General features: G+C 68.4%; 52 protein-coding genes and 2 pseudogenes (1 of these 54 only partly in view). 27 read left to right on the top strand and 27 right to left on the bottom strand.

Annotated elements, in window-relative coordinates:
• The 4 genes from ABIE65_RS18865 to ABIE65_RS18850 all read right to left on the bottom strand — a co-directional run.
• Positions 1–196, bottom strand: the start of a protein-coding gene (locus ABIE65_RS18865; RefSeq protein ID WP_354079875.1) for a lysophospholipid acyltransferase family protein. 527 nt of this gene lie to the left of the window's left edge; only the first 196 of its 723 coding nucleotides appear in the window; it begins with the start codon at positions 194–196; its stop codon lies off the left edge, out of view.
• Between the two features lie 3 nt (positions 197–199).
• Positions 200–805 carry a YdcF family protein gene (locus tag ABIE65_RS18860; RefSeq protein ID WP_354079873.1) on the bottom strand — a complete coding sequence of 202 codons (606 nt, stop codon included), beginning with the start codon at positions 803–805 and terminating at the stop codon, positions 200–202.
• A complete protein-coding gene (locus ABIE65_RS18855; protein ID WP_354079872.1) occupies positions 802–1,608 on the bottom strand; it encodes a cell division protein FtsX in 807 nt (268 codons plus the stop codon). Before ABIE65_RS18855 ends, ABIE65_RS18860 begins: the two co-directional genes overlap by 4 nt.
• 77 nt (positions 1,609–1,685) lie before the next feature.
• Entirely contained in the window at positions 1,686–2,366 is a 681-nt protein-coding gene (locus tag ABIE65_RS18850) for a cell division ATP-binding protein FtsE (RefSeq protein ID WP_354079870.1), read from the bottom strand.
• Between the two features lie 148 nt (positions 2,367–2,514).
• On the opposite strand from ABIE65_RS18850, the pseudogene ABIE65_RS18845 reads away from it, so the two are divergent.
• From ABIE65_RS18845 to ABIE65_RS18835, 3 genes and pseudogenes are all read left to right on the top strand, one after another.
• A pseudogene (locus ABIE65_RS18845) lies at positions 2,515–2,607 on the top strand (MJ0042-type zinc finger domain-containing protein); the annotation flags it as partial.
• 54 nt (positions 2,608–2,661) lie between these two features.
• Positions 2,662–3,246, top strand: coding sequence for a hypothetical protein (locus ABIE65_RS18840; RefSeq protein ID WP_354080083.1), 585 nt, complete (start codon positions 2,662–2,664; stop codon positions 3,244–3,246).
• A gap of 105 nt (positions 3,247–3,351) precedes the next feature.
• Positions 3,352–3,759, top strand: a complete 408-nt coding sequence (locus ABIE65_RS18835; RefSeq protein ID WP_354079868.1) for a response regulator — start codon at positions 3,352–3,354, stop codon at positions 3,757–3,759.
• Between the two features lie 5 nt (positions 3,760–3,764).
• Here the strand turns inward: ABIE65_RS18835 and ABIE65_RS18830 are convergent, their stop codons facing one another.
• From ABIE65_RS18830 to ABIE65_RS18820, 3 genes are all read right to left on the bottom strand, one after another.
• Positions 3,765–5,807: an aminopeptidase P family protein gene (locus ABIE65_RS18830; protein WP_354079867.1), complete on the bottom strand. Its 2,043-nt coding sequence runs from the start codon at positions 5,805–5,807 to the stop codon at positions 3,765–3,767.
• Positions 5,808–6,066: 259 nt separating this feature from the next.
• Positions 6,067–6,915: a VOC family protein gene (locus tag ABIE65_RS18825; RefSeq protein ID WP_354079865.1), complete on the bottom strand. Its 849-nt coding sequence runs from the start codon at positions 6,913–6,915 to the stop codon at positions 6,067–6,069.
• A gap of 18 nt (positions 6,916–6,933) precedes the next feature.
• Positions 6,934–7,473, bottom strand: a complete 540-nt coding sequence (locus tag ABIE65_RS18820) for a TlpA family protein disulfide reductase (protein WP_354079864.1) — start codon at positions 7,471–7,473, stop codon at positions 6,934–6,936.
• 53 nt (positions 7,474–7,526) lie between these two features.
• On the opposite strand from ABIE65_RS18820, the gene argH reads away from it, so the two are divergent.
• The 3 genes from argH to ABIE65_RS18805 all read left to right on the top strand — a co-directional run bounded on the left by argH (position 7,527) and on the right by ABIE65_RS18805 (position 12,825).
• Positions 7,527–8,924 carry an argininosuccinate lyase gene (gene argH, locus ABIE65_RS18815; RefSeq protein ID WP_354079863.1) on the top strand — a complete coding sequence of 466 codons (1,398 nt, stop codon included), beginning with the start codon at positions 7,527–7,529 and terminating at the stop codon, positions 8,922–8,924.
• A 136-nt stretch (positions 8,925–9,060) separates the two neighbouring features.
• Entirely contained in the window at positions 9,061–10,347 is a 1,287-nt protein-coding gene (gene lysA, locus ABIE65_RS18810) for a diaminopimelate decarboxylase (protein ID WP_354079862.1), read from the top strand.
• 24 nt (positions 10,348–10,371) lie between these two features.
• Positions 10,372–12,825 carry a TIGR02302 family protein gene (locus ABIE65_RS18805; protein ID WP_354079860.1) on the top strand — a complete coding sequence of 818 codons (2,454 nt, stop codon included), beginning with the start codon at positions 10,372–10,374 and terminating at the stop codon, positions 12,823–12,825.
• Between the two features lie 24 nt (positions 12,826–12,849).
• Here ABIE65_RS18805 and ABIE65_RS18800 read toward each other — a convergent pair whose 3' ends face one another.
• Complete coding sequence (locus ABIE65_RS18800; RefSeq protein WP_354079858.1) at positions 12,850–14,709, bottom strand: HWE histidine kinase domain-containing protein; 1,860 nt, start codon at positions 14,707–14,709, stop codon at positions 12,850–12,852.
• Entirely contained in the window at positions 14,706–15,197 is a 492-nt protein-coding gene (locus tag ABIE65_RS18795; protein WP_354079857.1) for a hypothetical protein, read from the bottom strand. Before ABIE65_RS18795 ends, ABIE65_RS18800 begins: the two co-directional genes overlap by 4 nt.
• Before the next feature lie 684 nt (positions 15,198–15,881).
• Between ABIE65_RS18795 and ABIE65_RS18790 the strand changes: the two genes are divergently transcribed.
• The 4 genes from ABIE65_RS18790 (at position 15,882) to ABIE65_RS18775 (ending at position 17,648) form a co-directional block, all read left to right on the top strand.
• Positions 15,882–16,211, top strand: coding sequence for a PqqD family peptide modification chaperone (locus ABIE65_RS18790; RefSeq protein WP_354079855.1), 330 nt, complete (start codon positions 15,882–15,884; stop codon positions 16,209–16,211).
• 39 nt (positions 16,212–16,250) lie between these two features.
• Positions 16,251–16,994, top strand: a complete 744-nt coding sequence (locus ABIE65_RS18785) for a GNAT family protein (protein WP_354079853.1) — start codon at positions 16,251–16,253, stop codon at positions 16,992–16,994.
• Between the two features lie 98 nt (positions 16,995–17,092).
• The gene (locus ABIE65_RS18780) at positions 17,093–17,242 is read left to right on the top strand and encodes a hypothetical protein (protein ID WP_354079851.1); all 150 of its coding nucleotides are present in this window, start codon (positions 17,093–17,095) and stop codon (positions 17,240–17,242) included.
• Between the two features lie 115 nt (positions 17,243–17,357).
• A complete protein-coding gene (locus ABIE65_RS18775; protein WP_354079849.1) occupies positions 17,358–17,648 on the top strand; it encodes a hypothetical protein in 291 nt (96 codons plus the stop codon).
• Here the strand turns inward: ABIE65_RS18775 and ABIE65_RS18770 are convergent.
• The gene (locus ABIE65_RS18770) at positions 17,645–18,985 is read right to left on the bottom strand and encodes an MFS transporter (protein WP_354079847.1); all 1,341 of its coding nucleotides are present in this window, start codon (positions 18,983–18,985) and stop codon (positions 17,645–17,647) included. The two genes, ABIE65_RS18775 and ABIE65_RS18770, sit on opposite strands and share 4 nt — an antisense overlap.
• A gap of 105 nt (positions 18,986–19,090) precedes the next feature.
• Between ABIE65_RS18770 and ABIE65_RS18765 the strand changes: the two genes are divergently transcribed.
• Both ABIE65_RS18765 and ABIE65_RS18760 read left to right on the top strand, forming a co-directional pair.
• Positions 19,091–19,321, top strand: a complete 231-nt coding sequence (locus tag ABIE65_RS18765) for a hypothetical protein (protein WP_354079845.1) — start codon at positions 19,091–19,093, stop codon at positions 19,319–19,321.
• Positions 19,321–21,852 carry a tetratricopeptide repeat protein gene (locus ABIE65_RS18760; protein WP_354079843.1) on the top strand — a complete coding sequence of 844 codons (2,532 nt, stop codon included), beginning with the start codon at positions 19,321–19,323 and terminating at the stop codon, positions 21,850–21,852. The genes ABIE65_RS18765 and ABIE65_RS18760 overlap by 1 nt, the downstream gene beginning before the upstream one ends.
• A 672-nt stretch (positions 21,853–22,524) precedes the next feature.
• On the opposite strand, the gene ilvD is transcribed toward ABIE65_RS18760, so the two are convergent.
• From ilvD to ABIE65_RS18710, 10 genes are all read right to left on the bottom strand, one after another.
• On the bottom strand, positions 22,525–24,420 hold the full coding sequence (gene ilvD / locus ABIE65_RS18755) for a dihydroxy-acid dehydratase (protein ID WP_354079841.1): 1,896 nt from the start codon (positions 24,418–24,420) through the stop codon (positions 22,525–22,527).
• Positions 24,421–24,493: 73 nt separating this feature from the next.
• Positions 24,494–26,767, bottom strand: a complete 2,274-nt coding sequence (locus tag ABIE65_RS18750) for an NADP-dependent malic enzyme (RefSeq protein ID WP_354079839.1) — start codon at positions 26,765–26,767, stop codon at positions 24,494–24,496.
• Between the two features lie 75 nt (positions 26,768–26,842).
• Complete coding sequence (locus ABIE65_RS18745) at positions 26,843–27,454, bottom strand: D-glycero-alpha-D-manno-heptose-1,7-bisphosphate 7-phosphatase (protein WP_354079837.1); 612 nt, start codon at positions 27,452–27,454, stop codon at positions 26,843–26,845.
• A gap of 4 nt (positions 27,455–27,458) precedes the next feature.
• Positions 27,459–29,276 (bottom strand): adenylate/guanylate cyclase domain-containing protein, encoded by a 1,818-nt coding sequence (locus ABIE65_RS18740; RefSeq protein ID WP_354079835.1) that lies wholly within the window; start codon positions 29,274–29,276, stop codon positions 27,459–27,461.
• A gap of 22 nt (positions 29,277–29,298) precedes the next feature.
• On the bottom strand, positions 29,299–29,850 hold the full coding sequence (locus ABIE65_RS18735; protein ID WP_354079834.1) for a GNAT family N-acetyltransferase: 552 nt from the start codon (positions 29,848–29,850) through the stop codon (positions 29,299–29,301).
• Positions 29,847–30,137 carry a type II toxin-antitoxin system TacA family antitoxin gene (locus tag ABIE65_RS18730; protein WP_354079833.1) on the bottom strand — a complete coding sequence of 97 codons (291 nt, stop codon included), beginning with the start codon at positions 30,135–30,137 and terminating at the stop codon, positions 29,847–29,849. Before ABIE65_RS18730 ends, ABIE65_RS18735 begins: the two co-directional genes overlap by 4 nt.
• Before the next feature lie 68 nt (positions 30,138–30,205).
• Complete coding sequence (locus ABIE65_RS18725) at positions 30,206–31,501, bottom strand: spore maturation protein (protein ID WP_354079831.1); 1,296 nt, start codon at positions 31,499–31,501, stop codon at positions 30,206–30,208.
• A gap of 61 nt (positions 31,502–31,562) precedes the next feature.
• Complete coding sequence (locus ABIE65_RS18720) at positions 31,563–32,327, bottom strand: VOC family protein (protein ID WP_354079829.1); 765 nt, start codon at positions 32,325–32,327, stop codon at positions 31,563–31,565.
• 130 nt (positions 32,328–32,457) lie between these two features.
• Entirely contained in the window at positions 32,458–33,639 is a 1,182-nt protein-coding gene (locus ABIE65_RS18715) for an HlyD family secretion protein (RefSeq protein WP_354079827.1), read from the bottom strand.
• Positions 33,640–33,656: 17 nt separating this feature from the next.
• The gene (locus ABIE65_RS18710; protein WP_354079825.1) at positions 33,657–34,121 is read right to left on the bottom strand and encodes a MarR family transcriptional regulator; all 465 of its coding nucleotides are present in this window, start codon (positions 34,119–34,121) and stop codon (positions 33,657–33,659) included.
• Between the two features lie 209 nt (positions 34,122–34,330).
• Between ABIE65_RS18710 and ABIE65_RS18705 the strand changes: the two genes are divergently transcribed.
• Both ABIE65_RS18705 and argF read left to right on the top strand, forming a co-directional pair.
• On the top strand, positions 34,331–35,506 hold the full coding sequence (locus tag ABIE65_RS18705) for an aspartate aminotransferase family protein (protein ID WP_354079823.1): 1,176 nt from the start codon (positions 34,331–34,333) through the stop codon (positions 35,504–35,506).
• Positions 35,503–36,408: an ornithine carbamoyltransferase gene (gene argF, locus ABIE65_RS18700; RefSeq protein WP_354079821.1), complete on the top strand. Its 906-nt coding sequence runs from the start codon at positions 35,503–35,505 to the stop codon at positions 36,406–36,408. Before ABIE65_RS18705 ends, argF begins: the two co-directional genes overlap by 4 nt.
• A 54-nt stretch (positions 36,409–36,462) precedes the next feature.
• Here the strand turns inward: argF and ABIE65_RS18695 are convergent, their stop codons facing one another.
• Entirely contained in the window at positions 36,463–37,170 is a 708-nt protein-coding gene (locus tag ABIE65_RS18695) for a GGDEF domain-containing protein (protein WP_354079819.1), read from the bottom strand.
• Between the two features lie 208 nt (positions 37,171–37,378).
• Here ABIE65_RS18695 and purE point away from each other — a divergent pair, with 208 nt between their 5' ends.
• From purE to ABIE65_RS18670, 5 genes are all read left to right on the top strand, one after another.
• Positions 37,379–37,843: a 5-(carboxyamino)imidazole ribonucleotide mutase gene (gene purE / locus ABIE65_RS18690; RefSeq protein WP_354080073.1), complete on the top strand. Its 465-nt coding sequence runs from the start codon at positions 37,379–37,381 to the stop codon at positions 37,841–37,843.
• Positions 37,840–38,934, top strand: a complete 1,095-nt coding sequence (locus ABIE65_RS18685; RefSeq protein ID WP_354079817.1) for a 5-(carboxyamino)imidazole ribonucleotide synthase — start codon at positions 37,840–37,842, stop codon at positions 38,932–38,934. The genes purE and ABIE65_RS18685 overlap by 4 nt, the downstream gene beginning before the upstream one ends.
• Before the next feature lie 117 nt (positions 38,935–39,051).
• On the top strand, positions 39,052–39,918 hold the full coding sequence (gene motA, locus ABIE65_RS18680) for a flagellar motor stator protein MotA (protein WP_354079816.1): 867 nt from the start codon (positions 39,052–39,054) through the stop codon (positions 39,916–39,918).
• A gap of 142 nt (positions 39,919–40,060) precedes the next feature.
• The gene (locus ABIE65_RS18675) at positions 40,061–41,548 is read left to right on the top strand and encodes an ATPase domain-containing protein (protein WP_354079815.1); all 1,488 of its coding nucleotides are present in this window, start codon (positions 40,061–40,063) and stop codon (positions 41,546–41,548) included.
• Complete coding sequence (locus ABIE65_RS18670; protein WP_354079814.1) at positions 41,545–42,969, top strand: sensor histidine kinase; 1,425 nt, start codon at positions 41,545–41,547, stop codon at positions 42,967–42,969. Before ABIE65_RS18675 ends, ABIE65_RS18670 begins: the two co-directional genes overlap by 4 nt.
• A gap of 83 nt (positions 42,970–43,052) precedes the next feature.
• On the opposite strand, the gene ABIE65_RS18665 is transcribed toward ABIE65_RS18670, so the two are convergent.
• From ABIE65_RS18665 to ABIE65_RS18645, 5 genes are all read right to left on the bottom strand, one after another.
• Positions 43,053–44,432 carry an MmgE/PrpD family protein gene (locus ABIE65_RS18665; protein ID WP_354079813.1) on the bottom strand — a complete coding sequence of 460 codons (1,380 nt, stop codon included), beginning with the start codon at positions 44,430–44,432 and terminating at the stop codon, positions 43,053–43,055.
• 98 nt (positions 44,433–44,530) lie between these two features.
• Positions 44,531–45,130: a demethoxyubiquinone hydroxylase family protein gene (locus ABIE65_RS18660; protein WP_354079812.1), complete on the bottom strand. Its 600-nt coding sequence runs from the start codon at positions 45,128–45,130 to the stop codon at positions 44,531–44,533.
• A gap of 8 nt (positions 45,131–45,138) precedes the next feature.
• Positions 45,139–45,624 (bottom strand): disulfide bond formation protein B, encoded by a 486-nt coding sequence (locus ABIE65_RS18655; RefSeq protein ID WP_354079810.1) that lies wholly within the window; start codon positions 45,622–45,624, stop codon positions 45,139–45,141.
• Positions 45,625–45,637: 13 nt separating this feature from the next.
• The gene (locus tag ABIE65_RS18650; RefSeq protein WP_354079809.1) at positions 45,638–46,219 is read right to left on the bottom strand and encodes a YqaA family protein; all 582 of its coding nucleotides are present in this window, start codon (positions 46,217–46,219) and stop codon (positions 45,638–45,640) included.
• Between the two features lie 85 nt (positions 46,220–46,304).
• Positions 46,305–47,321 (bottom strand): lipid A deacylase LpxR family protein, encoded by a 1,017-nt coding sequence (locus ABIE65_RS18645; RefSeq protein ID WP_354079808.1) that lies wholly within the window; start codon positions 47,319–47,321, stop codon positions 46,305–46,307.
• Positions 47,322–47,479: 158 nt separating this feature from the next.
• Between ABIE65_RS18645 and ABIE65_RS18640 the strand changes: the two genes are divergently transcribed.
• The 4 genes from ABIE65_RS18640 to ABIE65_RS18625 are packed head-to-tail and all read left to right on the top strand — an operon-like array spanning position 47,480 to position 51,598.
• On the top strand, positions 47,480–48,526 hold the full coding sequence (locus tag ABIE65_RS18640) for a zinc-dependent alcohol dehydrogenase family protein (RefSeq protein ID WP_354079807.1): 1,047 nt from the start codon (positions 47,480–47,482) through the stop codon (positions 48,524–48,526).
• A gap of 8 nt (positions 48,527–48,534) precedes the next feature.
• Complete coding sequence (locus tag ABIE65_RS18635; protein ID WP_354079805.1) at positions 48,535–49,740, top strand: YbfB/YjiJ family MFS transporter; 1,206 nt, start codon at positions 48,535–48,537, stop codon at positions 49,738–49,740.
• Positions 49,741–49,783: 43 nt separating this feature from the next.
• The gene (locus ABIE65_RS18630) at positions 49,784–50,959 is read left to right on the top strand and encodes an MFS transporter (protein WP_354079803.1); all 1,176 of its coding nucleotides are present in this window, start codon (positions 49,784–49,786) and stop codon (positions 50,957–50,959) included.
• A 9-nt stretch (positions 50,960–50,968) separates the two neighbouring features.
• A complete protein-coding gene (locus tag ABIE65_RS18625; RefSeq protein WP_354079802.1) occupies positions 50,969–51,598 on the top strand; it encodes an NUDIX hydrolase in 630 nt (209 codons plus the stop codon).
• Positions 51,599–51,631: 33 nt separating this feature from the next.
• Here the strand turns inward: ABIE65_RS18625 and mce are convergent, their stop codons facing one another.
• Positions 51,632–52,039, bottom strand: coding sequence for a methylmalonyl-CoA epimerase (mce, locus tag ABIE65_RS18620; protein WP_354079801.1), 408 nt, complete (start codon positions 52,037–52,039; stop codon positions 51,632–51,634).
• A gap of 433 nt (positions 52,040–52,472) precedes the next feature.
• On the opposite strand from mce, the gene ABIE65_RS18615 reads away from it, so the two are divergent.
• The 4 genes and pseudogenes from ABIE65_RS18615 to ABIE65_RS18600 form a co-directional block, all read left to right on the top strand.
• Positions 52,473–54,476: a phage tail sheath C-terminal domain-containing protein gene (locus tag ABIE65_RS18615; RefSeq protein WP_354079800.1), complete on the top strand. Its 2,004-nt coding sequence runs from the start codon at positions 52,473–52,475 to the stop codon at positions 54,474–54,476.
• 13 nt (positions 54,477–54,489) lie between these two features.
• Positions 54,490–55,014 carry a phage tail protein gene (locus ABIE65_RS18610; RefSeq protein WP_354079798.1) on the top strand — a complete coding sequence of 175 codons (525 nt, stop codon included), beginning with the start codon at positions 54,490–54,492 and terminating at the stop codon, positions 55,012–55,014.
• A gap of 7 nt (positions 55,015–55,021) precedes the next feature.
• Positions 55,022–55,927 (top strand): T4 family baseplate hub assembly chaperone, encoded by a 906-nt coding sequence (locus ABIE65_RS18605; RefSeq protein WP_354079797.1) that lies wholly within the window; start codon positions 55,022–55,024, stop codon positions 55,925–55,927.
• A pseudogene (locus ABIE65_RS18600) lies at positions 55,924–56,355 on the top strand (hypothetical protein); the annotation flags it as partial. The gene ABIE65_RS18605 and the pseudogene ABIE65_RS18600, both read left to right, overlap by 4 nt.

The following is a 56,355-nucleotide window of genomic DNA, read 5'->3' as shown; positions in this document are numbered from 1 at the left end:
TGGGAGTAGATCCGCGCACCTCGTAGCGGATCCCTACTATCCGTCGGAGCAGGGAGAGTACGCCGCGGCACCAAAGCCTGCCGAGGGCGAGAGTGTATTGGCGAGGAAAACCCAGGAGGAGAACGCCCGCAACTGCAACTGCGGTTGTCCAGGAAATAAACCAGAAATAAAAGATGACGGATTTGATGTAATGCATGAATCAGAATTTTCCAGTCGGCAGAATCGCGGTTATGAAAAATGCAGCTATGTACTTTATGTATTCTTGTGCCAGAAGTTTTGTTGTGCCCGGCCATCGCCACCAGTTCTCCGAGCGGACTGTCGCTGGAAAGACGGGATGGAAGACGATGCTCATCGTGGGCATGGCGTGCTTGAACAGCAATTTGCTGCGGGGCATGTGGTAATGGGCGGTGACAAGGCGCAGCGATTGGAAGCCGTGTCTGTGCATCCAGTCAGCCGCCTCGTCCGCGTTCCCCAGCGTGTCGAGAGCCACGCGGCCAAGTGTTATGCAGCAGGCGATCCATGAAGCGGCGCTCGGGACCTGCATGGTCAGATCGCGAAGAGCGACCTCGTCGGGAACGCCGGAAATCAAGAGATGCTTGCCGAGGCCGCGTTCCAGCAGCTTGATTCCCGTCGCGACTCTGTCGCTTCCACCGGTCAGAACGACGATCGCGTCCGTGTGCCGGTCCGGATTTTCCACTTCACGTGGAAGGTTCGATACAAAGATGAGGAACCCTATGACGAGGCCACTGGCGCAAACCGCCGCCGCGATCAGAGGAAAGCGCAGGAACCTGATCGATTGTCTCACGGCATGCGTTTCAGTTGCACGAGAACGGTCAGTCGAGCGGTGAGCATGGCGACCACAGCAGTTACGATCGGCAGTGCGGCGAGCGCACCCCACTGTCCCAGCGAAAGACGAGGCACCGGTAAGATTGGTGTCGCGAGGTCGGCGGCGGCTTGATCGAGCGCAAGCAGTGCAACTGCGGCCATCAGGACCCCGATGAACCCGCCGCCAAGGCCAAATATGAGAGCGTGTCTCTGGAACTGGCGCGCGATGTAGCCATCCGTGGCGCCCATGAGATGAAGGAGCGCGATCACGGTTCTATGGATGGACATGCGCGTCAGGGTGACAAACAGCACCGTCACCACCCAGACAGCAGAGACGAGTCCAAGAACGACGATGCCCGTCGTCTCGAGGGCTCTTGCGTATCGCACGAGTCGCGCCAGCCAAACTTGGTGGTCGTCGATAACGGCACCAGGCGCAATGTCGGCGATCTTGGCACCCACCGCCGAAAGGTCAACCAACGCGCCCGTTCGCAGACGGACGTCAATCAGCCTCGGCATCGGCAGTTCACCGACCTCAGCCGTCTCTCCGAGCCATGGTGCCAAAAGGGCCGCCAAACGATCTTGCGTCAGCGCCTGGGCAGCCTCCACGCCTGGCGTCAACCTTAGGAACTTGACAAGCTCTGCCACCGCAGCATCCGTATGTGCCGACTCCTTCAGAGGCGGGACCTGTACCGTCACCGTGCCGGACAAATCCGCTTGCCAGCGGTGCAGCGATGATCCCAGCAGCATGACGGCTGCGAGAGCAAGCGCGGCGAGAAACACCATTAGCGCGACGATCCATGGGAGGAACCGGCTGGCCGCATCTCGCGGCATGGGAAGTGCGCGTGTCGGGCGAAGCGGCATCACCCGTGCTCATTCATTGAAGCGAGCTTGAGGACGCCATTTTCCAGATGCAGCTCCGGGTGGCCGAACGCCTGAACAAGCGCCCGGTTATGGGTCGCGATCAGCACAGTTGTTCCCATTTTATGAAGCTCATCGAAGAGGCGCATGAGCCGATAGGCGCTCGAATCGTCCACGCTGCCAGTGGGCTCGTCGGCAATGAGTAGATCTGGTTGTGCGATCACCGCACGCGCAATCGCCAGTCGTTGTTGCTGGCCTCCGGAAAGGGTCGAAGGCAGGGCTTGTAGGTGGTCGCCGAGGCCTACCCACGCCAGCAACTCGCGGACGTTCGCGCGGACTTGGTCCTCGCGTGTGCCAACGATCCGGAGCGGTAGGGCGACGTTATCGAAGGCAGACAAATGGGCGAGCAGCCGGAAGTCCTGGAAGACGACCCCAATCCGTCGCCGGACATCGGGCAGGCGCCGCCGCGGCTCCGTTCCGATATCTACGCCGAACAGCCTTACGGCGCCCGCGGTCGGATGCATGGTCAGGTACAGCAAGCCAAGGAGCGACGATTTGCCTGCGCCACTGCTCCCAGTGAGAAAGTGGAAACTGCCGCGGGTCAGGACGAGGTCCGTGCCGCGCAGGATCTCGGGACCATTGCCGTATCGGAGCCTGACGCCGGACAGGTCGACGACCGGCACATCGGCCGTCCTCGCTTTGCTCTTGCCTGGTCCGAAGAATCCTCGCACCACTTACTCGACGCCCTCTAGCGATCCGTATAGCTTGCCGAGGCTAACCGGAGCGAAGGGTTCGTGCCGGTGAGCCGCCGCGAAACTAACCCGCATCGCCATGATAATCACCTGTCCTAGCTGCTCCACCCGATTCCAGATCGGAGACAGCGCCCTCGGCCCGGCGGGTCGGCGCGTGCGATGCGCCAAGTGCGGCGAGAACTGGTGGCAGGATCCGGTTTCCGAAGCGGCCGAAGAGCAAGCTTCGATGACGGAAACCGTCGATGTGCCGGCGATCCCGGAGCAGCCGGCCGAAGATTCGGGGCGCGAGCAACGGGTCGAATGGCCCGAGATACGGTCGGATCCACCCTTCTGGCAGATGTCGGATCGTGGGGTGTCGGCGGGATGGCTCCTCTTGGGGATGTTTATCGCGTCGATCGGCGTTGGGGGGTGGTTGGGGCATCGCCAAGTTGTCGATACGTGGCCAAAGAGCGAACGCCTGTACGCCGCCTTGGGCTTCCCGTCGTCGGCGCCACAACCGGCCTTCGATATGCGTGAAACCCGGGTCTCCTGGGAAGAGGCCGGCAAGTTGCTGCTGGTCGAAGGTCGACTAACGAACATCTCCCCCGGGAGCCTGTCCTTTCCGGAAGTCCGGTTGGTTCTAAGGGATTCGGCGGGCTCTGACCTCGCGGCGATTCCCATGCGTCCAGATGGCGGATTCCCCCGCCCGGAGAGGGTCGGATCTGGCGAAGGCGTGAAGATTAGCGGCGAACTCGTCGGCGTGCCGGCTGAGGCTGTAGAGGCTGCGATCTTTGTCGGTCCGATTGAGCCCGACCATCGGGATCCCGGTTAACGGCGCATTAACTAAGGGCCGGCAACAATGGCGACATTCTACCGGTAACGTCGCGGTACGTGTAAACGCTCCGCCGGTCGCAGCATGGCTGCGGGAGATCCTGAGATGGCGAATATCATCATCGCTGAGGACGAGGCGGGGGTGCGCGAGTTTGTGTCGCGTGCGCTCGCCATGGACGGGCATGCCGTCACCGTGGCTGAGGACGGCCTCGAAGCGCTCGATCGGCTTGGCCAGGATCGCTACGATCTGTTGCTTACCGATATCGTCATGCCCGGTCTCGACGGGATTGCGCTGGCGCTGAAGGCCGGCTCCGAATGGCCAGACATGCGCATTCTCCTGATGTCGGGCTATGCCGCCGAACGGCAGCGGGCGCATAATCTCGATGCGCTGGTGCACCGCGTCATCTCGAAGCCGTTCAGCCTCGCCGACATCCGCAAGGCTGTTCAGGAAACGTTGCGGAAGCAAGACGCCAACGGAGCAAGCAGGCGGCCGGGACTCTGCGCCTCGCACTGAGCGATCTAGGGCAACGGCGCGGTCGCGGTTGCGAGCCAAGTTTGATCGGCTTCGTCGAGAGCCCCCATTACCGACTTCTGCACCCTTGCATGGTAGGCGTCGATCCAATCCCGTTCGGCGACCGTCAGAAGGCCGGTATCGATCAATGCGCGGTCGATGGGAGCAAGCGTAAGCGTCTCGAATGAGAGCATCTGCCGCTCTGCTCCAGCGAGCGCTTCGCAGGAGGTCACGAGCAACAGGTTCTCCGTTCTGATACCCCAAGCGCCGGCTCGGTAGTAGCCCGGTTCGTTCGACACGATCATCCCGGGGTCGAGAGCCACAGTGTTCGGTGCCTTCGAAATGCGCTGTGGACCTTCATGGACCCCCAGGTAGCTGCCGATGCCGTGGCCGGTTCCGTGGTCAAAGTCCATGCCGGCCTGCCAAAGGTGCAGCCGCGCCAAGGCATCGAGCTGAGACCCAGACGTGCCCTGCGGGAAGCGCGCGGTTGCAAGGGCGATGTGGCCCTTGAGCACGCGAGTAAAGGCCTCGCGCTGCTCGGCGGAGGGAGTGCCGATTGCCACGGTCCGGGTAATATCGGTGGTACCATCCAGGAATTGTGCTCCCGAGTCGACGAGATAGAGGTCGCCGTTCTGGAGGAGGCGATTCGTCTCTGGTGTCGATCGGTAGTGGACGATCGCGCCGTTGGGTCCGGAGCCGGAGATCGTCGGAAAGCTGACATCCCGGAACAAAGGGATCTCGGCGCGGTAGGCGAGGAGCGTCTCCTCTGCCTGCATCTCGGTCACGTTGCCGGCGGCCATTCGAGCCAGCCAGGCGAGGAAGCGGCATATTGCAACCGAATCGCGCTGGTGAGCAGCGCGCGCTCCTCGAATCTCTATCGCGTTCTTGCGCGCCTTCGGGAGTGCACAGGGGTCCTGACCTCGCAGGAGTGTGGCGCCCGCACTTGTCAGCGATTCCATGATTGCCTGAGCTGTGACGGCCGGATCAACCAAAACCCTGGACGAGGCCTCACCTAGGGCGTGAAGTGCGAGGTCAAATCTATCGGGCGGGCACACCGAGACGCCATTGCTCAAATGCGACAGCGTATCGGCACAAACCTTACGCCGGTCGATAAACAATTCTACGCTGCCATCGTCGCGGATGACCGCAAACGAAAGGGCCAGCGGCGTGTGCGGAACGTCGCCGCCCCGGATGTTGAGAAGCCAGGCAATAGAGTCGGGCGCTGAGAGCACTGCAGCGTGACAGCCCTGCTCGCGCAACCTCCCGCCGATGTCGGCACGCTTCTCGGACGCGGTACGCCCAGCATATTCGAGCGCATGCGGTACGACGGGCGCCAGCGGAGGCGGTGGTCGATTCGTCCAGACGGCGTCTAACGGGTTGTCTATGCATGGCTGCAGCGTTCCGCCAGCCCTGTCACAGGCAGTTCCTAGTCGAGCTACTTCCGCTTCGGTGTGAAGCCAAGGATCGAAGCCGATGATAGCCCCCTTGAGCAACTCGGCGGCGAGCCAGTCATGGGGAGGGCTGTCGGTAATGTGGTGCGGTTCGAACAGGGCAACCGGTACTTGGCTGGAGACCTGGAGTGTGTAGCGTCCGTCGACAAATATCGCCGCCTTGTCCCGGAGCACGATGGCCACTCCGGCGGAGCCTGTGAAACCTGTCAGCCACAACAGGCGTTGGGCATTCAACGGCACGTACTCGCTCTGATGCTGATCCGCCCGAGGAACGATGAACCCATCGAGTCCGCGGCGGTCCAGTTCCGCCCGAAGCGACGACAAGCGCGCCTCTACGGCGTGTGGGTCGCGAACCGTTGGCATCGTCGCGGCCACCTCGCGCTTCAACGAGCGAAGCGCTGCCGTCACTTCCGGCGTGGGCTCCGGCGCGATGAGCGATATCCAGCAGTGGTCATCGCCGGCCGTGCCTGTCTCCGGACTTGCGGCGAGGCCCGCGATCATCTCGAGGGCGGCTGCGACGTCGTAGGCTGAACCCGCCTCCCGCAGTAGCGTCGCTAGCCTTGAATGGCGTGCCGACGCGGCTTGGGCGTGTAACGCCATCGCGACCTCCTTTTACCGATGGCCACCAAGCTAGCGGCGGCTTCTTGGTATCCGCAAGGTGGTGACAGCTCAACCCTGGATCCGCTGCGTTATATCGAGATGGCCAATTCCGACCTGACGTGCGTGTGCGGCGGGGTTCGGCCTCGCTTCCCGAAGCTGCGTCGAAAGCACTGGAGTCGTCTGGCCGGATCCCAGTCAAGGACAGAATGCTCGTGCACCCGCGGTCGTGCCTCATGGCGCAACCCCCTCGGCCACTCTCTCAAGCGCTTGTGAACTCCAGCAGTACACCGCGTGCCGAGGACGGCAGAACCCGAAGTCCCTCGTCGACCCGCTCGAATGGAACGCCGTTCCGCGCAAGAAGGTCTGCCGTAGTTTGCGTGGACGTCACCGCGAGGGTGAGCGCGTACCAGACCGGCAGCTCGATATCCATCGGGGCAGATGCACCGGGATGGGCAACTGAGAAGGCATCGAAGGTTGTCAGCCGGATCACGCCGTTGCCCGTATTGATTCGGTGGCCGTAGGCGGTCTCGCCTACGGCAGGCGCTCCGAAGATACGGCCCAACTCGGCAGCGGTGACCGCAGGGTCACGGACCAGGGCCGTTATTCCGACGAAAGCGCATGCACCATTGGGGTGCGCTACCCAGTCCGGCGTCCGCATGAGTTCTGGGGTCTTATGGCCGCATAAGAACATCCCGAGGTCCGCAGTATCCGACTTGGGCAGCATGAGGTTCCGAAAGCGGACAACACCCTTTGGCTCATCCGAGGGCCGTGAGAGGTCAAACGGGCCCTGCGGATGCAAGCCGGCAGCTTCGAGATCTGCGCGAGCCGCGTCTGCGTCCGAAGTGCCCAATGCCAGTCGCTGCAGCCCTTCGCCGCGCGTCAGTAGCGCAGCGCCTAGGCCGTTTGCATCCTCCATCTCGGGCCGCAGAATCCCGAGAAGCTCCAGATAGGTATCTGGAAACATGATGCAGTAGTTGGACGTCGCCTTGCCGACATGGTCGCCGCGCGGCGCCGTGACGAACCCAAGGCGCATCCAATCAGCCCTGGCGCCCTCCAGGTCGTGGACGCCGATGATGACATGGTCAAGGCCTCTGATGGGTCTCGTCACAATCGTATTCCCTATCCATCAGCCGCTACCGTCGATGTAGAAGCCTATCAGATCTCGCGCCTCCGGTGAGTCCCACTCTGCCGCACCCTCCAGGCGCCCGACTTCGCGCCCGGCCGCGTCGATCAGCACCGTCGTCGGCAGGCCGCGCGGCGAGAAGGCTCGGGTGGCGACGGAGTCAGGATCCAGAAATGGCCTGAGGTTGGCGATGCGAAGTTCCTTCAGAAATGGTGGAACTTTCTCGGCGCCGTTCCTGTCGGAGGAGAGGGCTACGACCTGGAAATCGCGACCGCCCAGGGACGCCTGGAGGCGGTCCAGATCAGGCAATTCCTTGACACAGGGGGCGCACCACGTGGCCCAGAGGTTCAGCAGGACGACCTTGCCCTTGAAGTCGCGGAGGCTCAACTGGGCGCCATCGGCATCGGTGAAGTTTACGTTGGGCGCCGCTGTCGCCTCTGCCGCCAGAGAGAATCCACTTACGGCGCCGTCGAGCGGCGGCGTGCCGGAAGGTCCGCTTGCGGTACGTGAAAATACCAGCACAATCGCCGCGACTGCAGCCACGCCGACCGTGCTGCAGATTCCGAGTAGCTTACGCATTGCTGAAGGGCCCGAGGATGAGTACGGAGGACGGCGCCGCCAATGTCATGTGGGGTGGGCGTTTCGCGCAAGGGCCCGCGGACATCATGGCCGCGATCAATGTGTCGATCGACGTGGACCGACGCCTCTACGAGCAGGACATCGCGGGCTCGCTCGCGCACTGCTCCATGTTGGTCGAATGCGGCGTCATTCCAGCGGAAGACGGTGCTGCGATCAGCGACGGGTTGACGCGTGTGCGCGAAGAGTTGCGGGCCGGCCAGTTCTCGTTCCGGCGGGAGCTCGAAGACATACACATGAACATCGAGGCGCGGCTTGCTGAATTGGTTGGGCCGGCGGCGGGTCGGCTGCACACGGCGCGGTCCCGCAACGATCAGGTCGCGACGGATTTCAGGCTCTGGGTGCGGGACGAAATCGACGCCATCGACAGTGCGCTACGGGCCCTGCAGGCAGCATTGCTGGACCAGGTGGAGCGTCACGCCGATACCGTCATGCCTGGCTTCACGCATTTGCAGAACGCGCAGCCGGTGACGTTTGGGCACCATCTCCTCGCCTATGTCGAGATGCTGGGTCGCGACCGCGGTCGGTTTGTCGACTGTCGGCGACGTCTCAACGAGTGTCCTCTTGGCGCGGCTGCTCTGGCTGGCACGTCGTTTCCGATCGACCGCCACATGACGGCGGCGACGCTCGGCTTCGACCGCCCGATGGCGAATTCTATCGATGCCGTATCGGCCCGGGATTTCGCCGTGGAGTTCCTCGCAGCTGGCGCCATTTGCGCGATGCACCTCTCCCGCCTGGCCGAGGAGATCGTCATCTGGTGTACCGACAGATTCGGCTTCGTCAGCCTGTCGGATGCCTTCACTACCGGCAGTTCCATCATGCCTCAGAAGCGCAATCCGGATGCCGCCGAACTCGTACGAGCCAAAAGTGGTCGTCTGCTGGGCGCAATGACGGGGCTCCTCGTGGTGATGAAAGGGCTGCCTTTGGCATATGCCAAGGATATGCAGGAAGATAAGGAGCCGACATTCATCGCGGCCGACGCGTTGATGCTCGCGATTGCAGCGACGACCGGGATGGTTGCGGACCTTCAGGCTCGGCCCGATCGTATGCGAGCCGCGGCGAACGAGGGCTTCATCACTGCGACCGATTTGGCGGATTGGCTTGTGCGCACTCTCGGTCTGCCATTTCGCCGAGCGCATCACGTGACGGGCACGATTGTGAAGATGGCCGAGGATCGCGGTTGCGCCCTGGATGCCCTCTCTCTGGAGGACATGCGCAAGGTCGAGCCTGCAATCACCTCTGCGGTCTTTGAGGTCCTGGGGATCGACCAGTCGGTCGCCTCGCGCACGAGCTTCGGCGGTACCTCACCGGAGCGGATTAGAGAAGCCCTCGTTGCTGCGCGGGAGCGCTTCCTATGAAGCGCGGCGGTCGGACGGTGCTTGCAATGGCGATCCTGATTGTGACCGCGGTCTCGGTCGGGGCTTGTGGAAAGCGCGGTGAGCTCGAACTACCGGAAGGTCGTGAGTCCGAATACCCCAGAACGTATCCGGCCCGATGAGCCACATCGATTACATAGACGGCATCCTGTCGATCGACGGCGTCCCGCTCACCAGCATCGCTGCGGCCGTCGGTACGCCGGTCTATTGCTATTCGTCGGCTACGCTCGCCGATGGCTATAGAGCTTATGCCGACGCGTTTGCTCGCAATGGGCTGCCAAACGCACTGGTCTGCTACGCCCTGAAGGCCAACGGGAACCTGGCCGTGGTGCGGAGTTTGGCCGCTCTCGGGGCCGGCGCGGACGTGGTTTCGGAAGGTGAACTCCGGCGTGCGCTGGCAGCGGGCGTGCCAGCGGACCGGATCATCTTCTCCGGCGTCGGCAAAACCCCTGCCGAAATGGCCTTCGCACTCGATCGTGGCATCATGCAGCTCAACGTCGAGTCGGTGGAGGAACTAGCGACCCTCAATGAAGTCGCGATCGGAATGGACCGGCGGGCTCCAGTGGCGCTCAGGGTCAATCCCGACGTTGCCGCCGATACACACGACAAGATCTCGACGGGGCGGAAGCACGATAAGTTCGGGATCGACTGGAACGCCGCGCCGGCGATCTATCAGCAGGCCGCTGCGATGCCGGGTATCGAGGTTGTTGGTATCGCCGTTCACATTGGTTCGCAGATCACGAGTTTATCGCCCTACCGGGCCGCCTTCGCGCGGGTCGTCGAAATGGCCCGTTCGTTGCGCGAAGATGGTGTAGCGATCCGGCGGATCGACTTTGGCGGCGGATTGGGGATCACCTACCGCGACGAGGCGCCGCCTAGGGTGGCGGATTATGTGGGTGTCATAGCCGAGGCCGTTCGCGACCTACAGTGCGAAGTGGTCGTCGAGCCGGGTCGACGAATTGCCGGACCGGCTGGTGTTCTTCTTGCGCGCGTCGTCAGAGTTAAGCGTACCGTCGACCGAACTTTCATCGTGCTGGATGCCGCCATGAACGATCTCGTTCGACCCGCGATGTATGATGCGTGGCATCCGATTGTTCCGGTGGTGGCCCCTGAACCGGATTCTCCGAGGGAGACGGTCGACGTGGTGGGACCGATATGCGAGTCGACCGACATGTTCGCCGCACAGCGAGAGCTTCCGAGATTGCGCGAGGGAGACTTGGTCGCGTTCGGGGCAGCAGGCGCCTATGGCGCGGCAATGTCGTCGGAATACAACAGCCGGCTTCTCGTTCCGGAAGTTTTGGCGTGTGAAGCGATCTGGTCCGTTGTCCGCCGCCGCCCAACTTTCGACGATATGCTCTCTCAGGATGCTATCCCGGACTGGGTGAGAGCACCTTTCAACGGGTAGGAAAGTGACGGCAGGAGGGCTCGGATGAGCGACGGCAGCCCGCCCGGCGACCGGACCGATCCGGCGAACCAGTCGCATCCCCGGCTGAGCCGTAAACTTCGGTCGGCGTGGTGGGCGCTGGTGTGCGAGAGAGCTTGGTCCGCGGTTTGGCCCCTCCCGCTCGTGGTTGGCATTTTCGCTGCTTTTGCCCTTTTCGATGTTCCGCAGTTTCTGGATGGCTGGTGGCATGCCGGCATCCTCGCGCTGTTCGGAGTTGCAGTATCGGTTTTTGCCGTCATCTCGGTCAGGCGGTTCCGCTGGCCGCAGCAGTCTGAGGCAGAGCGGCGTCTCGAGCGCGCGAGCGGCTTTCGTCACCGTCCGCTCTCGGCCCTTTCCGATCGCCCAGCTGCAACCGATGCGGAGGCGCTCGCCCTCTGGGGCGTCCACCAGCGACGTTTGGCGGCGACTATGCGCGGCCTCAGGGTGGGTTTGCCTCGTAGCGAGTGGCCGAAGTTGGACCGCTGGGCTTTGCGAGCGGCAATCCTGCTGATTGTCGTCGCGGGATTCGGGATTGCCGGGGATCGTTCCGCCGAGCGCCTCTCGCGTGCCTTTGTGCCGGTATTCCAAGTTTCGCCTGCCATCCCGACCACGGTCGACCTTTGGATCGAGCCCCCCGGTTACACGGGACAGCCCCCCCTTTTCGCCCGTTCGGACACGCCGCTGCTGAGATTTCCGACGGGCAGCAAGCTGCTCGCTCGCGTCGGGGGAGGCGATGACGTTCCGCGGCTCCTTATCGATGAGGAGCAGGAGCTTTTCGAGAGTGCGGGTGAGTTCTCGTTCGCCATTGAGCGGGAGATCGCGCGTGGCGAAAAGCTGACGGTCGTTCAGGACGGCGAACTGCTGGCTTCATGGAAGGTCGAGATCCTTCCGGATCACCCGCCTACGGCGGTGCTCGTTCGCCCTCCGGCCGTGACGCAGCGTCAGGCTCTGCGCCTCGACTATCGGGCAGAAGACGACTACGGCCTCGCGCAGCTCGTGGTGGAGTTGAGGCTGGCAGGCGATCCGGGCGAACCCCGGGACGAGTCGGTGCTGAGGCTCGCGCTTCCTGCCCCCGGGCTTCGCGCGAAGGAGGTTACCGGCAGCACCTACAACGACCTCACCGCCCACGCATGGGCGGGCCGTGACGTGAATGCCCGGGTGCTTGCGGTCGATGGTGCAGGGCAGCAGGGCCAGAGCGAGCCCGCCCTCGTGCGGCTGCCGGAACGTCTCTTCACCCACCCGGTCGCCCGCCTGATCATCGAGACCCGGAAGCGGCTCGCGGACAGCCGTGAAGCCCGGAGTGACGTGGCCAGGCGCTTGGATGCGATCGCCCGCATGGGAGAGCTGTTCGACGACGACACCGTGGTCCACTTAGGTCTCGCGTCGGCAAAGTGGCGCCTGCGTCTCGATCAAGACCCGCAAGCGATCGATTCGGTGCGCGATCTTCTGTGGGATACCGCACTCCGCCTGGAGGACGGCGACCTGACGATGGCCGAACGCGAGTTGCGCGACGCCCAGCAGGCGCTGATGGAAGCTTTGCAGCGAGACGCACCGCAGGAGGAGATCGACCGCGCGCTCCAGCGCCTCTGGGCCGCCATCCAGAAGTTCATGGACAGCATGATGGCGCAGGCCAACGACCAGCCGCCCCTGACGCCCGAGCAGATGCAGCAGCTCCAGTCGGTCGAGGCGCAGGATCTTCGGGAGATGCTTGAGAGGATGAGGGACCTTTCGCAGTCCGGTGCCAAGGATGCGGCGATGCAGATGCTGTCGCAGCTGCAGAACATGCTCGAGAACATGCGCGCGGCACGTGCCATGGGGCAGAACGGCGAAACCGCGCAGCAGATGATGCAGATGATGCGCGAGCTTCAGGAGATGGCCCGCCAGCAGCGCGGGCTGCTGGACCAGACGTTCCGCGACGCCCAGCAGGGGCAGCAGGGGCCGGGGCAGCCAATGCCGGGGCAGCAGGGCATACAGCCAGGCGACCAGGGCGGCGGTCTCCCGGGGCAGCAGGAGCAGCTGCGCCGGATGCTCGGCGACCTGATGCGCCGGCTCGGCGAGCAGTCGGGCCAGATCCCCAACGCGCTCGGCCGGGCGGAGCGCGCCATGCGCGATGCCGTCGGCGACCTGGAAAGCGGCCAGCCCGGGCAGGCGGTCGGACCGCAGTCGGAAGCGCTCGACCAGTTGCAGCAGGCCGGGCGCTCGATGATGGAGGACATGGCCCGCCAACTCGGCCTCGGCGAGCCCGGCCGCGAACAGGCGGGCGAGACGGATCCGCGCTTCGACCCGCTGGGGCGGCCGCCCGGCGGGCGCGGCCTCGATGCGCGCGACGTCGTCATCCCCGACGAGGCCGAGATGCAGCGCGCGCGCGACATCCGCGACGAGCTGTACCGCCGCTCGGGCGACCGCGCGCGGCCGCGGTACGAGCGCGACTATATCGACCGGCTGCTGGAGCGCTTCTGAAGCCGGCCAGTCCGGGTCGGGTCGCTACACCAGCGCCGTCTCGGCGGCGTTGGTCTCGACGCCGGGCCATGGCAGCAGCAGCACACAGCGGACGCCCTCCGGCCTGAAGGCGATGTGTGCCTCGCCGTCGAGCTCGTAGGGTATACCGCCCTCGATCAGCCGCGTGCCGAAGCCGCGCCGGGTGGGCACGCTCACGACCGGGCCCCCGCTCTCGGTCCAGGAGAGGCGCAGGCGCTCGCCGTCCGCCTCGCGTTCGATCGCCCACTCCACCGCCACCTTGCCCGTCGGCACCGACAGGGCGCCGTACTTGGCGGCATTGGTCGCCAGTTCGTGCAGCGCCATCGTCAGGGCCAGCGCCTGCTTGGGCTGTAGGCTGACCGTCGGGCCGTTCAGGCGCCATGGGTTGCCGGCCGAGCGGCCGAAGGGGGCGAGCGTCCGCTCGACGGCGCTGCGCAGGTCCGCCCCCTCCCAGTTGGTGCGGATGAGCAGTTCGTGCGCCTGGGCGAGGGCGGCGAGCCGGCCGGCGAAGGCCTTGCGGAACGTCGCCGGCGAGTCCTCGTCGCCGAACGTCTGGCTCGCGATCGACCGGACGGTCGCCAGCGTGTTCTTGACCCGGTGGTTGAGCTCCGCCATCAGCAGCGACTTCTGCCGCTCGGTGCGCTTGCGCTCGGTGATGTCCTCCAGGACCGCGATGTAGTGCGCCGGGCGGACGGTGCCGTTGGAGGAGGGGGCAACCGACGCCAGCGCCCAATAGGACTCGCCCGTCTTGCGGCGGCCGGCGAACTCGCCGCGCCAGGTGCGCCCCTCTATGCTGGCCCGCAGCGTCCGCATGAAGGCGGCGATGCTCGTCCCCGGGCCGCGGAGACGGCGGCAGCTGCGGCCGACGAGTTCGGCCGCCGCGTAGCCGGTCAGGGCGACGCTGGCCGGGTTCGCATATTCGATGCGCCCCTTCGCATCGAAGATCAGCACGGCGCTGGCGCTGCGCTCGACCGCGTGGGACAGCTTGCCGAGTTCGGCGACCATGTCGTCGATCGCCGTGGCGACCTCGGCCAGCTCGGGCACGCTGTTCTGGTCCGAGAAGGAGCCGGCCCGGCTGTTGCGGCGCCGGATCTCGCCGGCGACCGAGCTGAAGCGCTGCAGGTTGCGCCACACCCGCACGAACACCGTGATGACCACGGCCGCCAGGACCAGGTAGATCGCGCCGGCGATGCGCACCTCCGGCGTCTGCCAGTAGGGCCGGCCGATCGAGCTGCTGACCAGGGCGCCGCCGGTGTGCGAGACCACCACCGCCCAGCAGCCCGCCTGGGTGCGGATCGGGATGATCGCGCTGACCATCTCCGCCGTGCCGTCGTCGCCGCGGTGCCGCACGGCGGTCGGCGTGTCGAGGGCGCAGGTCCCGGCGAGGCGGCCGAGGATGCCCCGCCGTTCGAGCTCGTCGCGCTCCTGGCGCAGCACGGCCGCCGGAAGCGGCGGGTGGGCCGCGATGTAGAAGAAGCTCGAGGCCGGCGCCGCCGCCGGGCTGAGCATCACCTTGACCGAGCGGCCCTCGGCGCCGAAGGCGGCGAGCGCGTCGGCCAGGTCCGGGCTGGGCGCGTTCGGCCCGGACAAATGCGGCTGCAGGCCCAGGCTGATCAGCCGGCCCTCCTCCTGGGCGCTGCGGATCAGCAGGGCGTTCTTCGTCTGGTCGGCCTCGCGGAAGACGTCGTAGAGGATCGCCGGCACGGCCAGGAAGACGACCAGCAGTGCCACCAGCTTGGTCGCCAGCGAGAAGGTCAGGCGGCGCGGCGCCGGGCGGCGGGTGCGCACCGCGAGCGGCGGCGCCGGGGCGAAGCGCGGCGCCACCATCACGGCGGCGCTGGCGAGCGTGTCGCGCGCGCGGCTCACGAGGCGGCTCCGCTGCGCGCCGCGAGCAGGGCCGCGTCGCAGCGCGCCTCGGCCGCCGCGTCGCCCCGCGGCGCCGCCTCGACCGACAGGACGCGGAAGTCGAGCGTCTGCACCTGCGGGAAGAAGCCGAGGCGCAGGCTGCACTCGCCGGCGCGGTAGGTCCAGATGCGGGCCGGCGCCTTCTCCTCGACGGCGGCGGGCCGGCCGAGCAGCGCCTCGGCCTCGGTTTCCGACAGGCCCTTCAGGCGGACCGCGAGCGGCTGCGGCGGGGGGAGGGCCATCGCGGCGGCTGCAGCCGCGGCGGCCGCCGCGTCTCCGGCCGGCTTCGGCACCGGCGCCTTGGCGCGCGGCTTGGGCGGCTGCGGCCGGGCCGGGGCCGGGACGGGGATCGGCGGCGTCGGGGCGGCCGGGGCCGTCGCGGGCGGTTCGGGGACGGCTGGGCCTTCGGCGACGCCCTCGGTTCCGGCGCAGCCCGCACCGAGCAGCATCGCGGCTACGACGACCGCGAGACGACCCCGACGCGAACGGCACGTGAACGGCTCTGCCGACACCGACATTGCGCTCCCGAATGAGATGACGAAGGTAAAGGGAACCTATCCCGGCGTCGTTAACAAATTGACAATGGCCGTGGGGGCCTCGGCGACGCCCGGCCGGTGTCGCGGTGCCGGTGTCGAGCGTCCGGGTGTGCGGGGGTTCCCATTCCTTCCCTTTCGTTCCTTTTCGTTCCCGTGGGCCGGACTCGCGCGGATAGGGTTTCATGGGTTTTTATGGAGGTGGTGCCGGAACCGGCAGCCGGCTCGAAGGCTTCGCGCGGGAGCCGAAACGCTGGGGCCGGCGTCGGCCGGATAGGTTTTCATGGTGTTTCATGGTGTTTTATTGGGGGCGCTCGGGCGGCCCCGTGCGCGCCAGGACGATCCGCGGGCGCGGCGTCCGCGGCGGGGGCTGGTCTTCACGATTGTCCAACAGCGCCGGCCGCCGGGCGGCCGCCCGCCAGTGTAGGCATAAAAACCCTGTGCCGTCATCCGCGGCGAGCGGTCGCGGCGCGGCACGGCCGATTGACGGCCCGCGGGGAGCGTCGGACGATGCGCCGGGTGTTGCTGGCGGCGGCGCCGGCTATGGTGCCGATGCCGCACCGCGCGTGGTGGGGGCGACCGTCGGCAGGGAGCCGGGACATGGCGGGTACGGGTGAAACGGGCCAGGGCGAAACGAGCCTGAGCGAAGCGAGTGTCGTCGTGCGCAACCCGGCCTTCGTGCATGTGGAGGTGGACGGCGAGGTGGTGGCGATGCACCCGGAGACCGGGGCCTGCTTCGGGCTCGACAGGGTGGGGGTGCGGATCTGGTCGCTGATCGCGGCGCCGGTGCGGGTGGACGCCGTCTGCGACGGCCTGGTCGCGGCGTATCGGATCGACCGCGAGACCTGCACCGCGCAGGTGCTCGACCTGTTCGCGGACATGCTGGCGGAAGGACTGATCGAATGCCGCCCGCCTGCGGGCGATGCCTGACGGCCCGCGCGCGACGGCCCGCGCGTCGGCCGGCGCCCGATGATGGTGCCCGAGAGCGGCGCCGATGCCGACGCCGATGCTCTCGTGGTCGGCCGCAAGGCTTTCGCCATCCTGACGGCCCTGCTGGCGGCGCCGCCGCAGGACAATCCCGCCCTGGCGCGGCTGATGGGCGGCGGCGGGCGCAATGGGGGGCGCGATGGCGATGGCCCGGCGCCGGTGCCGCTGACCCCCGCTACGCTTCCGGTGGCGGCCGCGGCGCGGTTCGACTGCGGCGTCGACCTGCTGAACGAGGGGCTGCGGAAGGACGCCGCGGGACGGCGGCCGCCGGCACACGGGCTGCCGCGGTGCGCCTTCGTCCTGATGGCCGGGGATCGCCCGGCCGGCTATTTCAGCCTGCGCGGCCGGATGATCCGCTGCGCCGCCTCCGCGGGCGTCGGCACGGCCGGCGCCGCGACGAGAGCGGGCGACGTCCCGATCGTCGCGCTCTCCCGGCTGGCCGTCGACCGTCGCGACCAGGGCAGTGGGCTGGGCGCCGTCCTGCTGCGCGAGGCCCTGCTGTGCGCCCTCGGCCTGTCCGAAGGTGGCGGGCAGCACCATGCGCCGGGGTCCGGCTTCGCCGCCCGCGCGGTGTTCGTCCATGCGCTCGAAGCGGCGGTGCGGCCCTTCTACCTCCGGCACGGCCTGCGTCCGGCGCCCGCCATCCTGGATCCGCTCGGCGTGCTCGTGACGACGACGGAGGCGAGGACGGCGGTGGAGGTGTCGACCCGGCGCACCGGCGGTTGATCCGGATGGCGTTGGCGTGATACGGCCGGCCTCCGGCCGGTTGCGAGATATTGGGCTAGGCCGCTTGTGAGGTATTGGACCTTGTGGGGTATTGGACTATGCGACGGATAGACGGTTCCGGGGATGTCGTGACGGCGCTCGAGGAGGATGCGCGGCTGGAATGGACGCGGCCCGTCCTCCACCGCGAGGACCCCAGGGATGCGGAATCCGGGTTCGTGCCGATCACCGACGGGTTCAAGAAGTCCTAGCGGCGGCAGTTCGCCGACCGGCGGAACCTTCCGGCCGGCCCGCCTCTCGGCGGCCGGCCTTCGGCCGTGCTTCGCCGTCCCGTGCGAGGCGACCTGGGACCTGGAGCCGGCGGCCGTGGCGGCGGCGCTGACCCGCCTGACCCGCGCCTACAATCCCGAAGCGGACTATCCGCCGTTTCCCGACGACGCTTTCTACGGCCCGCGCCTGCGCCAGCTCGTGGTGCTGCGGCTGCGCATCCTGCGCGCGCAGGCGAAGTTCAAGGTCGGCCCGCCCGGCGCCGACGAAGGACCGGGCCGCCGGAACCTCGCGGCCGAACTGCACCGGCGCGCCGGCGACGGCGACGCGCGGGCGGCGGCGTGGATCGAGCATTACGATCGGCTGCGCGAGGCCGCCGCTACGACTTAGGCCAACGGCTGTGGCCAATGGCTGTGAACGTCGTCGATGACGAAGCTGTGGGCATGCCGGAAGCCGGGGCCGTGCGCGTACGGGTCGCGCAGATGCGGATGATCGGGCGGCAGGTCGTCATGCGCGTGTTCGAGGATCTCGGGATCGTCCGCAGGCCACAAGCCGGGGGCGAGCGCCAGGCCGAGGGCGGTCAGGATGCCCAGCGCCAGGAACGCCGCACCCATGCCGAACGCCGCACCCAGCCACCCGGCGAGCGGATAGGTCAGCAGCCAGCAGGCGTGCGACAGCGCGAACTGGGCGGCGAACAGGGTCGGCCGGTCCGTCTGATGCGACGACCGGCGCAACAGGCGCCCCGACGGCGTCTGCACGGCCGAATAGCCGAAACCCAGGCCGAACCAGGCGGCCAGCAGCACGCCCCACGGGACCGCGCCGTTCACCGACGCCGCACCCATGCCCAGCATCCCGGCCGCCAGCACGCCGGCGCCCGCCAGCATGACCCCGCGATCGGGCAGACGGTCCAGAACGCGCGGCAGAGCGAGGGCCGCCAGCATCGACCCGCCGCCGAAGGCCGCGAGCGCCACCGCCACGTGCGACGCGGACAGGCCGAGCGTCGCCTGGACGTAGACGACGGTATTGACGATGACCATCGCCCCGGCGGCGGCGACCGACAGGTTGAGCGCCAGCAGCCCGCGCAGGCGCGGCGTCGCCAGATAGATGCGGATGCCGCGTGTGGTGCGGTCATAGATGCCGCGCCGCTCAGCCGCCGGCGGCTGCGGGATCGCGGTCGACAGGACCAGCACGGCCGAAGCGGCGAAACCGACGGCCGTGCCGCCGAACAGCCAGTGGAAGCTGACGATGCCGAGCAGGCCCGCCGCCAGAACCGGGCTGAGCAGGCTCTCCAGGTCGTAGGCGAGGCGGGAGAGCGACAGCGCCTTGGTGTAGTCCTTCTCCTCCGGGAGCACGTCCGGAATGGTCGCCTGGAACGTCGGCGTGAAGGCGGCGGAGGCCGATTGCAGCACGAAGATCAGCACATAGACCTGCCAGACCTGATCGACGAACGGCAGCGCCAGTGCGATGCACAGCCGCACCGCGTCCATCGTCACCAGGAAGGCGCGGCGCGGCAGCCGGTCGGAGAAGGCGTTGGCGATGGGAGCCACGCCGACATAGGCGATCATCTTGATCGCCAGGGCGGTCCCCAGCACGGCACCCGCATCGGCTCCGGCCAGTTCATAGGCCAGCAGGCCGAGCGCCACGGTCGCAAGCCCGGTCCCGACGAGGGCGATCACCTGGGCGGCGAAGAGGTGGCGATAGGTCCGGTTCCGAAGCGGTGAGAGCATGCGCCATGCTATCACGGCGGTGGAGAGGATCATCGGCTGCGGGAGTGACGGCGGATTGAAACCGGAACCGGTTGCATCGGGAATCGCGGCGGACGAAGATCCGGCATGACCTCGATGCTCGAATACAACGGCTATATCGGCTCGGCGGCGTACAGCGACCCGGACGAGGTGTTTCACGGCAGGCTGGAATTCATCCGCGATCTTCGCCGACGGGACGTTAAAGAGCCGATGCAATTCCATCTAATTGCCTCGTCGCGATGCAAATCGGCCTTGCATTCGCCCGGAATTCTGGGCTCCAATCGAGGTTGTATTGCTCCGAGCCTGTGGGGCCTCTGATGCGCGCATTCCTGTCCCATTCCGCCCGCGATAAAGGGCTGGTCGAGCCTGTCGCCAAAGAACTCGGGCGCCAATATTGCCTCTATGATACGTACGCATTTCAGACCGGGGAAGATTTCAGGGCGTCGATTCGTGACGGCTTGTCGAGAAGTGATACACTGGTGTTATTTGCGAGCAAGTCCTCGCTCGACTCAATGTGGGTGAAATTTGAGCTGGACGAAGCGGAGTTGTTAAGGGTCGACGGAAAAATTAAGCGTTCGATAGTATTCATTATAGATAATGTTGTTAGATATTCGGATCTGCCTGAATGGCTGCAGCGAGGGCGGGTGAAGCAACTCAATTCGCCGAAAGCGATCGCTAATGAGATACGTTTTCATATTAACGACCAGATAAGACTGCATCAGCAGCCTATATTTGTTGGCCGATCGGCGGAGCTAAATGAAGCGCAGCGAGCCATTGTGCCTATAGACGGGAGTCTGCCTGCCCGTGCCTTCCTGCTGTACGGACTAAGCGGGATTGGTCGCAAGACGCTTGCAAGCCGGATTGCCTCCGACACTTTAAGTCTTCCGAAGATAACGCCGGTGAGACTAGAAGAGGGGGACTCCGCGGCAGAACTCGCAGTTAAGCTTGCGGAGTACATTGAGCAATATAGTAACGCCGATGAGTTGCGTCGGATGGTATCCCTGATAACAAATGAAGAAATATCTGAATTAGAAAGTCGGATTGTTAGATATTTACAGTTGATAACCCAAAATGGCGACATGACCATAATCGTAGACGACGGCGGTTTGTTGGATAACGACGGTTTTATAGAAAAGTCAATACAGTCGATAATTAATAAATTTGGTGCGGCGCCTGATGTGTATTGTTGTTTTGTCACAAACAGGCGGCCGGCCTTTGCGCCCACGGACGCTTTATCGCACTTGCCGTGCGTTCGCGTAAACCCGTTGTCATTGGATGATATAAAGCGGCTAATCACTTTGGTCGCGAGTCGCCGTAATGTTCAGCTGCGCCCGGATCAGGTGGCCGAACTAGCGACATTTATGCGCGGGTATCCGCCTGCTGTGCAGTACGCGATGGAATTAATTTACCGACGTGGCGCTGATCTTGTGTTAAACACTAAGGTTGCGCTCGTCGAATTTAGTGCATCCTATTTTTTGCGAATTCTTTCGGACGACGCAGAGCTGAGTCCCGTCAGGAGGAGCATTCTGTCGACACTGGCGAGCTATAGTCCGTTGCCTCTACGAACTCTCGGTAGCGTCTTTGATTTAGAGCCGATCGACCTAGATAATGCAATGTCTTATTTATTAGATTGTGCGTTTGTTTATCCCGATGAGGATGGGTTTTACTGCATCGCTGAGCCGCTCATAGATGCAGTCAATAGAATGACGAGCCTATTCAGTATAGATCACCTTGCTGTCGCAAATGCAATTCGAGATACGCTAGACGATCTAGAGGAGGAGGCGAAAAAACTTGCGTTGTCTCGTAGTTTGTACCGGGCGCTGTCCCTGAGCGGCAAAAATTCAGAGGGAACCGACGCTGTTCATTTAGTCAGCGATAATATTCAAGTGGCAATGGAATTTTATCACGCGAGAGATTATGATAATTCCATAAAATTTGGGTTAATGTCAGTAGAGCAGCGGCCTAATAATATAGAGGCGCGAAGTTATCTAATCCGGGCGCTGGTGCAAAATGAAGAATATGACGTAGCCGAGGCGCAGATCCAGCAGCTACGTGGTAGGGGCGATTTAAAAGAATCATATTTCTTAACTGGGTTCCTAAATAGGAAACGAGGTCGCTATCAAGAGGCGATCAAAGCCTACGGGGAAGCAGTAAAGCGCGGTCGTAAGGGGGCGGCTGTGCATCGTGAGCTTGCATTGTGCTTTCTTGAGGTTGGGGACTTGCCCAAGGCGCGTGAGCACATAGATCAAGCCCAAGAAAGAGATCGAGATAATAGATATGTGGTAGACCTGCAAGTGCAGATTGCGGTTAGGCAGAAAGATGAAGAGACTGCGCGCAGCAGGTTGGCGACCCTTGAGGCAGTGGATCGCCGGGAATTTTACCTGCACAGGCTTTCCACCGTGGAATACGCTTTCGGAAATTTCGAGGCGTCCTATGCCGCGGCTGAGGGGGCCATCGCGGCATCTAATCAGCCCACGGTTGCAATGTTGGCAAATCTGATAAAGGCACAGATAGCGACTAAGCGACTTGAAGAAGCGCTGAGAAATATTGATGTGCTCGACAATTCATTTTCAAAAACGCATCATGATATCCGAGTAGGGCTGCGGTGTAAATGGGAGACGGCCGCTGGTAATTATGGAGATGCGTTGGCGACATGGGGGAAATTGCGAGACAAGGATCAGCCTGTTCACAAGGCGCTCAGGTATAATGTATTGCTTGCCATGTTGGAACAAATGTCCCCCCTGGAGTCGCTTCGGTCAGACTTGGACGAGGAGTTTAAAATATTGTCTATCCAGTTAAAAAATTACAATATAGATGATTTCGACCTAATGATAGCTGATCCTCGCTGAGGCCTGTGGGTGATGTGTGTATTCCGCTGATATTTGAATAGACTTTACGTCTTCACTGTCTTCAATCGTGGCGGTGCGCCTGCGACCTGCTGCGCTGGCGCCGGCTGGGGAGGGCGCTGAACCAGACGTTCGGTGTCCGGGTGAGCGATACGGCGTGGTTCTGGGTCCTGGAACCGGAGCGGCGGCGATATCTGGGCGACGTCGGGCGGTTCCTGGCGGCGCGGGCGCGCGGGTGCCTATACTGGAGCCGCGCGGCGGGTTCGGCGCGCGCTGCACGGCCGCAGGGGCGTTCGACGGGATCCGCGCGGCGCTCGCCGCGGACGGATCCGACGTGGTGCGGATCCGGCCGTCGTCGGCGCTGGCGCCCTATCTCGACAGACGTGCGGGGATCTTTATCGATTCGCCGCGCGCGTGGCGCCGGGGCGCCTGCCGACCGTCCGCATGGAGGGCGGGTTCTGGCGGCCGCGGGCGCGGTTCGGGGCGCTGGAGACGTTTCGGGACTATGCGGAATGTCTGGTTTAGCGGTGGGTCGGTGCGTGGGGGTGCTTCGAGACGGGCCGCCCCGTGGGGGCGGCCCTCCTCAGCACGAGGGGTAACTCATTTACCCGCACAGGCCCTCGCCCTGAGGAGCACGCGCAGGCTGCGTCTCGAAGGGCCGCGCGCGCCACGGCGTTACTCCGCCGGTTCGGACACCGACGCCCGCCGCGCCGGCGTGCGGGTGCGCTTCAGCTGGCCGACGTCCCGCACGGCGCCGCGCGCCGCGCTGGTGGTGAGGGCGCCGTAGGCCTGGAGGGCGGGGGTGACGCGGCGGTTGCGGGGGGCGGGCTGCCAGGCGGCGTCGCCGCGGGCCTCCATTTCGTCGCGGCGGCGGTCGAGCTCGGCGTCGGAGACGGCGAGGTGGATGGTGCGCGACGGGATGTCGATCTCGATCACGTCGCCGGTCTCGACCAGGCCGACCGGGCCGCCCTCGGCCGCCTCGGGCGACAGGTGGCCGATCGACAGGCCCGAGGAGCCGCCGGAGAAGCGGCCGTCGGTGACCAGGGCGCAGACCTTGCCCAGGCCCTTCGATTTCAGATAGCTGGTCGGATAAAGCATCTCCTGCATGCCGGGGCCGCCCTTCGGGCCCTCGTAGCGCACCAGGACGACGTCGCCGGCCTTCACCTCGCCGCCCAGGATGCCGGCGACGGCGGCGTCCTGGCTCTCGTAGACGCGGGCCGGGCCGGAGAAGGTGAGGATGCTGGCGTCGACGCCGGCCGTCTTCACGATGCAGCCGTCGGCGGCGATGTTGCCGTAGAGCACGGCGAGACCGCCGTCCCTGCTGTAGGCGTGGGCGAGGTCGCGCACGACACCCGCCTCGCGGTCGAGGTCGAGGCTGACGTAGCGGCGGCTCTGGCTGAACGCGGTCTGGGTCGGCACGCCGCCGGGGGCCGCGCGGTAGAAGGTCTGCACCTCCTCGGACGGGTTGCGGGCGATGTCCCATTTGTCGAGGGCGGCGGCGATCGTCGGGCTGTGGATCGTCGGCAGGTCGGTGTGGATCAGCCCGGCGCGGTCGAGCTCGCCCAGGATCGCCATGATGCCGCCGGCGCGGTGCACGTCCTCCATGTGGACGTTCGGCACGGTGGGGGCGACCTTGCACAGGCAGGGCACGCGGCGCGACAGGCGGTCGATGTCGGCCATGGTGAAGCCCACCTGCGCCTCGTGTGCGGCGGCGAGCAGGTGCAGAACGGTGTTGGTCGACCCGCCCATGGCGATGTCGACGGTCATCGCGTTCTCGAACGCCTCGAAGCTGGCGATCGAGCGGGGCAGGACCGAGGCGTCGTCGCCCTCGTACCAGCGCTTGGCGATGTCGACGACGGTGCGGCCGGCCTCCAGGAACAGGCGCTCGCGGTCGGCGTGGGTGGCCAGCACCGAGCCGTTGCCGGGCAGCGACAGGCCGAGCGCCTCGGTCAGGCAGTTCATCGAGTTGGCGGTGAACATGCCGGAGCAGGAGCCGCAGGTCGGGCAGGCCGAACGCTCGATGGTCTTCAGGTCGGCCTCGTCGACGCTGCTGTCGGCGGCGGCGATCATCGCGTCGATCAGGTCGACCTTGCGCTCGCCGGTCTTCAGCAGGACCTTGCCGGCCTCCATCGGGCCGCCGGAGACGAACACCGTCGGGATGTTGAGGCGCAGCGCCGCCATCAGCATGCCGGGGGTGATCTTGTCGCAGTTGGAGATGCACACCAGCGCGTCGGCGCAGTGGGCGTTCACCATGTATTCGATGCAGTCGGCGATGAGCTCGCGCGACGGCAGGCTGTAGAGCATGCCGTCATGGCCCATGGCGATGCCGTCGTCGACGGCGATCGTATTGAACTCCTTCGCCACGCCGCCATGCGCCTCGATCTCGCGCGCGACCAGCTGGCCCAGATCCTTCAGGTGGACGTGGCCGGGCACGAACTGGGTGAAGGAGTTGGCGATGGCGATGATCGGCTTGCCGAAATCCTCGTCGCGCATGCCGGTGGCGCGCCAGAGGCCGCGGGCGCCGGCCATGTTGCGGCCGTGGGTCGTGGTGCGGGAGCGATAGCGGGGCATCGGACCATCCTGAGCTTTGCGTGGGGATGACATAGCAAAGTTGGGCCGGGAAATGAAAGGCGGGGCGGTGCTCCTAGTCGCCGCGGTCCTGGGTCTCGACGACGGCGACGGCGGTCATGTTGAGGATGCCGCGGGCGGTGACCGAGGGGGTGAGGATGTGTGCCGGGGCGGCGGTGCCCATCAGGATCGGGCCGACATGCAGGCCCTCGCCCAGCACCTTGACCAGGTTGAAGGCGATGTTGGCGGCGTCGAGGGTCGGCATGACCAGCAGGTTGGCCGGGCCGGTGAGGCGGGCGTTCGGGAAGATGCGGGCGCGGATGGCGGCGTCGAGCGCGGCGTCGCCGTGCATCTCGCCCTCGACCTCGATGTCGGGCGCCTCCTCGTGCAGGCGGGCGAGGGCCGCGCGCATCTTCACGGCGGAGGGCGCGTCGGTGCTGCCGAAGCTGGAGTGGGAGAGCAGCGCCACCTTGGGCTCGATGCCGAAGCGGCGCACCTCGGCGGCGGCCATCTTCGTCATCTCGACCACGTCGTCGGCGGACGGGTCGTCGTTCACGTAGGGGTCGCAGAGGAAATAGCTGCCGGACTGCAGGATCAGCAGGCTGATGGTCGACAGGCGGCGGACGCCCGGCGCCCGGCCGATGACCGCCTCGACGACGGACAGGTGCTGGCGGTAGCTGCCGGTGGCGCCGCAGATCATCGCGTCGGCGTCGCCGCGGCGCACGGCGATGGCGGCGATGGCCGTGGCGTTGGTGCGGATGATCGTGCGGGCGAGGTCGGGCGAGACGCCGCGCCGCTCGGTCAGGCGGTGATATTCCTGCCAGTAGTCGCGGTAGCGCTGGTCGCTCTCCGGGTTGATCAGCTCGAAGTCGGCATCGGGCCGGATGCGCAGGCCGAGCCGCTTCAGCCGCGTGTCGACGACGCCGGGGCGCCCGATGACGATGGGCAGGGCGACGCCCTCGTCGAGGGCGGCCTGGACGGCGCGCAGCACGCGCTCGTCCTCGCCCTCGGCATAGATGACGCGCTTCGGCTCGGCGCGGGCGCGCTCGAACACCGGCTTCATCACCAGGCCCGAGCGGAAGACGAAGGCGCCCAGCTGCTGCTCGTAGGCGCGGAAGTCGGCGATCGGACGCGTGGCGACGCCGCTGTCCATCGCCGCCTGGGCGACCGCGGGCGCGATCTTCAGGATCAGGCGCGGGTCGAAGGGGCGCGGGATGATGCGCTCCGGGCCGAAGCCCTCGTCGTCGCCGCCATAGGCCTGGGCCACCACCTCGGACGGCTCGGCCATGGCGAGGTCGGCAATGGCCTTCACGGCGGCCAGCTTCATCTCCTCGTTGATCGTCGTCGCACCGACGTCGAGGGCGCCGCGGAAGATGAAGGGAAAGCAGAGGACGTTGTTGACCTGGTTCGGATAGTCCGAGCGGCCCGTGGCGATGATCGCGTCGGGGCGGACGGCCTTGGCGTCCTCCGGCATGATCTCCGGCGTCGGGTTGGCGAGCGCCAGGACGAGCGGGCTGGGGCCCATGGCGCGCACCATCTCCGGCTTCAGCACGCCCGGCGCGGACAGGCCGAGGAAGACGTCGGCGCCCTCGATCACCTCGGCCAGGGTGCGGGCCTCGGTCGCCTGGGCGTAGGCGGACTTCCAGCGGTCCATCAGCTCGTTGCGGCCCTCGTGGACGACGCCGGCGATGTCGGTCATCCAGACGTTTTCGCGCCGCACGCCGAGGGCCACCAGCAGGTCGACGCAGGCGATGGCCGCGGCACCGGCGCCGGACGTCACCACCTTGACCGCGTCCATCTCCTTGCCCACCAGGCGCAGGCCGTTGTAGACGGCGGCCGCCACGATGATCGCCGTGCCGTGCTGGTCGTCGTGGAAGACCGGGATGTTCATGCGCTCGCGCAGGGCGGCCTCGACCTCGAAGCATTCGGGGGCCTTGATGTCCTCCAGGTTGATCGCGCCGAAGGTCGGCTCCAGCGCGGCGATGATGTCGATCAGCTTGGCCGGGTCGTTCTCGGCGATCTCGATGTCGAAGACGTCTATGCCGGCGAACTTCTTGAAGAGCACGCCCTTGCCCTCCATCACCGGCTTGGACGCCAGCGGCCCGATGGCGCCGAGGCCGAGGACGGCGGTGCCGTTGGTCACGACGGCGACGAGGTTGCCGCGCGCGGTCAGCTCGGCCGCCTGGTGCGGGTCGGCGACGATCGCCTCGCAGGCGGCGGCGACGCCGGGCGAGTAGGCCAGCGACAGGTCGCGCTGGTTGCCGAGCGGCTTGGTCGGCACGACCTCGATCTTCCCCGGCCGCGGGCTACGGTGATAGGTCAGCGCCGCATCGCGCAGATCGTTCGCCATCAACAAGGTCCTCGTCGTTCCGCCTGGGCCGAAGTCTTCATTAGGATCATGCGCGGCGCGACTGGAGCAAGCGCGCTATCCGCCGAGCAGGTGCGCGGGGGCGGCGGCGAGGGCGTCCCAGACGTGCACGCCGAAGCCGGTGGTCGCGAGGGCGCGGGCCGCGTCGGCCTCGCGACCGCCGTAGCCGGTGGCGACCAGGGCGCCGGCGGGGAGGCCGGCGGCGCGGCCCGCTTCGAGATCACCGGCCTTGTCGCCGACGATCCGGGAGCGGGCGAGGTCGATCGGCAGGGCCTCGGCGGCGGCCAGGATCATGCCGGGCGCGGGCTTGCGCCAGGGATGAGGCGCGTGGAACGGGCAGGCGGCGACGAGGTCGAGCCCGGCGCCGGCGGCGGCCAACTGCCGGAGCATCTCGTCCTGGACGGCGGCGAACGCGTCCCAGCCGAACCGCCCGCGGCCGATGCCGGACTGGTTCGTCACCATCACCACGCGCCAGCCGGCGGCGCGCATCGCCGCGAGCGTCGCGGCGGCGCCGGGGATGAGGCGCACCCGGCCGGGATCGTCGAGGAAATGGACCTGCTCGATCACCGTGCCGTCGCGGTCGACGAAGAGCGTCGGCCGGGGCGCCGGGCCGGGCAGCGGGTCGACGGGCTGGAACCAGTTGCCGTCCGGGCGTAGGTGCAGGGCCATCGTCTTAGGCCGCCTCGGTCGCAGGCGGGACGAGGCGGAAGAAGGGGACCGGCTCGGCGAAACCCTTCAGCGTCCGCCGCTCCTCGCGCAGGGAGTCGCGCGGCAGCATCGCCGACACGCCGGAGTCCCCCACGATCGCCTCGGACAGGACGATGTCGCCGCCCTCGCTGGCGTGCTGCATGCGGGCCGCCATGTTCACCGCCGAGCCGAAATAGTCGAGGCGGTCGTTCATGGTCACGGCGATGCAGGGCCCGGCGTGCAGGCCGAGCTTGATGACGACGGGGGCGCCGCCGCTGCGCGCGTTGAAGGCGGCGACGCCCGCCTGCACCGCCTGGGCGGCGCGCAGGCCGTCGGCGGGATTGGGGAAGGCGGCCATGATCGCGTCGCCGATGGTCTTCACGATGGCCCCGTCGTTGCGCCGCACGGTCGAGGCCAGGAAGGCGAAATGCTCGCGCACGAGGCGATAGGCGGCGGCGTCGCCGATGCGCTGGTAGAGGGCGGTCGAGCCGCGCAGGTCGGTGAACATCAGGGTGACGTGGGCGATGCCCACCTCGTCGCCGGGGCGCAGCACCTGGTCGGAGAAGAGGTCGCGGAAGGCCTGGAAGGTGGTGGCGCGATGCGCGGTCAGCGCCTCGCGGACCCATTCGCGGGACTCGATCGCGACGATGCGGCGGCGCCGGTCGCGGTTGACGATGCGGAGCGTGCCCGGGGGCGCCGGCGCGCCCGCGGCGACGGCGTCCGCGTCGATGCCGACCTCGGGGAAGCCGCCGTCGCTGCCGACGTCCACATCGGTCTCGCCACCCGGCTCGACGGTGCGCAGGCGGTAGGTGCCGGCGGGCAGATCCGCGTCCAGGGTGCGCGTCTCGCCGGGCTCCACGGCGGCCTGGACGACCACGTGCGGCGTCGACATCGGGCCGAACAGGCAGAACTCGCCTTCCGGAACCGTTCGGATGGCCGCGGAGGGGTGGAAGGTCAGTTCGACGTTGCGGCTGAAGTCCCGGTCGTAGCCGATGTTGCAGGTGTCGCAATGGGCGCCGGACGGCAGCCGGTCGAGTTCGGCGGTGCTGCCCTTGGCGCCGCGGCAGCGCGGGCAGAGCAGGTCCCAGCGCAGCGCCAGCATGCCCTCGCGCACCGCCTGGAGGCACAGTTCCACGACATGGCGCGGCGGCGCTTCCCAGAGGCGCGCCAGGATCAGCGGCCGGATGCGCAGCAGGTCGACCTCCGCACCGGTGGCGATCCAGTCGGCGAGGCGCGCGGCCAGGCCATGGCCGTTGCCGCTGGCCTCGATGCGCCCGACCATCTCGGTCAGGCGTCCCCGGGTGGCCGCCGGCAGCGGCGGCGCCTTGGTGTCGAAAGGCTGCTCCCGCTGGCCTGCGACCCATTCGTCGACGGTGGAGACCGCCGCGGTGAAGGTCCGCTCGGCGCTCGGGAAGAAGCGCGTCCGCAGCAGGATCTCGCCCAGGGGATTGGCCGCTTCGGCTTCGAGGCTGTAGCGCACATCCGTGCCGCCCCGCCCGTCGGGCCGCAGCCGGAGCGAGGCGCAGAGCCTGCGCAGCGGCCCCCGCGAGAAGACGCGCATGTGGCGCAGCCAGCGTCCGGTCACCCACTCCACCGGGATGTCTTCCCAGGCGAGCCTCAGGGGACCGACGCGCGCCTCGGCGAAGAAGCGCACCGATCCGTCCGGCTGCGTCTCCTCGCGGATGACGTGCTTCGGCAGGCCGGTGGCCTCGTTGAAGCGTCCGGTATCGGCGAGCGCCGGCCACACCGCCTCCGGCGGGTGGGCGAAATGCCAGTCGAAACCGTGGGTGTGCAGCTTTGCCATGCGCGCCGATCCGGATCGAACGTCAGGGTCCTGGTACGTCCCGGTCGGCCTCTGCGATCATCGTCGCAGCGAGCCGCATCGGCAGGACCAGTCGGGGCGAGTCCGGTAGACGGACGAAGCCGTGCGCCGCATAGAAGGCCGCCGCCGTTTCGTCCAGCGCATCCACCACGACCATGCACGACCCCACCGTATCGGCGCTGGCGACGGCCCGCCGCAGCGCATCGGCCAGCAAAACGCCGCCGAGGCCGGCGCCCTGATGCGACCGCGATACCGCGAGGCGGCCGATCAGCGTCGCGCTGACCAGCGGATAGCGGGGCACGTGCCTGCGTGCGGCGTCGGGAACCTCCCCCTGTCCGAGGGCGGTCGCGCACAGCGTGTAGTATCCGAGTATCTGCGCCGGGTTCGCCGATTCCGCCAGCACGAAGACCGCGTTGACCTTGCGCCGCACGTCCTGGCCGGCCTGTGTCTTCAAATACCGGTCGAGGCTGTCCACGCCGCAGGCGAAAGCGGCGCGGTCATGCACGGTCGATAGCGGTGCGACCCCGAGAGCGGCGGCCGCACCCGGGTCGTTCACGGATCGACCCGGCGCCGATGCGATGCGAAGGCACGGCGCAAGCGGTCGCTGGCCCGAGGCGGATTGACCAGTGCCTCGAAGAACGCCGTGCGATCGCGTTCGGAGAGGGCGAGGGCTTCATGCTCGGCGATCGTCCGGCGCGCAGCCTCGGTGAGTGCGCTCATGCAGAAGTCCGTCACCTTCCGGCGCTGCAGATGGGCGGCGCGCTCGATCAGCGCCTTCGTCTGCTCATCGATACGAAAGCCAAGGCGCTCGGCTTTCGTGCGTCCGCGTGCGTCTGCGACCATGCTGGCCTCCTCGACGCAATGTACGTCCGTTGGACGAACAATTCAACGGCCGGCGCCGATCGATGAGGTCAGCCGAACAACCAGACGCAGATCAGCACCGCGGCGACGACGCCGGCGAGGTCGGCGGTCAGGCCGGCGGCCAGGGCGTGGCGGATGCGCCGGATCTGCACGGCGCCGAAATAGACGGCGAGCACGTAGAAGGTCGTTTCGGTGGAGCCCTGCAGCGTGCTGACCAGCAGGCCGGTGTAGCTGTCCGGCCCGACCGCGGGGTCGTCGATGATCGAGACCATGATGCCGTAGGCGCCGGACCCCGACAGCGGGCGGAGCAGGGCCATCGGCAGGGCCTCGGGCGGCAGCCCGACGAGGCGGGTGACGGCGCCGAGCGGCTGAATCAGCAGGTCCATGGCGCCGCTGGCGCGGAACATCGCGACGGCGACCAGGATGGCGACGAGATAGGGAATGATGCGGACGGCGACCTCGAATCCGTCCTTGGCGCCCTCGACGAAGACCTCGTAGACGTTGACCCGCTTGAGCGCGCCGAACGTCAGCAGGCCGACCATCAGGCCCGGGATGATCCACGGCGCGATCGCCTGGCCCCAGAAGATCGTCAGCGGGACCATGCCGACGACGCAGGCCAGCGCGAGGGCTGAGACCCAGGCGGGGTAGCCGGGCGGCGTATCCGGCGCCGGCTCGGCGGGCGGCTCCTCGGCGGATGCCGCGTCCGACGGTGCGTCCGATGCTGCTGCCGAGGGGGCGGCGGGCACGGCGGTGAACCGGCTGTAGAACCGCGCCGCCAGGATGGCGATCGTCGTCGAGCAGATCGTGGCGAACAGGGTCGTCGGCACGATGGCGGCGGGGTCGGTCGAGCCGGCCGCGGCACGGATGGCGATGACGCCGGTCGGCAGCAGCGTGACACTCGACGTGTTGATCGCCAGGAACAGCACCATGGCGTTGGTCGCCGTGCCCTTGTGCGGGTTCAGCCTGTCGAGTTCCTGCATGGCGCGGATGCCGAAGGGCGTGGCGGCGTTGCCGAGCCCCATGACGTTCGCCGACAGGTTCATGATCATGGCGCCCATCGCTGGATGGTCGGCGGGCACCTCCGGGAACAGGCGCACCATCAGCGGGCGCAGCAGCCGCGCGATGATCACGAGGAGGCCGCCCGCCTCGGCCACCTTCATCAGCCCGAGGAACAGCGCCATGACGCCGATCAGGCCGAGGGCGAGTGTCACCGACGACTTGGCGGCGTCGAGCATCGCCGTGCCGAGGGCGTCCATCGGCATGGGTGCCACGGCCGGACCGAACAGCTGCTTCACCGCGGCGGTCGCGAAGGCGATGCCGACGATGGCGAGGAAGACCGCGTTCATGCGTCGGCGTCGGACCCTGGGCGGCGGCGGGCGGGGCGGATGGGGATCGGGCGGACGGCGATCAGATCAGGCGGAAGCGGGTGCCGCAGAGGGTGACCTGGTCGCCCTCGATCGGGCAGCCGAGCCCCATCGCGGCGTCCAGTACGGCCGCCTTGTCGGTCACGGCGAGGTCGAGCCCGCCGAGTCCTTCGCCCCGGCCGTCCTTCGCCGGCACGAAGCGCAGGACCGCGTCGTCGAGCGCGATGCTGGGACGGCCGAGCGCATCCTTGGCGAGCGGACGGTCGAGGATCTCCGACCAGCGCTCGGCGAGCTTGGCGGGGTCATCGCTCTGCAGTTCCGCCGCGGTCATGGCACGGACGCGCTCGGTACGCCGGGCGCGCTGCCAGTCGGGCCCGGCGGGTCCCCACGGACCATCGAGCCCGCTCTGGTCGCCGTCGTTCCAGTCGATGCTGAGGATGGCACCGCCCGTGTCGCGCGGATGCAGCTGCATGCCGACATAGTCGCCGTGGTTCGGCTCCGACACGATGCGGATGCCGAACCCGTCGATCCGTGCGCGGGCGGCGGCGAGGTCGTCGGTCTGCAGGATGACCATGTAGCCGCCGTCGCCGCCGCGGCGGTCGAGATAGCGGCCGGCGGCGGTGCCCGCCTGCGTCGGCGCCACGACCTCGAGCAGCTGGTTGCCGACCGGCATCAGGGCGTTCTCGAGCCCGTAGCGGGCGACCGCCGGGTCGCGGTGGCAGACCTCGATGCCGAGGACGCCGCAGAGTTCCTCGATGGCCGGCTCGAGACTCGCGGCGACGAGGCAGATCTGGCGCATGCGGAGCATCGGTATTCCTTCCGGCTGGTCGGGCTTCTCCCCCCGATGCTGCTGTGCCGGGGACCGGCGCGCAAGGGGAAGCTCCCGGGGCCGCATGCGAGCGGGCGCCGGCTTCTGAGCCGCGTGCCGCAGCCGCGCGCTATTCGCGGACGTCGATGTTCACCTCGACCATCATGCCCGGCGACAGCTGCACGGGCGGATCGTCGATGGTGACGCGGACGGGGATGCGCTGGGTGATCTTGGTGAAGTTGCCGCTGGGGTTCGGCGTCGGCAGCAGCGCGAAATTTGCGGTGGTGCTGTGGCCGATACGCTCGACCGTGCCCTTGAACGTGTGGTCGGGATAGGCGTCGACGGTGATCGCCACCGGCTGGCCCGGCTTCAGCTGGCGGATGGATGTCTCCTTGATGTTCGCCTCGATCCACAGGCGGTTCGGATCGTGGATCAGAGCGATGCGCTGTCCCTCGCTGACATACTCGCCGGCCTCGACGAACAGGCGGTTCACCACGACGTCGATCGGGCTGCGGATGGATCGGTCCTCCAGATCGATGCGCTGCTGCGCCATCTCGCTTTCCAGGGCGGTCGCCTGGGCGTCGAGCATGGCGATCTCGCCGTCGATCACGCCGAGCTGGGCGTTCTCGACGCGGGCCTCCTTCAGGCTGCCGCGCGCCTCGCCGATCTGTGCCTCGGCGCGCTTGAGTTCGCCCTCCAGGCGCTCCAGGTTGCTGCGCGCCCGGTCGACGGCGCTGTTGGAGACGACGCGCCGCTCGTACAGGGCTGTCGCCCGCTCCAACTCGCGCCGGGCCAACCCGACCTCGGCGCGGAGCGATGCGCGGTTGGCGGCTGTCGCGTCGAGGGTCGAGCCGCGGGTCTGCGAGCGCGCGGCGACCATCTCCTCGGTCATCCGCCGTTGCGCCATCAGCCGCTCCCGGTCGGCGGCGAGCCGGGCGCGCTCGGCCTCGAGCGCCTCCAGCCGCAGGCTCGACAGGCGCGTGTCGATCTGGGCGATGATGCCGCCCTCGGGCACCGACTGTCCCTCGGTGACCGGCAGCTCGGTGATCCAGCCGGCGACGCGGCTGCTGACCGTGATCATGTCGGAGGTCACGCGCGCGTCGTACTCGTAGACGTGGGTCAGGCGCTGGTGGACCTCCATCGCGCCGAAGACGATCGCGATCAGGGCGACGGCGGCCACGATCAGGTTGCGCGGCCGGAGCAGGCCGCTGCGCCGGCGCGTGCTCGGCGGCGCCGGCGGCGGGGCGGTGGGCCTGTCCTCCGCCCCGTCGCTTCTGTCCACCACACGCGGCGCGGTCGCCTGATTGGCCATCTTGGACGCTTCCTCGGTCAGCCGGTCTGACGCCGGCGCTGCTCGGCGGCCGTGCCCGCCGTCAGACGCTGCTTCGCACGGTCGAATACGGTCAGGCAGGTCTGGATCTCCGCCGGTTCGACGTCGGCCAGGACCTCCCGGCGGAGCTGGCGCGCCACGGCCTCGACCTGCGCCAGCACCGGCCGGGCCCGCTCGGTGAGATGCACCGTCTTCACCCGCCGGTCGGTGGGGCAGTCGCGGCGCTCGATCAGCCCGTCCGCCTCGAGCAGGTCGAGCTGGCGGGCGAGCGTCGAGCCCCGGATGCGGGCCCGCTCGGCCAGCACGTTCTGGGTGAGCGGCGGCCCGGGCTTGGCGAGATGGAGCAGGGCGATGCCGCGGGCCTGGCTGAGCCCGAGCGGCCGCAGACGCTGGTCGAGCTCCGTGCGCCAGAGGCGCGCAAGCTCGCCCAGCCGATAGCCGAAGTTGTAGGCCGAATCGTTCATCGCCCCCCGCAACGCTCCGCACCCTATGTTAGGCCCCTAACGATTAGGTCGCCAACAGGTCGATGACACGCGTATTGCAGGGCCGTCATGCGGCCGTCGTTCCCCTGTATTCGTTGACAGCAGCCGCGGAGCCGCGGATATTTCCGCTTTTCCGCCTATTCCGTGGCGGAAAAGGAAGCTACGGCGAATGAACTGAGAGGAATACCGTCGTGATCCCCGCTCTGATGCCCACCTACGGCGAACGGACAATTGCTTTCGAGCGGGGCGAGGGGCTGTACCTCTTCGACACGGAAGGGCGACGTTATCTCGATTTCGGCGCCGGCATCGCCGTGGTGGCCCTGGGCCACGCCCACCCGCATCTGGTGAAGGCCCTGCAGGAGCAGGCCGCCAAGCTCTGGCACTGCTCCAACCTGTACCGGATCCCCGGGCAGGAGAAGGCCGGCGAGCGGCTGGTCGCCAATAGCTTCGCGGACACCGTCTTCTTCTGCAACTCGGGCGCCGAGGCGATCGAGTGCGGCATCAAGATGGTGCGCAAGCACTACGACCATGTCGGCCAGCCCGAGCGCTACCGCGTCATGACGATCGAGGGCGCGTTCCACGGCCGGACGCTCGCCACCCTCTCCGCCGGCAAGCAAGAGAAGGTGATCAAGGGCTTCGAGCCGCTGGTCGAGGGCTTCGACCAGGTGCCGTTCGGCAACCTGAACGCGCTGAAGGGCGCGATCACCGCCGAGACCGGCGCCATCCTGCTCGAGCCGGTGCAGGGCGAGAGCGGCGTGAAGCCGATGGACCTGGACTATATCCGGGCCGTCCGCGACGTCTGCGACGAGTTCGGCCTGCTGATGTTCCTGGACGAGATCCAGTGCGGCATGGGGCGTACGGGGAAGCTGTTCGCGCACGAATGGGCGGGCGTGAAGCCGGACATCGTCGCGTCGGCCAAGGGCCTCGGCGGCGGCTTCCCGGTCGGCGCCTGCCTCGCCACGGAGAAGGCGGCGGCCGGTATGATCGCCGGCAGCCACGGCTCGACCTTCGGCGGCAATCCGCTGGCGGTGGCGGCGATCAACGCCGTCCTCGACGTCATGCTGCAGGACGGCTTCCTGCCGCAGGTCGAGAAGATGGGCAAGCTGCTGCGCGACAAGCTGGAGACGGTGGCGGCGCGCCACCCGAAGGTGCTGGCCGGCGTGCGCGGTGCCGGCCTCATGCTGGGACTGCGCTGCGTGGTGCCGAACGGCGACGTGGTCGCCGCGCTCCAGAGGAACGGTATGCTGACGGTGCCGGCCGGCGACAACATCGTGCGCCTGCTGCCGCCGCTCGTGCTCGAGCCCCAGCATGTGGAGGAGGCCATCGGCATCCTCGACCGGACATGCATGGAACTGGCGGCGGCATGAGCGGCGTCCGGCACTTCCTCGATCTCGACCAACTCGACAGCGCTACGCTCCGCGGCATCCTCGAACTCGGCACCGCCTACAAGGCGGGCGGTGCCGATCCGGCGAAGCCGCTGGCGGGCAAGACGCTGGCGATGATCTTCGAGCGTCCGTCGACGCGCACGCGCGTCTCCTTCGAGGTCGGCATGCGCCAGCTCGGCGGCGACGTCGTCGTGCTGTCCGACACGGAGATGCAGTCGAAGCGCGGCGAGACGATGGCCGACACGGCCCGCGTCCTGTCGCGCTACGTCGACGCGATCATGATCCGCTCGACCAGCCACGAGCGGCTGCGCGAACTGGCGGAGCATGCGACCGTGCCGGTCATCAACGGCCTGACCGACCGCTCGCATCCGTGCCAGCTGATGGCCGACGTGATGACCTTCGAGGAGCATCGCGGGTCGATCGCGGGCAAGGTCGTGGCGTGGAGCGGCGACGGCAACAACGTCGCCACCTCCTGGATCCACGCGGCCGCCCGATTCGACTTCGAACTGCGCATCGGCTGCCCGGACCAGCTCCAGCCGCCCGCGGCGGCGCTGGAATGGGCGGCGCGCAACGGCGCGCGGGTGCGCGTGACGGGCGACGCCCGCGAGGCCGTGGCGGGGGCGGACTGCGTCGTCACCGACGTCTGGGTCTCGATGAACAGCAACGGCGCCGAGAAGCGCCACAACCTGCTGGCGCCCTATCGCGTCGACCAGGAGCTGATGACGCTGGCGCGGTCGGACGCGATCTTCATGCACTGCCTGCCGGTGCATCGCGGCGAGGAGGTCACCGGCGAGGTGATCGACGGGCCGCAGTCGGTCGTCTGGGACGAGGCCGAGAACCGGTTGCACGCCCAGAAGGGCATCCTGACCTGGTGCCTGAGCTGAGGACGGCCGCCCGATAGGCGGACCGACGGTGGATCGATCGCGACGGGAGCTGCTTCAGCTCCCGTTTCGCTTCGTGCTGTACATGGCGCGGTCGGCGGCGGCGAGCGTCTCGGCCAAGCCTTCCAGCCCGTGGAACGTGTAGCAGCCGGCCGCGACGGAGACCGGGATGTCCGTGCCCTGCCAGCGGGCGGCGGTCGAGCCGATGGCCGCCGACAGCGTCTGCATCTTCACATGGGCGACGGCCATGTCGGCGCGCGTCAGCACGATGCCGAACTCGTCGCCGCCGAGCCGCCCGACCACGTCCGACTTGCGCACGTTCCGGGTCAGCACGTCGGCGACCACGGCGAGGACGGCATCGCCGGCGGCATGGCCGTGCGAGTCGTTGATGTGCTTGAGATTGTTGACGTCGAGATAGAGGACGCTGCCCGGCTGGCGGTAGCGGGCGGCGGCGGCCATCGCGCGGGCGAGCTCACGCACGAAGGCGCGGCGATTGACCACCGGCAGCAGCGGATCCTCGTCGGATAGGCGCCGCAGCTCGGCGGCCTGGGCCTGTACCTCGTCGAGTTCGTGGCGCAGCCGATGCACTTCCTCGACCAGGGCACCGATGGCGGCGCGCACGCGCGGCGTCAGTTCGTTCTGCGGGATGCCGAGGAAGGGCGTGACGTTGGTGAGGTCGGGCGATCGTTCGGGGGGCGGTTCCGGGGAGAGGCGGTGGACGGCCGTTCCGCTTGGCGCATCGACGAGACTGGCAGCAATCTTCATGGCCGGATCCCCACCCTGCAGAGCCTGAGACAGCGCTCTTCCGTTCCTGCGTAAAGCGATAGCGGCCCCAGGGTTAACGCTGCGTAAACGGCCGCGCCGGCCGGGCGGGCGCGGTTGCGCTTGTGCACGGGGCCGGGGCTCATATATTCCCCGGCTTCCGGACCGATAAACCAGGGGTGGGCCAAAGGTGGCCGTCGTCGGGATCATCATGGGCAGCCAGTCGGATTGGGGCACGATGCGCCGGGCCGCCGAGACGCTGGACGACCTCGGGGTCGCCTACGAAACGCGGATCGTATCCGCCCACCGCACGCCCGATCGGCTCGTCGCCTACGCCAAGAGCGCCCGCGAGCGGGGCCTGAAGGTGATCGTCGCCGGCGCCGGCGGCGCGGCGCACCTGCCGGGCATGGTGGCCGCCATGACGGCGCTGCCGGTCTTCGGCGTTCCCGTGCAGAGCCGGGCCCTGAGCGGCCTCGACAGCCTGCTCTCGATCGTCCAGATGCCGGCGGGCGTCCCCGTGGGGACCCTGGCCATCGGCGAGGCGGGGGCGGTGAACGCCGGGCTGCTGGCGGCGTCGGTCGTGGCGCTGGGCGATCCCGTCGTCGCTGCGGCACTCGACCGCTGGCGCGCCGAGCGGACGGCAGCCGTCGCCGAAGTACCGGTGGACCAGCCTTGAGCGGCGGCGACCCGCGCGTGATCGCGCCGGGATCGACGATCGGGATCCTGGGCGCCGGTCAGCTCGGCCGGATGACGGCGACGGCAGCGGCGGCGCTGGGCTATCGCTGTCACGTCTACGCACCCGACGAGGACATGCCGGCGGCGCACGTCAGCGCGACGGCGACTCGCGCCCGCTACGACGATCTCGCCGCGCTGGAGCGCTTCGCGCGCGCCGTCGACGTGGTCACGTTCGAATTCGAGAACGTGCCGTTCGAATCGGTGCGGCTCCTCGCCGAGCATGTCCCGGTGCGGCCGGGCTGGGAGGCGCTGCGCGTCAGCCAGGATCGCGTGGTCGAGAAGGATTTCGTGCGCGGGCTGGGCATCGGCACGGCCGACTACAGCGCGGTCGCGGGGCCGGCGGAACTGGCCCGGGCGCTGGACGAATTCGGCGGCGGCGGCGTGCTGAAGAGCACGCGGCTCGGCTATGACGGCAAGGGCCAGGTGCGCGTCGGCCCTGGCATGGACGCCGACGAGGCGTGGCGGCGGATGGGCGCCGAGGCGGGAATCCTCGAGGCCTTCGTCGATTTCGACTGCGAGGTCTCGGTGATCGTGGCCCGCGGCCCGACGGGCGAGACGGCCGCCTATGTCCCGGTGCTGAACCGCCACCGCAACCACATCCTGGACGAGACCGTGGCGCCGGCGCCGCTGCCGGAGGCGACGGCCGCGGACGCGGAGACGATCGCCCGGCGGATCGCCGAGGCGCTCGGCCTGATCGGGCTGCTGGCGGTCGAGATGTTCGTCACCCGCGACGGGCGGGTGCTGGTCAACGAGATCGCGCCGCGGCCGCACAATTCCGGCCACTGGACCATCGACGCCTGCGTCACCAGCCAGTTCGAGCAGTTCGTGCGCGCGGTATGCGGGCTGCCGCTGGGCTCGCCGGCGCGGCTGTGCGATGCGGTGATGACCAACCTGATCGGCGACGACGTGGCGGGTTGGCACGACCTGCTGCGGGACCCCGCGGCGAAGCTGCATCTCTACGGCAAGGCCGAGGTGCGGGCGGGCCGGAAGATGGGGCACGTGACGCGGCTGCGGCTCCCGCGGCCGCAATAGCATCGGCCCGATGCGGCGAAACCGAAGCGTGCGGCATTAGCGGGAAGTAAACCAATTCCGGTGGATAAGGGCGGCCCGCACTGAGCGGCATCCCTTATCCGGCTGCAAAGATCCGCCATGCTCGCGATCGTCGGTTTCATTCTGCTCCCGGTCTGCGTGTTCGGGATCTTCATCCTCCACGGCGGCAGCATGGAGCCCATCATCCATGCCGCACCGTTCGAACTGGGGATGATCGGCGGAGCAGCGGTCGCGGCGTTCCTCATCTCGAACGACGGCCACACGATCAAGCACGCCCTGAAGGACCTCAAGAAGGTCGTCTCCGGCTCGAAGTTCAAGAAGCAGGACTATCAGGACCTGCTCTGCCTGCTGTTCTCGCTGGTCAAGCTGGCGCGCGCCAAGGGGCCGAGCGCGGTCGAAGGGCATATCGAGCGGCCGGCCGAGAGCGCGGCCTTCCAGGCCTATCCCCGCATCCTGGCCGACAAGTTGGCCGTGTCGCTGATCTGCGACTACATGCGGATGATGACGATGAACCAGAACGACCCGCATCAGGTCGAGGCGATCCTGGAGGCGGAACTCGAGAAGGTTCACGAGGAGAACATGCACGTCGCCCACGCCTTCCAGGGCATGGCCGACGCCCTGCCGGCGCTGGGCATCGTCGCGGCGGTGTTGGGCATCATCAAGACGATGGGCTCGATCAACGAGCCGCCGTCGGTGCTGGGGGCGATGATCGGCGGCGCCCTCGTCGGCACCTTCCTGGGCGTGTTCCTCGCCTACGGCATCGTCGGCCCGATCGCCGCGCGACTGAACGGGGTCTACCAGGAAGAGGCGATGTTCTACCAGACCATCAAGTCGGTCCTCGTCGCCCACCTGCACAACCAGGCGCCGCAGATCAGCGTCGAGACCGGCCGGAAGGCCCTTCCGAGCGGCGTGATGCCGAGCTTCGCCGACATCGAGACGGCGATGGGACAGGTCAAGGTGCTCTGAGCGGAGCCCTTCCGCCGCACTGCGCCCGGGGGCCCGCCGAGGCGCCGCTCCTACCCGGTTGAAACCAAATATCCGCACCGCGCGTTAATCCTGTCCTGATGACCCGACAGGGTAATTCGCGCAGTGCGGAGGTCATGTCGAAATGAATAGCCCAGAGCCGGCAAGGACCGGTATCGACGGGCTGGATGAGGTCTTGCGCGGCGGGCTTCCCCAGAAGCGTCTATACATGGTGCAAGGCAGTCCTGGTGCCGGAAAAACAACCATAGGTCTCCAGTTTCTCCTGGCGGGCCGAGCGGCCGGCGAGCCTGTCCTCTTCGTCAGCCTGTCCGAAACCGAAGAGGAACTGAGATCGGGGGCCTCGTCCCACGGCTGGTCCCTCGACGGCATTGATATCCAGGTGCACGCCGTGGCGAACGCGCGGCGCGAGGAGCAAACGGTCTTTCAGGCCGCCGAGGTCGATCTTCCGGAAATGATGTCGGAGATCTTCGAGGGCGTCGACCGCATCCAGCCCGAGCGGGTGGTGATCGACTCCCTGTCGGAATTTCGCCTGCTCGCGGGGTCGGCGCATCGCTATCGCCGCGAGATGATCCGGCTGAAGCAATTCTTCGCCGAGCGCGGCAGTTCCGTCCTCCTGCTCGACGACCGCTCGACGGCGCGGGATGCCGACGGCGGCTTCGAACTCCAGAGCCTGGCGCACGGCGTCATCGAACTGGACGAGGTCGCGCCCGATTTCGGGCCGAGCCGGCGCCGTCTGCGGGTACGCAAGATCCGCGGCGTATCGATGCGCACCGGTTGGCACGACTACACGATCGCGCTGGGCGGGCTGTCGGTCTTTCCGCGACTCGTGGCGGCGGAGTATCGGCGACCGTTCTCGGTCGGGACGATGCATACCGGCTCCGAAGCGCTCGATCAGATGCTGGGCGGCGGCCTCGACCGGGGCAGCAGCACCCTGCTGATCGGGCCGGCCGGAACCGGAAAATCTTCCATCGCCACCCTTTGCGCCCATACGGCGGCGATGCGGGGCGAGCGGGCGGCGCTCTATCTCTTCGACGAGCGTCTGCCCAGCTACTTCGCCAGGGCGGCTGGGCTCGGACTGGACCTGGAACCGCTGGTCGACGCCGGCCTGATCGCCATCCGACAGATCGACCCGACCGAACGGACCCCGGGCCAGTTCGCCTCGGACGTCCGCGACGAGATCGAGAAGCGCGGCGCCGAAGTGGTGGTGATCGACAGCCTGACCGGTTACCTGAACTCGATGGCGCAGGAGCGGAACCTGGTTCTGCAACTGCACGAGCTGCTGAGCTACACGGGACAGCGCGGCGTGGCGTCGCTGCTGGTCTTCAGCCAGCACGGGCTCTTCTCGTCGATGCACGCGTCGGTGGACGTCAGCTATCTCTCCGACAACATCCTACTGCTGCGCCACTACGAGTATCGCGGCGAGGTCCGGCAGACGGTTTCCGTGTTCAAGCGCCGCAGCGGGCCGCACGACCGCAGCCTGCGCGAACTCGCGATGAGTTCCGGGGGCATCGAGATCGGGGCGCCGCTGAGGGATCTTCGGGGCGTCCTCGGCGGCATTCCGGAACTCACCGGTGTCGGAGGCGGCGATCTGATCACGCGCGACTCGGCATGAGCGGCCTCGATGTCATCGTCCTCGGCGGACGTCCGCGCGACGGCATGCTCTTGTGCCGAGTCCTGGGCGAGGCCGGAATCGACACCCGCTCCGCCGAGAGCGTTTCCGACGCCTGCGCGGCCGTAGCCGACGCCGGGGCGCTGCTGATCGCCGAGGAGCGTTTGGACGAGGGGAGCATTCCACGCCTGCGCTCCGCGCTGGGCCAGCAGCCGCCCTGGTCGGACCTGCCGCTGCTGGTCATGCTGCGCGCCGGCGCCGAGACGGCGGGACAGCTGCAGCGGACCGAGGCACTCCTGCCCATGGGCAAGCCGGTCCTGCTGGAGCGGCCGCTCCGCATCCCGACCCTGCTGAGTGCCGTGCGATCCGCCCTCGCGGCCCGCGACCGCCAATACGAGATCCGCATGTTCCTCGCCGAGCGCGAGGAACGCGAACGCGAACTGGCGGCGGGCCAGGAGCGCTATCGGCTGGCGGCGCTGGCGACGCGGGAGGCGATTTGGGAGTGGGACATCGCCTCGGGGCGGCTGATCCACGGCCCGGCGATCGGGCATATCTGCGGGACCGAGCCCGATGGGTTCGCGCGGATGGAGCAGTGGCAAGCCTGCATCCACCCCGACGACCGCGATCGGGTCCGGGCGTCCCGCGCCGACGCGATCGCCGAAGCCGGCGATCAATGGCAGGACGAATACCGCGTCGCACGCACGACCGGCGGCTATGCCGACGTGCTCGACCGCGCCTATCTGGTGCGCGGCGACGAGGGGCGGGCGCTCCGAATGATCGGCGCGGTGGCCGATGTGACCGAGCGCAAGCGCGCCGAGGCACAGCAGGCACTGCTGTTGGCCGAATTGAACCACCGCGTGCGCAACATCCTGGCCGTGATCACCTCGCTGGCGACGCAATCCATACGACGCAGCAGCGACCTCGCGGAGTTCAACGAGGCGTTCGTCGGCCGGCTGCAGGCGCTTTCGCGCGTTCACGGCCTGCTGACCAAGGCGAACTGGACGACGACGACCCTCGATGCCGTGGCGCGCGAAGCCCTGGCGCCGCACGATCCGGCGGACGGCTCCGGCCATGTCCGCATCGGAGGGCCGGCCGCCGCGCTCTCGCCGCGAACGGCCCAGGCGTTCAGCCTGCTGTTTCACGAACTGGGTACGAACGCCGTGAAGTACGGGGCACTGTCGCAGGACGAGGGGCGGATCGACCTCGCGTGGCAGATCGCGACGTCCGACGACGGGACGGGCGAGATCACGATCGTCTGGAGCGAACACGGCGGCCCGCCGGTGACGCAGCCCGGGCGTCGCGGGTTCGGCAGCCTGCTGATCGAGCAGACGGTCCGGTTCGAGCTCAAGGGCAGGTGCACGGTCCGATACGACCCCGACGGTTTGCGCTGCCGTATCGAACTGCCGTGGCCGCAGGCGGATTGAACGGCCGTAGCCGGTCAGGCCGCCGATGACCCTGCGATCCACCCTTCGGCCGGCCGCCGACGGCCGGCCGGGCAGAGGGCGCGTCAGTCGCGGATGACGGCCATGGGCGAGAGCAGTGCCGCCACGCTCGGCGCGCCCTCCAGGCCCTGGACGGCGGCCACGGTCGCCTGGGCGGCGGTCGATCCGACGAGCGGGTCGGTCAGCGCCCGGAACTTCGTGACCAGCCGGTCCCACTGACCGTCCAGGTCGCGCTTGGCGATGCCGACATCCTCGCGCTCGCGCAGCACCAGGCCGCCGGCCAGATGGACGATGACCTCGGCCTCGTTGGCGCCGAGACCGTCGACGCCGTCGACCCTCACCTTGTCGCGCATCGCGACGACCGGGGCGACCTGCGTCGCTTCGTCCTCGTAGGAGCCGAGTGCGCCCGTCGCACGGCCGGCGAGCGCCAACCCCACATTGTAGCGGAGGCTGAACTTGCCCTCGAGGCCGGTGGTGGGGGCGGGGATGTTGCACATCTTCAGGCAGCGATGGTCGACGCGGACCTCGACCTTCTCGACCTTGGAGGCGTCGAAGGACGGGTTGGCCGCGACCTTGCGGGACGCCTCGATCGGCGCGTGGGTGCCGTAGCAGGCAGGGTGGTACTTGAAGAGCACATCCGGCAGGTGCCAGGTCGCGCCGAGACCTTCGAGGCCGGCGGCGGCGTCGAGCCCGTCCGACTGGGTGTCGGCGATGCCCTGGACACACTCCAGCACGTCGGCGCGGCTGGTGAAGCCGCGCGCCGCGAGGCTGGCGGCGAGCAGGCCGTTCTGGGCCGCCTTGCCGGCGTGCAGCGGCTTGCACATGGTGCCGAACATCGACTTGAGGCCGGCAGACTGCGTGGCAGCGATGCCCATGGCGGTCGCCATGCGGTCGGCATCGAAGCCGAGCAGGCGGCCGCAGGCCACCGCGGCGCCGATGGTGCCGAGCGTCGCGGTGGAGTGGAAGCCGCGCGCATAGTGGCTCTCGGTCATCATGCGGCCGATGCGCGCTTCGGTCTCGACGCCGGCGGCGAAGGCCTGGATGATGTCGCGGCCGGTGGCGCCGCGGCGTTCGGCCAGCGCCAGCAGCGCCGGCAGCACGGGGGCCGTCGGATGGCCCATGAAGGCGCGCAGCACGTCATCGAAATCGAGGGCATGGCCGGCCGCACCGTTGACGAGGGCGGCTTGGCTCATGCTGGCGCGACGGTCCCAGCCGATGATGCCGGCCTGGGCGTTGCCGCCCTGGTCCTCGACCTCCTCGACCAGCATGCCGACCAGCGGATCGTGCGATCCGGCGAGCGTGACGCCCAGCCAGTCGAGGATGCAATGCTTCGCCACCGCGAGGGCGGGCGCGGGCAGGTCCTTGTAGCGCAGCGATGCGGCGAACGCGGCGAGGGCACGGGTCGGCGCCTCGACGGCCGACTGCTGTTCCTGTCTGGCTTCCATGGCTTCCTCCGATCCTGCAGCTTGTTGTACGGACTTTGCCACGGGGCGCGCGCGCGGTCGAGGACCGTGCCGCGCGGGCGCACGCCCGACAGGAAGCGTCAGAAGCGCGTGGACAGCCAGATGGCGAGGCGGGAGCCGGCCTTGATGCCGGCGGAGAGCAGTTCGTAGCCGGGGGCCTGCTCGGCCTCGTGCGCGAGGCCGATGTCGCGATGCTCTAGCTCCTCGCGGCGGAAATCTTCCAACTCGGCGCGGAGGTCCGCCTCGTCTTCGCCGAGGCGGGCGATCTGATCGGCATAATGCTCGTCGATCGCCTCCTCGACCGCGACGGTGCAGGCCATCGCCGCGCGCTCGCCCATCAGCGCCGTGGCGGCGCCGAGCGCGAAGCCGGCGACGTGCCAGATCGGCTGGAGCACCGTCGGGCGGACCCGGCGCGTGACGATGTGGCGCTCGAAGGCCGCGCGGTGGCGGCGTTCCTGCTCCGCCATGTGTCGGAGGACGGTGCCGTGCCGCCCCTCGCCGAGCACGGCGATCTGCCCCTCGTAGATACGCACCGCGCCGTATTCGCCGGCATGGTCGACGCGCAGGATCCGCTCGATCGTCTGGCGCGGCGTCGGGTCGCCGGGCAGTCTGTCCTCGCCGGTTACCGCCGGCCGGCGCGGACCCTTCGGTTCGTCCTCCGGTATGGTGCCTGTCGGCATGTCGCTGCTCATCTTCCGCCCGTCGGCTTCGAAAGCGCCGAGGCGAACGATAGGGCGGCGAGGCCGAGGGACAACAGGAAATTCCAGCCGGCCATCGAGATGCCGAAGAGCGACCAGGCGATCTCGTCGCAGCGCACGACGGGCTGCTGCAGGAGGGCGGCGCGCAACTCCTCGACCGTGCGGGCCTGGGGCAGGTTGCCGCCGCAGGATTGCAGCCCCTGCCACCAGTGCTGCTCCACCCCGACATGGAAGGCGGCCACGGCCGCACCCGCCAGGAAGACGAGGCCGGCCAGCGCGAGCAGGGCGCGGCGGGCCGCTCGCCTCACCGCGGCGGCGGCCAGGCCCAGCACGATGGTCGCGACATAGGGCCAGCGCTGCCAGATGCAGAGCTCGCAGGGGCTGAGGCCGCCGACATACTGGGAGGCGAGGGCGGATCCGAGGATGACCGCGCTGGCGAGGGCCAGGACGAGCGGGGCGAGGCGACCGTTCAGCATGGATGGCATCCCGCTAGAGGACGAGGCGCAGGACCACGAAACCGCCGACCAGCAGAACGAAGAAGGCCGTGGTGAGCAGCGCCAGATTGCCCTCGATGAACCGGCGCAGCGGCGGGCCGAACTGCCACAGCAGCGCCGCCACCAGGAAGAAGCGGGCGCCGCGGGAGACGAGCGACGCGATCCCGAACTCGGTCAGGTCGAGGCCGGTCACGCCGCTGGCGATCGTGATGACCTTGTAGGGGAAGGGCGTGAAGCCGGCGCCGCCGACGATCCAGATGCCCCACTCGTTGTAGAGGGCGGCGAACTCCCGGAACTTCTCGGTGTAGCCGTAGAAGTCGAGGATCGGCCGACCCAGCCCTTCGAAGAAGACCGAGCCGATGGCGTAGCCGGCGAAGCCGCCGAGGACCGACGCCGCCGTCGCCACCCCGGCGATGATCCAGGCCCGGTCGCGCGCCGCGAGCACCATCGGAATGAGCAGGACGTCCGGCGGGATCGGGAAGACCGAACTTTCGATGAAGGAAATGAGCGCCAGCGCGAGCAGAGCGTGGCGATGTGCCGACAACGCGATGGTGCGGTCGTAGAGCTTCTGCAGCACGCGGGACGAGCCTCCGGAGGGAAGGCCCATGTAACAACCGGCACTGCCGGCGGCAAGCGAGCCGGGCATGCGCATCGGGAGGAAGCTAGAAGGTGAACGAGACCGAAAGCGAACCGAAGGTGTCGGTTTTCTCCTGATCGTCATACTCCTTCGTGCGGAGCACGTGGGTGTAGGCGATGCGGATGCCGTCGATCACAATCGCGACGCCGGCCTGAAGGTCGGCGACGAAGGTCTTGCGGTCGACGCTGGGCCCGTCCTCGAAGCTGTTGCCGTCGAGGAAGATGTTACGGGCGACGGCACGGCCCTCGGCGCCGAGAAAGACGTACCACGCGGTCCCGGACCGGGCATCGACGAAGCCGCTCCCGGCGACGCCGGGGCGCACCCGCGGCGGGCCGTAGTCGACGTCGAGGCCCTGTCCGATGCGGATCGTGCCGCCGGCGGCACCGTAGGTGAGGACGTTGCCGAGTGCCACGCCAGCGTGCGGCGCCAGGTCGAGGTCGAGGCCGCCGATGGCATCAGGCAGGATGTTCCGCCAGACCCGGTCGTAGGACAGGATCAGTCCAGGCTCGTCGTTGAGCTGATGGTCCCAGCCCTCGGGAACGCGCGCGCCGGTGAGCTCGTGCACCGCCTTCTGCGTCTGTTCGGCGAGGGAGGACGGCCCGACGATGCCTGCCGTCACCTCCAGCCGGTCGAGCGCGTCGCCATGGTCGGCGAGCACGCCGGCCGAGGCGTAGAGCCAGCCGGCATAGGGCCGGTCGGTCGGCAGCGGATCCGAGCGGAAGCGGTTCAGCGGCGTGAAGATGCTCTGGCCGAGCGCGAGTTCGCCCCGCACCTCCGGCGCCGCGCCGGGCAGCGCCTTGCCGATCCGGTCCGCCCAGTCGGGTACGCCGCCGGCCGGAGTCGTCCAGGAGAAGCGCACGCCGTTGGTGTAGTGGCGGTCGGTGCCGGCGATCTCGTCGTTCTCGATCAGGGCGCCGAAGGTGCCGACCTCGCCACCGACCTTGCCACCGGGCGCGTGGCCACAGGCCGTCAATAGCACGGCGCAGGCAACGGCCGCCGTGCCGCGCCGCCGGCAGCTGCGCTGATGATCCCCCCTCCACATGCGGTCACTCTAGCAGGCGCCGGGCGTCCGGCAAGCGGGATGCCGCAAGCCGGGGCCGCGGCATTTCCTCGCGCAGATCGGCCGGGCGGGGGTGCGTATCGGGGCGCCGCCGGCCTGGGCTATGCTGGCCCGAGCGAGAGGTTCAGGAGGGGTCCCCCATGCGTGGAGTCGTGTTCAAGGGTGATCGGCAGGTCGAGGTCATGGACTTTCCGGACCCGACGCCGGGCCCGCGCGAGGTCGTGCTGGCGATCAAGGCGTCGGGCATGTGCGGGACGGACCTGAAATACTACCGCCCGCCGCCGGGGGGATATGCCGGGGCCACGGCGAAGCGCGCCGACGGCCCGATCATCGCCGGGCACGAGCCCTGCGGCGTGGTGGTGGCGGTCGGCAGCGGCGTCACCGAGCGCGAGGCGCGCATCGGCGACCGCGTCATGGACCACCATTACGAAGGCTGCGGCGGCTGCAAGCACTGCCGCGCCGGCTGGGCGCAGATGTGCCTGGACGGGACGATCGTCTACGGCTCGGGCGGGCACGGCGCGCACGCCGACTATATGAAGGTCGCGGTGTCGACGCTGGTGCCGCTGCCCGAGGAACTGTCGTTCGAGGTGGGGGCCGCGATCTCCTGCGGCACCGGCACGGCCTATGGCGCGCTGCAGCGGCTCGACCTGCGCGGCGACCAGACGATCGCAATCTTCGGCCAGGGGCCGGTCGGCCTGTCGGCGACGCAGCTCGCGGTCGCCATGGGCGCGCGCGTGATCGCGCTCGACATCTCGGCCGAGCGGCTGGCGATGGCGAAGGCGTTCGGCGCCGACGTGACGATCGATCCGGGCAAGGACGACGCCGTGGCGGCGATCCGCGAGCTGACGCACGGCGAGGGCGCGCACAAGACGCTCGACTGTTCCTCCTCGGCCGAAGCGCGCGCGGCGGCGGTGCGCGCCACGCGCTCCTGGGGGACGGCCTGCTATGTCGGCGAGGGTGGGCAGGTGACGCTCGACGTCAGCCCCGACCTGCTGCGCCGGCAGATCACGCTGATCGGGTCCTGGACCTTCTCCAACGTCGGCCAGGCCGAGTGCGCGCGCTTCGTCGCCGACCGCAAGATACCGGTCGAGAAGCTGTTCACCGATCGCTGGAACCTGGACCAGGCCGACGAGGCCTATCGGCGCTTCGACACGCAGACGACGGGCAAGGGCGTCTTCCTGTTCTGAGCGGTCCGGTGACGACCCCTACGACGCCCCCTGCAGGCGAACCGAGCGGCCGCAGCATCCTGCCGGCGGCCCTGGCGGGCTTGTCGGCGACGCTGATCGGCAACGGCATCGCGCGCTTCGCCTACACGCCGCTGATCCCGGCGCTGATCGCCGCGGGGTGGTTCGCGCCGGCCGAGGCGGTCTATCTGGCGGCGGCGAACCTCGCGGGCTACCTGCTGGGCGCACTCGGCGCGCGGCGGGCCGCGATGGCGGTGGGCGGCACGCGCGCCATGCAGTGGGCGATGCTGGCGACGGTGGCCAGCCTCGCCGCCTGCGCCTGGCCGCTGGGGTTCGGCTGGTACCTGTTCTGGCGGCTGCTGGCCGGCGTCACCGGCGGCGTCCTCATGGTGCTGGCGGCGCCGACCGTGCTGGCCGGGGTGCCGCCGGCGCTGCGCGGCCGGACGACCGGCATCGTCTTCACCGGCGTCGGCACCGGCATCGCCGCGGCGGGCACCATCGTGCCGATGCTGGCGCGCCAGGGACTGACGGTCGTATGGCTGGCGCTGGCGCTGGTCGCCGCGCTGCTGACGCTCTACGCGTGGCGGGCGCTGCCGCGCGACGTGCCGCCGCCGGCCGGACAGGCACCGGCGGGCGCGCGGGTCGGGCTGCCGCTGGCGCTGCTGCTCGCCTCCTACGGCCTCGATGCCGCGGGCTTCGTGCCGCACACCGTGTTCTGGGTGGACTATATCGCGCGCGGTCTCGGCCAGGGGCTGGAGGTGGGCGGCGGCTACTGGATCCTGTTCGGCTTCGGCGCAGCCGTCGGGCCGTTCCTGATGGGGCTGCTCGCCGAGCGCATCGGATTCGGGCGGAGCTACATCCTGGCCATGGCGGTGAAGGGCGGCGGGGTGGCGCTGCCGCTGGTGTCGACGTCGGCGGTGGCGCTTTCGGCGTCGTCGCTGATCGTCGGCGCGCTGATCTCCGGAACGACGACGCTGTGCTCGGGGTGGGTGCTGGAGCGGGTCGGCGTGGCGCATCACCGGCAGGTCTGGGGCTGGATGACGAGCGCCTTCGCCGTCACCCAGGCGGGCGGTGCCTATGGCTGCTCGCTGCTGTTCGCCGCGACGCACTCCTATACGCTTCTGTTCGTGCTGGGCACGGCGGCGCTGGCGGCCGGTGCGCTCCTGGCGGCCCTCTCGTCGCCGGGGCGATACGCCGCCAGCGACGACCCGGCATAGGAGCCCGGCCATATCGAAAGCCCTGATCGTCGCCCTGACGGCGATGTTCCTCCAGCAGGCCTGCGCCACGATGGGCCGGGCGACGGTGCCGATCATCGCGCCCGCCATCGTCGGCGACCTGGGCGTCGACCCGGCCTTCGTCGGCCTGTTCGTCGGCACGGCGGCGGTCGCCGGGCTGCTGACCACCCTGGGCTGCAGCGGCTTCATCCTGCGCTACGGCGCGATCCGGATGACGCAGGTCGGGATGACGGCGCTGGCCCTGGGGCTGGCGGCGGCGGCCAGCGGGCTGCTGCCGCTGTTCGCCGTCGGGGCGCTGGCGGTGGGACTGGGCTCCGCGGTCTCGACCCCGTCCAGTTCGCACCTGCTCGTCCGCTACGCGACGCCGCGCCAGGGGCCGCTCGTCTTCTCGATCAAGCAGACCGGCGTGCCGCTGGGCTTGATGCTGTCGGGGGTGCTGGCGCCGTTCCTGGTGGTCGTCGTCGGCTGGCAGGGCAGCCTGCTGGCGATGGCGGCGATCTGCCTCGCGGTCGGCGTGCCGATGCAGGCGCTGCGCGCCCGCTACGACGACGACCGCAACCCGGCGCAGCCGCTGTCGCTGCTCGACGTCAGGACGACGGTGCGCGACGTGCTGGCCCGGGCGGACCTGCGGATGCTGGGCATGGCGGCGTTCAGCTTCGTCGGATTGCAGTCGGTGTTCTCGGCCTTCCTGGTGCTCTACCTCGTCGAGGGCCTGGGCTACGGGCTGGCCGAGGCGGGCACCGTCTTCTCGGTGGCGATGGCGGGTGCGGTGCCCGCCCGCATCATGTGGGGCTGGATCGCCGGGCGGTTCGTCGAGGCGCGCCGCCTGCTGGCGATCCTGGGCGTGCTGATGTGCGGTGCCGCCCTCCTGACGGCGTTCCTGTCGGCGGCGTGGCCGATCGGCGCGGTGATGGCGGTCGCCGTCATGCTGAGCGGTACGGCGGTGAGCTGGCACGGGGTGCTGATCGCCGAGGTCGCGCGCCTCGCGCCGCCGGGCCGCGTCGGCGGCATGACGGGCGGCGTACTGGCGTTCGGCGACGCGGCGGCGCTGGTCCTGCCGTTGGTGTTCAGCGGCCTCCTGGTCGCGACGGGCAGCTATGCGGCCGGCTTCGCGATGGCCGCACTGCCGCCGCTCGCCACGGCGGTGTACCTGACGGTTCGGGGAAAGGCGGCGGCTGACCTGCCGTCGCGCGGTTGCTAGGTTGAGGCGATGAGAGAGATGGATATGGAAGCCGCGGCGGCGATCCGGGCGGAACTGGCGGTGCGGCTCGCGGGGTTCGAGCGCGCCGCCCCACCCCTGCATGCGCTGAAGCCGGCGGCGGTCGCGATCACGGTGACCGTCGAGCCGGAGGGCCTGTCGTTCCTCCTGACGCGCCGGTCGCGCGGGCTGCGCAACCATTCCGGCCAGTGGGCCCTGCCGGGCGGGCGGCAGGACGAGGGCGAGACGGAGATCGAGGCGGCGCTGCGCGAACTCGACGAGGAACTCGGCCTGCGTCTGGATTCGGCCGAGGTGCTCGCGACGCTCGACGACTATCAGACGCGGTCGGGCTATGCGGTCACCCCCATCGTCGTCTGGGGCGGGATATCGCCGGCGCTGACGCCGAACCCGGCGGAGGTCGCGTCGGTCCACCGCATCACGCTGGCGGAACTCGACCAGCCCGGCTCACCCGAATTCGTCACGATCGCCGAGAGCGACCGCCCGGTGGTGCGCATGCTGATCGGCGGCGACAAGGTGCACGCGCCGACCGCCGCCATGCTCTACCAGTTCCGCGAGGCGGCGATGCGCGGGCGGACGGTGCGCGTCGCGGAACTGGAGCAGCCGGTGTGGGCCTGGCGGTGAACGCCGCCCGTAACGCGGTCGGGGCCGCCGGGGTCAATGCCCGGCGGGAAGCTCGGCCAGCTCGATCAGGATGTTGCCGGTCGATTCGGGGTTGAGGAAGGCGATGCGGCTGCCGCCGTGGCCGTTGCGCGGCGTCTCGTCGATCAGCTTGACGCCCTTCTCCTTCAGCTCGGCGATGGCGCCGTCGATGTCCTCGACCTCGAAGCAGAGGTGATAGAGGCTCTGGCCCTTCTCGCTCATCCACTTCGCGACACCGGATTCCGGGCCGGCCGCCTGCAGCAGTTCGATATAGGTCTCGCCGACCGGGAACATGGCGAGCTTCGTCGCGCCGATCTGCTCCTCGTATTCCATCTCCAGCCCGAGCGTGTGCTGGAGCATGCGCATGGACTCCTGCATGTCGTCGACGGCGATGGCGATGTGTTCGACGCGCTTGATCTTCATCTGGCTGCACTCCGGCTGCATGGGCGGGGATCACGTTACCGTTACGGAACGGCGGCGACAATCTGGCCCCCGGAGTGATCCACGTTACACGTGTCGCGTGAAGTATCCCGGTACATGAAAAAGTAATGGCGCGGGCGACGATTTGGGGATTAACCTTGATCTAGTAGCCGGCGCGCACGGCGGGAGACGCACATGACGTGCGGAGGACCCGGTACCCCACTCGCGGGGAGCGAGCGTATCGTGACGAAGGGGCAGCGGTCCGGGCGTGGACCGCTCCGCTCCCTGCAATCGAAGGTCTGGCATCGGCCGGCCTCGCGCCGAATCCCGACCCTTGGAAAGAGCTCCTCGCGCATCCGCGGCGGGGCACCAAGGCGGCTTTTTTCAGATCGGTCCTTTTCCTGCGGCGGGTTTTCTCTTCGAGGAGACTGAGTCCATGCCTGTCAAGCCGACCTACCCCGGTGTTTACATCGAGGAAATCCCGAGCGGCGTGCGCACGATTACCGGCGTCGCAACGTCCATCGCCGCCTTCGTCGGCAACTTCCCGAAGGGATTGCAGAACGAGGCCGTGCACATCTTCAGCATGGCGGATTTCGAGCGCGCCTATGGCGGGATCGACCGCGACAGTCCCGCCAGCTACGCCATCCAGCAGTTCTTCCTGAACGGCGGCGGCGAAGCGCACGTGATCCGCGTCGCGCACGACGGATCGGGCGGCGGCACCGCGGCGGCGGCGGCCAGCGTCGTGCTGACATCGCAGCCCGCGGGTGCCGGCGATCAGATCGTCCGGGTGCGCGCCGGCCGCCGGATCCGCGGCGCCAGTGCCGCCGATCCGGGCGCATGGGGCAACTTCCTGCGCGTCGAGGTCGACTACGACACGACCAATCCGGCCGCACTCTTCAACCTGACGGTCTCGGAGGTGCGCGTCGAGGGTGACCGGACGTCGGTCCTCCAGACGGAAACCTTCCGCAACCTGACGATGGCACCGAACACGCCGAACAACGCCGTCGAGGTGGTGAACCAGGGGTCCGGGCTGGTGCAGCTCGACCGGGCGGGCCTCACCGCGCTGCCGGCGCCGTTCGTCGACACGTTCCGGCCGGCGGCGACGGGTACGCTGGGCGGCGCGCTGCCGACGCCCGTGGCCATTCCGGCCGATCTGGCCGCGTTCAACGTCACCGTCACCGGCGTGCCCACCGTCAACGGCGCGCTGCAGTATGGCGGCGCGGCGCCGACGACCTATGCGGGCCTGCGCGCTTTCGTCGAGCAGGCGATCCGCCGGGCGGCGGCCGACGCCTCGGTGCCCGACGCACAGAAGCCGCTGCTCGCCGGTGCGACGGTCCAGCTCCTGGGTGCGGGCACGGCGGCCAACCCCCACCGCTTCGTCGTACGGACGGGCAGGGCGGCACGGCCTTTCGCCCCCGCCACGACCATCACCTTCGCCGGTGCGGGCGCCACGGGCGTGCGGCTGGCCGGCGCCACCGCGGTGCCGAACGTGCAGCAGTATCCGGCCGTCGGCGGCGCCGACGGGACGCTGCCGCTGCCCGCCGGCGTCATCCAGGGCACGCGCGCCGCCAAGACCGGGATCTTCGCGCTGGAGGATGTCGACCTGTTCAACATCCTCTGCATTCCGGAAGCGGCCGACATGACGAACGCCGGCGACATGCGGGCGATCTACAGCCAGGCCGAGGCCTATTGCGAGGAACGGCGGGCGATGGTGATCGTCGACATACCCGCGACGGTGGCGACGCTCGACCAGATGCAGACCTGGCTCAGCGACAACGAATCGCTCCGGCATCCGAACGCGGCGGTGTATTTCCCGCGCACGCTCATTCCCGACGCGGCCAACCAGAACAGGCCGCGCAGCCTCGCCGCGTGCGGCACGATCGCCGGCCTGTGGGCCCGCACCGACGCGCAGCGCGGGGTGTGGAAGGCGCCCGCCGGCACCGATGCGCGGCTGCGCAACGTGCAGAGCCTGGCATACCTGCTGACCGACATGGAGAACGGCGTCCTCAACCAGGTCGGCGTGAACTGCCTGCGCACCTTCCCGGTCTACAGCAGCATCTGCTGGGGCGCGCGCACCCTGGAGGGGGCCGACCTGATCGCGTCGGACTGGAAATACATCCCGGTGCGGCGCACGACCCTGTTCATCGAGGAGTCGCTCTATCGCGGCACGAAATGGGCGGTGTTCGAGCCGAACGACGAACCGCTCTGGGCACAGATCAGGCTGAACCTGGGCGCCTTCATGCAGGATCTCTTCCGCAAGGGCGCCTTCCAGGGGTCCAGCCCGCGCGACGCCTATTTCGTGAAGTGCGACGGCGAGACGACGACGCAGAACGACATCAACAACGGCATCGTCAACATCGAGGTGGGCTTCGCGCCGCTCAAGCCGGCCGAGTTCGTGATCATCAAGATCCGGCAGATCGCCGGCCAGATCGAGACGTGAGGAGGTCGGGATCATGGCCCAGTTCACCGTCAACACGCGCCGCTTCGACCCTTACAAGAACTTCAAGTTCCGCCTGAAATGGGACGGCCGCTACATCGCGGGCATCAGCAAGGTTTCCTCGCTGAAGCGCTCGACCGAGGTGGTCGAGCACCGCGAGGGCGGCGACCCGTCCACCGGCCGCAAGTCGCCGGGACGGACGAAGTACGAGCCGATCACCCTGGAGCGCGGCGTCACCCACGACATCGATTTCGAGCAGTGGGCGAATAAGGTGTGGAACTTCGGCGCCGGCGGCGGTTCCGAGGTCTCGCTCGCCGACTTCCGCAAGGACCTGATCCTCGACGTGTTCAACGAGGCCGGCCAGAAGGTGCTGGCGTACCAGATCTACCGCTGCTGGGTCTCGGAGTATCAGGCCCTGCCCGACATGGACGCCAATGCCAACGCCGTCGCGATCCAGACGCTGAAGCTGGAGAACGAGGGCTGGGAGCGCGACCTGTCGGTGACCGAGCCGAGCGAGCCGAGCTTCAACAACCCCGAATAGGCGCGCCATGACCGTCTGGTCGAGCGTTCCTCTCCCGCACGGGCTGTGGCGGGACGGCGTGCGGCACGGCGACGCCGCACTCCGTCCGGTCACCGGCGCCGACGAACTCTTCCTCCTGGAGGAGGCGGCGGTCCTGTCGAAGGCGGCGCGCGTCACCGGGCTGCTGGCGCGCTGCGTCGGCCGGATCGGCGACATCGCCGACCCGTCCCCGGCGGATGTCCGCGCCCTCAGCGTCGGCGACCGCGAGGCGCTGCTGCTGCACCTGCGGCGGGTATCGTTCGGGTCGCGGATCGACTGCGTCGCGAACTGCCCGGCCGACGGGTGCGGCGAGCCGATGGACCTGAGCTTCGAGGTGGCCGACCTGCTGGTGCCCTCGGTGCAGGAGCAGGCGGTGCAGGAGCAGGCGGGCGGGCAGGTCGGGGAAACGGCGGTGGCGGAGGTGGCGCAGGCCGGGGCCGACTGGCGCGTCGCCTACCGTGCGCCGGCGGGTGCCGACCAGGAGGCGGTCGCGGCACTCGCCCGCACCGACCCCGCGGCGGCGGCCCGCACGCTGCTCGACCGCTGCGTGGTGTCGGTCGCAGATGCGCAGGGCGTGCCGGTACCGCGCGACACGGCGCTGCCGGCGCTGGAGCGGCTGCTGCCGGAGCTGATGAGCCGCCGCGACCCGCAGGCCGAGATTCGCCTGTCGCTCGACTGCCCCGCCTGCGGCCACTGGTTCGAGATCCTGTTCGACACGGCGGACTTTCTCGTCGCGGAACTGGCCGCGCGCGGCCGGTCGATCTTCGACGAGGTGCACCTGATCGCGCGGCACTATCACTGGGCCGAGGCGGAGATCCTGTCGCTGTCGGCCGGGCGGCGGCGGCGCTACCTGTCGCTGATCTTCGGCGATCTCTCGGCGGAGGGCAGGACATGAGCGACTTCCTGCTGAACGTCGCCCGCCGCGCCGCCGGCGTTGCGCCCGTCGCGGCTTCGATCAAGCCGGCGGCGGCGCCTGCGCTCGACGCGTGGGCGGGGCCGGAGGCGCTGGAGGAGGGCGTCGAGGAGACGCCGGCTCCCTTGCCTCCTGCCGAGCCGGCCGGCGAGACGGTGCCGCCGAGCCCGCCGCAGCGGGTCGCGGAGACGCCGGTGCGAGGGTCGGCGGAGGCGGTGCCGGTCGTGCCGCGCCCGAACACGGCGGCCGAGCCTGCGGGTCTGGAGCGATCCGTTCGCGTCGAACACGTGCATGTGGAGACACCGCGTGCCGTCGAGGGCGCGGCGACGGGCGCGGTGGCCGGGGGCGCGGGCGTCTCGCCCGCAGTGCGTCCGGCGGTGCGGGCGGGCGGGCGGGACGCCCGCGCCCCC

Origin of the sequence: Constrictibacter sp. MBR-5, from assembly GCF_040549485.1 — a bacterium.
Classification (GTDB): domain Bacteria; phylum Pseudomonadota; class Alphaproteobacteria; order JAJUGE01; family JAJUGE01; genus Constrictibacter.
This window is presented reverse-complemented; position numbering and strand designations above follow the sequence as displayed.

Bases quoted from the DNA above. Each gene is read 5' to 3' on its own strand.
- ABIE65_RS18855 (WP_354079872.1), bottom strand. From the start codon at position 1,608: ATGGTGTTTCTCGCCGCGCTTGCTCTCGCAGCCGTCATGCTGCTGGGA.
- ABIE65_RS18840 (WP_354080083.1), top strand. From the start codon at position 2,662: ATGACGGAAACCGTCGATGTGCCGGCGATCCCGGAGCAGCCGGCCGAA.
- ABIE65_RS18835 (WP_354079868.1), top strand. From the start codon at position 3,352: ATGGCGAATATCATCATCGCTGAGGACGAGGCGGGGGTGCGCGAGTTT.
- ABIE65_RS18830 (WP_354079867.1), bottom strand. From the start codon at position 5,807: ATGGCGTTACACGCCCAAGCCGCGTCGGCACGCCATTCAAGGCTAGCG.
- argH (WP_354079863.1), top strand. From the start codon at position 7,527: ATGAGTACGGAGGACGGCGCCGCCAATGTCATGTGGGGTGGGCGTTTC.
- lysA (WP_354079862.1), top strand. From the start codon at position 9,061: ATGAGCCACATCGATTACATAGACGGCATCCTGTCGATCGACGGCGTC.
- ABIE65_RS18805 (WP_354079860.1), top strand. From the start codon at position 10,372: ATGAGCGACGGCAGCCCGCCCGGCGACCGGACCGATCCGGCGAACCAG.
- ABIE65_RS18795 (WP_354079857.1), bottom strand. From the start codon at position 15,197: ATGCTGCTCGGTGCGGGCTGCGCCGGAACCGAGGGCGTCGCCGAAGGC.
- ABIE65_RS18790 (WP_354079855.1), top strand. From the start codon at position 15,882: ATGGCGGGTACGGGTGAAACGGGCCAGGGCGAAACGAGCCTGAGCGAA.
- ABIE65_RS18785 (WP_354079853.1), top strand. From the start codon at position 16,251: ATGATGGTGCCCGAGAGCGGCGCCGATGCCGACGCCGATGCTCTCGTG.
- ABIE65_RS18780 (WP_354079851.1), top strand. From the start codon at position 17,093: ATGCGACGGATAGACGGTTCCGGGGATGTCGTGACGGCGCTCGAGGAG.
- ABIE65_RS18770 (WP_354079847.1), bottom strand. From the start codon at position 18,985: ATGCTCTCACCGCTTCGGAACCGGACCTATCGCCACCTCTTCGCCGCC.
- ABIE65_RS18765 (WP_354079845.1), top strand. From the start codon at position 19,091: ATGACCTCGATGCTCGAATACAACGGCTATATCGGCTCGGCGGCGTAC.
- ABIE65_RS18760 (WP_354079843.1), top strand. From the start codon at position 19,321: ATGCGCGCATTCCTGTCCCATTCCGCCCGCGATAAAGGGCTGGTCGAG.
- ilvD (WP_354079841.1), bottom strand. From the start codon at position 24,420: ATGCCCCGCTATCGCTCCCGCACCACGACCCACGGCCGCAACATGGCC.
- ABIE65_RS18750 (WP_354079839.1), bottom strand. From the start codon at position 26,767: ATGGCGAACGATCTGCGCGATGCGGCGCTGACCTATCACCGTAGCCCG.
- ABIE65_RS18745 (WP_354079837.1), bottom strand. From the start codon at position 27,454: ATGGCCCTGCACCTACGCCCGGACGGCAACTGGTTCCAGCCCGTCGAC.
- ABIE65_RS18740 (WP_354079835.1), bottom strand. From the start codon at position 29,276: ATGGCAAAGCTGCACACCCACGGTTTCGACTGGCATTTCGCCCACCCG.
- ABIE65_RS18730 (WP_354079833.1), bottom strand. From the start codon at position 30,137: ATGGTCGCAGACGCACGCGGACGCACGAAAGCCGAGCGCCTTGGCTTT.
- ABIE65_RS18725 (WP_354079831.1), bottom strand. From the start codon at position 31,501: ATGAACGCGGTCTTCCTCGCCATCGTCGGCATCGCCTTCGCGACCGCC.
- ABIE65_RS18720 (WP_354079829.1), bottom strand. From the start codon at position 32,327: ATGCTCCGCATGCGCCAGATCTGCCTCGTCGCCGCGAGTCTCGAGCCG.
- ABIE65_RS18715 (WP_354079827.1), bottom strand. From the start codon at position 33,639: ATGGCCAATCAGGCGACCGCGCCGCGTGTGGTGGACAGAAGCGACGGG.
- ABIE65_RS18710 (WP_354079825.1), bottom strand. From the start codon at position 34,121: ATGAACGATTCGGCCTACAACTTCGGCTATCGGCTGGGCGAGCTTGCG.
- argF (WP_354079821.1), top strand. From the start codon at position 35,503: ATGAGCGGCGTCCGGCACTTCCTCGATCTCGACCAACTCGACAGCGCT.
- ABIE65_RS18695 (WP_354079819.1), bottom strand. From the start codon at position 37,170: ATGAAGATTGCTGCCAGTCTCGTCGATGCGCCAAGCGGAACGGCCGTC.
- purE (WP_354080073.1), top strand. From the start codon at position 37,379: ATGGGCAGCCAGTCGGATTGGGGCACGATGCGCCGGGCCGCCGAGACG.
- motA (WP_354079816.1), top strand. From the start codon at position 39,052: ATGCTCGCGATCGTCGGTTTCATTCTGCTCCCGGTCTGCGTGTTCGGG.
- ABIE65_RS18675 (WP_354079815.1), top strand. From the start codon at position 40,061: ATGAATAGCCCAGAGCCGGCAAGGACCGGTATCGACGGGCTGGATGAG.
- ABIE65_RS18670 (WP_354079814.1), top strand. From the start codon at position 41,545: ATGAGCGGCCTCGATGTCATCGTCCTCGGCGGACGTCCGCGCGACGGC.
- ABIE65_RS18665 (WP_354079813.1), bottom strand. From the start codon at position 44,432: ATGGAAGCCAGACAGGAACAGCAGTCGGCCGTCGAGGCGCCGACCCGT.
- ABIE65_RS18660 (WP_354079812.1), bottom strand. From the start codon at position 45,130: ATGCCGACAGGCACCATACCGGAGGACGAACCGAAGGGTCCGCGCCGG.
- ABIE65_RS18655 (WP_354079810.1), bottom strand. From the start codon at position 45,624: ATGCTGAACGGTCGCCTCGCCCCGCTCGTCCTGGCCCTCGCCAGCGCG.
- ABIE65_RS18645 (WP_354079808.1), bottom strand. From the start codon at position 47,321: ATGTGGAGGGGGGATCATCAGCGCAGCTGCCGGCGGCGCGGCACGGCG.
- ABIE65_RS18640 (WP_354079807.1), top strand. From the start codon at position 47,480: ATGCGTGGAGTCGTGTTCAAGGGTGATCGGCAGGTCGAGGTCATGGAC.
- ABIE65_RS18630 (WP_354079803.1), top strand. From the start codon at position 49,784: ATGTTCCTCCAGCAGGCCTGCGCCACGATGGGCCGGGCGACGGTGCCG.
- ABIE65_RS18625 (WP_354079802.1), top strand. From the start codon at position 50,969: ATGAGAGAGATGGATATGGAAGCCGCGGCGGCGATCCGGGCGGAACTG.
- mce (WP_354079801.1), bottom strand. From the start codon at position 52,039: ATGAAGATCAAGCGCGTCGAACACATCGCCATCGCCGTCGACGACATG.
- ABIE65_RS18615 (WP_354079800.1), top strand. From the start codon at position 52,473: ATGCCTGTCAAGCCGACCTACCCCGGTGTTTACATCGAGGAAATCCCG.
- ABIE65_RS18610 (WP_354079798.1), top strand. From the start codon at position 54,490: ATGGCCCAGTTCACCGTCAACACGCGCCGCTTCGACCCTTACAAGAAC.
- ABIE65_RS18605 (WP_354079797.1), top strand. From the start codon at position 55,022: ATGACCGTCTGGTCGAGCGTTCCTCTCCCGCACGGGCTGTGGCGGGAC.